Source organism: Collinsella sp. TF08-11AT (genome assembly GCF_003437035.1).
Taxonomy (GTDB): domain Bacteria; phylum Actinomycetota; class Coriobacteriia; order Coriobacteriales; family Coriobacteriaceae; genus Collinsella.
Map to the genome: position 1 here is coordinate 1 of NZ_QSRL01000015.1, position 42,346 is coordinate 42,346.

Annotated in this window: 32 protein-coding genes, 1 tRNA gene and 1 pseudogene; 15 read left to right on the top strand and 19 right to left on the bottom strand. The window is 58.6% G+C overall.

The genetic code is table 11. The annotated features are described in order from the left end of the window. Nucleotides 1-104: 104 nt before the first annotated feature. The 6 genes from DXC79_RS08675 to DXC79_RS08700 all read right to left on the bottom strand — a co-directional run bounded on the left by DXC79_RS08675 (nt 105) and on the right by DXC79_RS08700 (nt 8,044). Nucleotides 105-1,469 carry a PFL family protein gene (locus DXC79_RS08675; protein WP_035136908.1) on the bottom strand — a complete coding sequence of 455 codons (1,365 nt, stop codon included), beginning with the start codon at nt 1,467-1,469 and terminating at the stop codon, nt 105-107. 108 nt (nt 1,470-1,577) lie between these two features. Beyond that, nucleotides 1,578-4,145, bottom strand: coding sequence for a homocysteine S-methyltransferase family protein (locus DXC79_RS08680; protein WP_233503091.1), 2,568 nt, complete (start codon nt 4,143-4,145; stop codon nt 1,578-1,580). Then, the gene (locus DXC79_RS08685; RefSeq protein ID WP_117635904.1) at nt 4,135-5,148 is read right to left on the bottom strand and encodes a DUF4928 family protein; all 1,014 of its coding nucleotides are present in this window, start codon (nt 5,146-5,148) and stop codon (nt 4,135-4,137) included. The genes DXC79_RS08680 and DXC79_RS08685 overlap by 11 nt, the downstream gene beginning before the upstream one ends. Continuing rightward, complete coding sequence (locus DXC79_RS08690; protein ID WP_117635905.1) at nt 5,111-6,271, bottom strand: DNA cytosine methyltransferase; 1,161 nt, start codon at nt 6,269-6,271, stop codon at nt 5,111-5,113. The genes DXC79_RS08685 and DXC79_RS08690 overlap by 38 nt, the downstream gene beginning before the upstream one ends. A gap of 109 nt (nt 6,272-6,380) precedes the next feature. After that, on the bottom strand, nt 6,381-7,172 hold the full coding sequence (locus tag DXC79_RS08695) for a hypothetical protein (RefSeq protein ID WP_117635906.1): 792 nt from the start codon (nt 7,170-7,172) through the stop codon (nt 6,381-6,383). Beyond that, on the bottom strand, nt 7,172-8,044 hold the full coding sequence (locus DXC79_RS08700) for a methylenetetrahydrofolate reductase (RefSeq protein ID WP_117635907.1): 873 nt from the start codon (nt 8,042-8,044) through the stop codon (nt 7,172-7,174). Before DXC79_RS08700 ends, DXC79_RS08695 begins: the two co-directional genes overlap by 1 nt. A gap of 426 nt (nt 8,045-8,470) precedes the next feature. On the opposite strand from DXC79_RS08700, the gene DXC79_RS08705 reads away from it, so the two are divergent. Beyond that, a complete protein-coding gene (locus DXC79_RS08705) occupies nt 8,471-10,558 on the top strand; it encodes a glutamine synthetase III (protein WP_117628890.1) in 2,088 nt (695 codons plus the stop codon). 195 nt (nt 10,559-10,753) lie between these two features. On the opposite strand, the gene DXC79_RS08710 is transcribed toward DXC79_RS08705, so the two are convergent. The 4 genes from DXC79_RS08710 to DXC79_RS08730 form a co-directional block, all read right to left on the bottom strand. Further along, nucleotides 10,754-10,830 (bottom strand) — tRNA-Glu (locus tag DXC79_RS08710). A 100-nt stretch (nt 10,831-10,930) separates the two neighbouring features. Next, nucleotides 10,931-13,108: a MurT ligase domain-containing protein gene (locus DXC79_RS10235; RefSeq protein WP_233503092.1), complete on the bottom strand. Its 2,178-nt coding sequence runs from the start codon at nt 13,106-13,108 to the stop codon at nt 10,931-10,933. Nucleotides 13,109-13,153: 45 nt separating this feature from the next. Then, complete coding sequence (locus tag DXC79_RS08725) at nt 13,154-14,197, bottom strand: hypothetical protein (RefSeq protein WP_117635908.1); 1,044 nt, start codon at nt 14,195-14,197, stop codon at nt 13,154-13,156. Next, nucleotides 14,197-15,273, bottom strand: coding sequence for a hypothetical protein (locus DXC79_RS08730; RefSeq protein WP_089572774.1), 1,077 nt, complete (start codon nt 15,271-15,273; stop codon nt 14,197-14,199). Before DXC79_RS08730 ends, DXC79_RS08725 begins: the two co-directional genes overlap by 1 nt. 500 nt (nt 15,274-15,773) lie before the next feature. On the opposite strand from DXC79_RS08730, the gene DXC79_RS08735 reads away from it, so the two are divergent. The 6 genes from DXC79_RS08735 to DXC79_RS08760 all read left to right on the top strand — a co-directional run bounded on the left by DXC79_RS08735 (nt 15,774) and on the right by DXC79_RS08760 (nt 22,387). Further along, nucleotides 15,774-16,997 carry an iron-containing alcohol dehydrogenase gene (locus DXC79_RS08735; protein ID WP_089572776.1) on the top strand — a complete coding sequence of 408 codons (1,224 nt, stop codon included), beginning with the start codon at nt 15,774-15,776 and terminating at the stop codon, nt 16,995-16,997. Nucleotides 16,998-17,080: 83 nt separating this feature from the next. Beyond that, nucleotides 17,081-18,181 carry a glycerol dehydrogenase gene (locus DXC79_RS08740; RefSeq protein WP_117635909.1) on the top strand — a complete coding sequence of 367 codons (1,101 nt, stop codon included), beginning with the start codon at nt 17,081-17,083 and terminating at the stop codon, nt 18,179-18,181. Nucleotides 18,182-18,328: 147 nt separating this feature from the next. Further along, a complete protein-coding gene (locus tag DXC79_RS08745; protein WP_117635910.1) occupies nt 18,329-19,396 on the top strand; it encodes a glycerol dehydrogenase in 1,068 nt (355 codons plus the stop codon). Between the two features lie 151 nt (nt 19,397-19,547). Next, nucleotides 19,548-20,801: a 4Fe-4S binding protein gene (locus DXC79_RS08750; protein ID WP_117635911.1), complete on the top strand. Its 1,254-nt coding sequence runs from the start codon at nt 19,548-19,550 to the stop codon at nt 20,799-20,801. Between the two features lie 114 nt (nt 20,802-20,915). Beyond that, entirely contained in the window at nt 20,916-21,992 is a 1,077-nt protein-coding gene (gene ychF / locus DXC79_RS08755) for a redox-regulated ATPase YchF (protein ID WP_117635912.1), read from the top strand. An 11-nt stretch (nt 21,993-22,003) separates the two neighbouring features. Further along, nucleotides 22,004-22,387: a DUF1648 domain-containing protein gene (locus DXC79_RS08760; protein ID WP_117635913.1), complete on the top strand. Its 384-nt coding sequence runs from the start codon at nt 22,004-22,006 to the stop codon at nt 22,385-22,387. A gap of 9 nt (nt 22,388-22,396) precedes the next feature. Here DXC79_RS08760 and DXC79_RS08765 read toward each other — a convergent pair whose 3' ends face one another. After that, a complete protein-coding gene (locus DXC79_RS08765) occupies nt 22,397-22,786 on the bottom strand; it encodes a hypothetical protein (protein WP_117635914.1) in 390 nt (129 codons plus the stop codon). A 76-nt stretch (nt 22,787-22,862) separates the two neighbouring features. Between DXC79_RS08765 and DXC79_RS10270 the strand changes: the two genes are divergently transcribed. Next, nucleotides 22,863-23,081, top strand: coding sequence for a helix-turn-helix domain-containing protein (locus DXC79_RS10270; RefSeq protein WP_099432713.1), 219 nt, complete (start codon nt 22,863-22,865; stop codon nt 23,079-23,081). 321 nt (nt 23,082-23,402) lie between these two features. On the opposite strand, the gene DXC79_RS08775 is transcribed toward DXC79_RS10270, so the two are convergent. Then, nucleotides 23,403-24,416 carry an asparaginase gene (locus DXC79_RS08775; protein WP_089572789.1) on the bottom strand — a complete coding sequence of 338 codons (1,014 nt, stop codon included), beginning with the start codon at nt 24,414-24,416 and terminating at the stop codon, nt 23,403-23,405. A gap of 267 nt (nt 24,417-24,683) precedes the next feature. Here DXC79_RS08775 and guaA point away from each other — a divergent pair, with 267 nt between their 5' ends. Next, nucleotides 24,684-26,282 (top strand): glutamine-hydrolyzing GMP synthase, encoded by a 1,599-nt coding sequence (guaA, locus tag DXC79_RS08780; protein ID WP_117635915.1) that lies wholly within the window; start codon nt 24,684-24,686, stop codon nt 26,280-26,282. A 184-nt stretch (nt 26,283-26,466) separates the two neighbouring features. Here the strand turns inward: guaA and DXC79_RS08785 are convergent, their stop codons facing one another. The 3 genes from DXC79_RS08785 to DXC79_RS08795 all read right to left on the bottom strand — a co-directional run bounded on the left by DXC79_RS08785 (nt 26,467) and on the right by DXC79_RS08795 (nt 31,541). Beyond that, nucleotides 26,467-27,231, bottom strand: coding sequence for a hypothetical protein (locus DXC79_RS08785; protein WP_117635916.1), 765 nt, complete (start codon nt 27,229-27,231; stop codon nt 26,467-26,469). Then, the gene (locus tag DXC79_RS08790) at nt 27,222-28,172 is read right to left on the bottom strand and encodes a MarR family transcriptional regulator (RefSeq protein WP_158551006.1); all 951 of its coding nucleotides are present in this window, start codon (nt 28,170-28,172) and stop codon (nt 27,222-27,224) included. Before DXC79_RS08790 ends, DXC79_RS08785 begins: the two co-directional genes overlap by 10 nt. A 789-nt stretch (nt 28,173-28,961) precedes the next feature. Then, a complete protein-coding gene (locus tag DXC79_RS08795) occupies nt 28,962-31,541 on the bottom strand; it encodes a zinc-ribbon domain-containing protein (protein WP_117635918.1) in 2,580 nt (859 codons plus the stop codon). Between the two features lie 295 nt (nt 31,542-31,836). Here DXC79_RS08795 and DXC79_RS08800 point away from each other — a divergent pair, with 295 nt between their 5' ends. Then, complete coding sequence (locus DXC79_RS08800; RefSeq protein ID WP_117635919.1) at nt 31,837-32,331, top strand: nucleotidyltransferase domain-containing protein; 495 nt, start codon at nt 31,837-31,839, stop codon at nt 32,329-32,331. Between the two features lie 71 nt (nt 32,332-32,402). Here the strand turns inward: DXC79_RS08800 and DXC79_RS08805 are convergent, their stop codons facing one another. Continuing rightward, nucleotides 32,403-33,485: an IS1595 family transposase gene (locus tag DXC79_RS08805; RefSeq protein WP_158551007.1), complete on the bottom strand. Its 1,083-nt coding sequence runs from the start codon at nt 33,483-33,485 to the stop codon at nt 32,403-32,405. Nucleotides 33,486-33,780: 295 nt separating this feature from the next. On the opposite strand from DXC79_RS08805, the gene DXC79_RS08810 reads away from it, so the two are divergent. From DXC79_RS08810 to DXC79_RS08820, 3 genes are all read left to right on the top strand, one after another. Next, a complete protein-coding gene (locus DXC79_RS08810) occupies nt 33,781-34,950 on the top strand; it encodes a hypothetical protein (RefSeq protein ID WP_117635921.1) in 1,170 nt (389 codons plus the stop codon). Nucleotides 34,951-35,223: 273 nt separating this feature from the next. After that, the gene (locus DXC79_RS08815) at nt 35,224-37,152 is read left to right on the top strand and encodes a hypothetical protein (protein WP_117635922.1); all 1,929 of its coding nucleotides are present in this window, start codon (nt 35,224-35,226) and stop codon (nt 37,150-37,152) included. Then, entirely contained in the window at nt 37,136-37,429 is a 294-nt protein-coding gene (locus DXC79_RS08820; RefSeq protein WP_117635923.1) for a hypothetical protein, read from the top strand. The genes DXC79_RS08815 and DXC79_RS08820 overlap by 17 nt, the downstream gene beginning before the upstream one ends. Nucleotides 37,430-37,975: 546 nt before the next feature. Here the strand turns inward: DXC79_RS08820 and DXC79_RS08825 are convergent. The 3 genes from DXC79_RS08825 to DXC79_RS08835 all read right to left on the bottom strand — a co-directional run bounded on the left by DXC79_RS08825 (nt 37,976) and on the right by DXC79_RS08835 (nt 40,142). Beyond that, on the bottom strand, nt 37,976-38,806 hold the full coding sequence (locus DXC79_RS08825; RefSeq protein WP_117583316.1) for a class I SAM-dependent methyltransferase: 831 nt from the start codon (nt 38,804-38,806) through the stop codon (nt 37,976-37,978). A 114-nt stretch (nt 38,807-38,920) separates the two neighbouring features. Beyond that, nucleotides 38,921-39,526, bottom strand: a complete 606-nt coding sequence (locus DXC79_RS08830; protein WP_117635924.1) for a class I SAM-dependent methyltransferase — start codon at nt 39,524-39,526, stop codon at nt 38,921-38,923. Continuing rightward, complete coding sequence (locus tag DXC79_RS08835; RefSeq protein ID WP_117635928.1) at nt 39,513-40,142, bottom strand: class I SAM-dependent methyltransferase; 630 nt, start codon at nt 40,140-40,142, stop codon at nt 39,513-39,515. The genes DXC79_RS08830 and DXC79_RS08835 overlap by 14 nt, the downstream gene beginning before the upstream one ends. Before the next feature lie 623 nt (nt 40,143-40,765). Between DXC79_RS08835 and DXC79_RS08840 the strand changes: the two genes are divergently transcribed. Next, nucleotides 40,766-41,155: a hypothetical protein gene (locus DXC79_RS08840; RefSeq protein WP_147327497.1), complete on the top strand. Its 390-nt coding sequence runs from the start codon at nt 40,766-40,768 to the stop codon at nt 41,153-41,155. Nucleotides 41,156-41,294: 139 nt separating this feature from the next. Beyond that, nucleotides 41,295-41,912: pseudogene (locus tag DXC79_RS08845) on the top strand (GyrI-like domain-containing protein). The last annotated feature ends 434 nt before the right edge of the window (nt 41,913-42,346 follow it).

Here is a 42,346-nt window from a genome sequence, read left to right on the forward strand (position 1 = left end):
CGGAGAGCACTTAATGTGCTCTCCGTGCGAGTCAGGACTGTCCGAGCAGGCGACCTTATATGTCTGCCGCCCGGCGGCGGGGCTCCTCGCCTCGTATCCCTAGGCTAGTTCTTCAGCGAGTTCAGCGGCGCCGGGAAGCGTCCACCGCGATGGGCAAGCACGGTGCCGGCGTTGGGGTTCACCGGCATGATGGGTGCACGGCCGAACAGGCCGCCGTACTCGACGCAGTCACCCACGCCCTTGCCGATGGCGGGAATCACGCGGACGGCCGTGGTCTTGTTGTTGATGACGCCGATGGCCATCTCGTCGGCGATGATGCCGGCGATGGTCTCGACCGGGGTGTCGCCGGGGATGGCGATCATGTCCAGGCCGACGGAGCACACGCAGGTCATGGCCTCGAGCTTCTCGAGCGAAAGCGCACCGGCTTCGACGGCGGCGATCATGCCGGCGTCCTCGGACACGGGGATGAAAGCGCCGGAGAGACCGCCCACGCTGGAGCTGGCCATGACGCCGCCCTTCTTGACGGCATCGTTGAGCATGGCGAGCGCGCAGGTCGTGCCCGGGCCACCGCAGGTGCCCACGCCGATGATCTCGAGGATGCGCGCGACGGAGTCGCCGATGGCAGGCGTGGGAGCCAGCGACAGGTCGACGATGCCCTTCTCGACACCCAGGCGATGGGCGGCCTCGCGGCTCATGAGCTCGCCGGCACGGGTGATCTTAAAGGCGGTCTGCTTAATCTTTTCGGCGACTTCCATCATCGATGCGGAATCGGGCAGCGTCTCCAGGGCTGCGGCCATAACGCCGGGGCCCGAGACGCCTACGTTGATGACGGCGTCGGCCTCGCCACCGCCGTGGACGGCGCCCGCCATAAACGGGGAGTCCTCGACCATGTTGGCAAAGCAGACAAACTTGGAAGCGCCGACGGAATCCTGGTCGGCCGTGAGTTTAGCGGCATCGATGATGGTCTGGGCGGCCATAAGCACGGCGTCCATGTTGATGCCGGCGCGCAGGCTGGCGACGTTGACACTGGAGCAGACACGGCTCGTGGTGGCGAGCGCCTGGGGGATGGACTGGATGACGCGGCGGTCGGCGTCGCCGATGCCCTTCTGGACGAGTGCGGAGAAGCCGCCCAGGTAATCGATGCCGAGCGTCTCGGCCGCGCGGTCGAGGGCATGCGCGATGGGGGTGAGGTCCTCATCCTTGCAGCACGCGGCGATCTGCGCCACCGGGGTGACGGAAACGCGCTTGTTGACAATGGGGATACCGTACTCGCGCTCGAGGTTCTCGGCGGTCTCGACCAGATGCTCAGCCGTGTGCGTCACATGGTCGTAGATCTTCGTGCACATGCGGTCGAGGTTCTCGTCACCGCAACCCATGAGCGAAACACCCATGGTGATGGTCCTGATGTCGAGGTTCTGTTCCTCAACCATGCCGCGGGTTTCCGCGATTTCTGCGGGCGTGATCGCCATCCTTGCGCTCCTATCTGCCAAAACGAGCATAGTCTTATCTATTCTAACGTGCCGCACGTGCCAAGTGGCGCGTGCGGCACGTTTTGGTGCTCGGTTGTTTCCGTTGTGTTACTTCCCAAAGACCTCTTCGGCGATACGAGCGCTCTCGGCGGCGTCCTTGGCGTAGTAGTCCGCGCCGATTTGCTTGGCGTATTCGGGGGTGAGCACGGCGCCGCCCACGATGATCTTGACGCCCGGAACCTCGGCATGGAGCAACTTGATGGTCTCTTCCATGGCGACGACCGTGGTGGTCATAAGCGCCGAGAGGCCGACGAGCTTGATGTCACGCTCCTGCACGGTCTTGAGCACTTCTTGCGGGTCGACATCGCGGCCTAGGTCAAAGACGGTGTAGCCGTAGTTATCGAGCAGCATCTTGACGATGTTCTTGCCGATATCGTGGATGTCGCCCTTGACGGTGGCCACGCAGATCTTACCCTTGTCGGCAATCTCGCCGGCGGGCATCAGGCGCTTGATGGTGTCGAAGCCCACGCGTGCGGCTTCGGCCGAGGCCATGAGTTGCGGCAAGAAGAACTTGCCCTGGTCAAAGAGGACGCCCACCTCGTCGAGGGCGGGGATAAAGTGGTTGTTGATAAGGTCCATGGCGTCGTGGTCTGCCAGCAGACGCTCGGTCTCGGCAGCGATCTCGCCTTTGCGGCCCGAGACGACCATGCGACGAATCGGGTCGTCGTTGCCGTCGGTGCCGGCGGTGCCGGCAGCGGGCACGGTGTCGGTCGATGCGGCCTGAGCTGCTGCCGGGTTGGCGGCGATCTTATACGGATCGGTCCAGCCGGCATAGCGCTCGATGTATCCGGTCGAGCCCTCGTCCTCAACGCTCAGGACGCGATAGCTGTAGACGGTGTCCATAAAGCGCTTGGAGCCCGGGTTCATGATGGGGGCATCGAGGCCCGCGCCAAAGGCGGCGGCCAAAAAGACCGAGCCCAGCAGCGGGCGGGCAGGCAGACCAAAGCTGATGTTCGACACGCCGAGCGCGCATTTGACGCCCAGGCGCTCCTTGCACAGGGACATGGCGCGCAGGATCTGCTCGGCCTGGCGTTGATTGGTCGAGGCGGTCATGACCAGGCAGTCGATGAGGATACGGTCCGGGCCGATGCCGTAGCGGGCAGCCTCGGCCACGATGCGCTCGGCGATGGCAAAGCGGGCCTCGGCGGTATCGGGGATGCCGCCTTCGTCGAGCGTAAGGCCGACAACGTTGGTGCCGTAGTGGGCGACCAGCGGGAAGATCTCGTCCATGATCTGCTGCTTGCCGTTGACCGAGTTGATGATGGGCTTGCCGGCGTAGCGACGTACGGCGGCCTCGACGGCGGCGGGGTCGGTGGAGTCGATCTGCAGCGGCAGCAGCGTGGAGCCTTGGAGCTGCTCGGTGGCCTGTTGGATAATCTTGACCTCGTCGATCTCGGGCAGGCCCACGTTGACGTCCAGGATGTCGGCGCCCTGCTCCTGCTGGCTGATGCCCTGGCTCACCACGTAGTCCAGGTCACCGTCGCGCAGGGCCTGCTGCAGGCGCTTTTTGCCGGTGGGGTTGATGCGCTCGCCGATGACGGCGATCTTGTGGCCGTCGCAGGGGAGGTCCACCACGGTCTGGGCGCTTGTGACCGACATGCTGGGCTTGCGGTGGCGCGGACTGGGCGTGTGGTTATCGATAAGCGTGCGCAGCGCTGCCATGTGCGCCGGCGTGGTGCCGCAGCAGCCGCCCACGACGCTTACGCCGTCCTCAATCATACCGGCGACGGCCACGGCGTACTCGGGCGCCTGGATATCAAAGACGGTGTTGCCGTCGTCGTCCACGTGGGGCAGTCCTGCGTTGGCCTGCACCATAACGGGCTTGTCCGTAACGGTGAGCATGCGAGCGGCGAGTCCTCGGAGCTCGGCCGGTCCCTGGCTGCAGTTGATGCCCAAAACGTCGGCGCCGATGGCATCGAGCGTGATGGCGGCAACCTCGGGACTCGTGCCCAGGAAGGTGCGACCGTCTTCCTCAAAGGTCATGGTGGCAAAGACGGGCAGGTCGGAGTTCTCGCGGCAGGCGAGGACGGCCGCCTTGATCTCGGCCAGGTCGGTCATAGTCTCGATAATAAAGAGGTCCACGCCCGCGGCGACGCCGGCGCGCACTTCCTCGGCAAAGAGGTCGTAGGCCTCGTCGAAGCTGAGGGTACCCAAGGGGCGAAGCAGCGCGCCGATGGGGCCGATATCGCCGGCGACGTAGTGGGCGCCGGCCGCGCGGGCGCAGGCGACAGCGGCGGCAAAGACATCTGCCACGGTGGCGGTACCGTCGAGCTTGTGGGCGTTGGCGCCAAAGGTGTTGGCGGTGATCACGTCGCAGCCGGCTTCGACGTACTGACGCTGGATGTCGGTAATGACCTGAGGCTCCTCAAAGTTGAGCAGCTCGGGCAGGGCGCCGGCCTTCATGCCGGCCGCCTGCAGCATGGTACCCATGCCGCCGTCGAACAGCAGGTGTCCCGTGCCCTCGATGGCGGCGCGCAGACGATCGTCCTTAATGCGAAGGTCGTCGATCGTGCGCGTCTTGTATGCAGCTCCGTTGCGGCGCGCAGCATCAACAGGCGCCGCCAGCGCGGCACCGTCCAGATCATGAGTGATAAGTATGTTTGAGCTATTCGCCATGTGCGTCCATTTCGTCTAGAGCCCACTGAGGAATTTCTATTTGAAGGGATTTGTCGGGCTCGATATCTTCGATTCGCTTGTTGTAGTGGGCAAGAAGCCGTGCGACATTTAATCGAATTAGGCCTCGCTTGTAGAACGATAATTCTTCAATATTGATGCCGATAAACGATTCGAGCGCGATAACCTGTACGCGATTGCCGAGTCCCTCACTTTCGAACAGTCCGTAAGCGAAGGAAACTTTATCGTGGGGGACAACGACGATGGGCCGAATGCCATTTCGAATGTTATCTCGGCATCGATCGGTCAATTTGGCCATTGGCGATACAGTCACGTGAAATGCAGCATCATTGATTTGGAAATCGCCAGAACGGTCTGTTTGCTGGTCGGCAGCGTTTGAGTTGTCCTTTCCGATTTCTATGGTTGGAAATAACATCTCTAGTTTTGCGCCTACCAGGTGCTGTGCGACGGTACCCGTTGGCTTATCGGACCGTAGGCTTGCTTCGGCTAGGATATCATCGACAATGACAGAAATTGGTTTTTGAAGATCGATTTCGACTTTGATTCTCTGCCGGTTAAAGAAATCGACCTGGATTCGCTCGACGAAGAAATTGGCGATTGCATTCGCAGCTTCAAGACGAGCGTCTTCGCAAGTGTCACTGGGTAGGGCAGAGTTGATAATTGTGGCAAGCTCAAGCGCCATCGGGAGTGTGCCGCGTGAGGTTCTGCCGCCCTCTGATGCGAAGGCACGCGTTTCCCCATGTCTGGCTAAAACTGTTTTGATGCATGCTCCACTTAGGCCTCGTACTTGGCTCCCCTTGTCCGATTGCACATAATCGTCGGTGAGCGGAAAACGGTTTTGCAACAGCTCGCTTATGCCTATGCCAACCGCCATGACGTTACGGTTGACATTGCCTCGCTTGCTGCGTTTGGATTCGTACCAGAGTTCAATGGCATCCAAGATATCTTTATCGGGCTCGTTCAAGGAGCAATTGGTCATTTCCATTATTGTTCACTCCGTTCCTTGAAGACATAAGCGCTGGTTTGACTGCATTTTTTATAAGCCAAGTGACAACTGGCACGGCAACTGCATCGCCGAATGCGTAGCGAATCTGAGCATCCGAGAAGCCGCTAAACTGACATGAGTCAGCACCTTGGAGACGGGCATATTCGGTTCCAGTCATCCAGCGAACTTCTATCTTTCCGTTTTCGCATATAACGACTGCCTGTCTTGATGAGCCGCCGCGAGCCGTTCTTAGACATCCGGCAATTTCTTCTTCACGGATTTCCCAGCGCACAACGCCTGATCGCGTGCGACGGTAAGCAGTGCGAACAGTTTTTTCTTTGGCATTTAAGAAGCGCTGAAGGCGCTCTGCTTGATGCGGTGCAAGCGAGTCGATAAATGCTTGTACTTGGTTTTTGTTCCACCAACGCTTGTCGCCCTCGGGAATATCTTCAACAACCGTTGCAAGGCCCGTCATGCGAAGTGGGCTCGGCTCGTTTAGGTGAGAGACGTGCGTAATGAGTGAAGGGTCGGAGTGAATCCAGGAGACCTTTTCAGGTCGAAGCGAGGAATCGAGTCGGCTGTTGGGAAGAGGGTCTTTTAATCCGACGACAAACATGCGGGGGCGTGACTGGGGAAGCCAGTGCCGTGCATCGATAAAATAAGCGTCGCATGAATAGCCTAAACGATTAAATTCCTGGCAAACGAGTCTAAAGTCATCACTGTTATTAGACGTGGCAAGGCCGATGACGTTTTCGAGAACAAGTGCCCGCGGGGCACGATCGCTCATTCCTTCGATGGCCTTAATAAAGCCAAAGAACGCACTGGACTCTTTGCCAGAGATAAGTCCCTCCCTGTTTCCCGCGAGAGATAAGTTTGTGCAAGGGCTTGACGCCCATGCGATGTCGGCTTGGGGTATTAGGTCGGGGTCGAGTGTGTGGACATCCTGCTCGACTAGATGCTCATCGCCCCAGCACTGGCTGTACATGGCGCATTTAGTACGGTCTATGTCATTTGCCCAGATTGTTTTGATTCCGGCTTTTGCCATGCCGGCACGAGCCAAGCCAATGCCTGAAAAAAACTCAAGCGCGGTTAGTTGTGGCGAGAACTGCAGAATGTTGTGCATGTACTGGCTTTCAGATAGTTGTTATTTGGCATCTTATGGTACTTGTTTGTGAGGACATCCGCTTACTTACGGATGAGATTCCCTCGATACCGTGCCATCAATTGACATTTTATTCAGAATGCGAATAGCAGGTGGTGTGGGCGGCGCGGAAGCGGCAGTGCTCGCGCATGCGGCAGATAGTGCAGGTGGGGCGGCTCTGGGCGTCGTGGACCTCGCCGTCGAACAGACCGATCACCGCGGTCACGCTCTTGGTGGGCATGAGCAGGTTGGTGGGTGTGACGGTAAGCCCGATGAGCCGCGTGGCGTTGAGCGCAGCCACGATTGAGCGCTGGGCCGTAAGCGGGCAGTCGCCATAGCCGGGGCTGAAGCGCCAGTTGCCGGTGAGCCCGTGTACAGCGGCCGCGGCCTTGACTTGCTGGTCCATCTGCTCGACGGCGGCCTCCACATAGGCGGAGCACGCGGCATCGAGCACGGCTCCCTCTAGGGGCTGCTGGGCTCCCGTGGTGCGCAGGCGACGCTCGGCGTCCATGCCGAGGGTGCATGCCATGAGTGCGGCAAAGCGGGCGTCTTTGAGATGGCGATAGATATCGCGACCTTGCAACTCAACGTTGGTGCCAACCAGACGGATGCAAGGCTCTCCCTGCTCGTCCACGCCCGTGGCATCGATGGCAAATACGCGGCGCACGCCACGGGGCTCAATGTCCAGCTCAAGGTGCTCGACCACAAGCTCAATACGCTGCGACAGCTCGGGCTCAATCTGCTGGCCGCCGTAACCCAGATACCGCAGCATCTCGGCACGGTCGACACGGGGATGGTGCGCAGCATCGACACGGTAAAGCGCCGGCGACGCAAGGTCGGCCGGCACTTCGACAGTGGTTGTATCGATGTGCGGTTTTTCCATTACCCCAGGCGCTCCATAATGGTCGCGGCGATCGCAGGACGATTCATAGTGTACAGGTGCAGGCCGGCGGCGCCGTGCTCCTTGAGGTCGCAAAGCTGACGGGCGGCATAATCTACACCGGCTGCCTGCAGGCTCTCGGGGTCGTTCTCGTACTTGGCGAGAATCTTGATGACGGGGGAGGGCAGCGACGCACCGCACATAAAGACCATGCGGCTGATTTGCGACTTGCCCATAAACGGCATGATGCCCGCGGTAATCGGCACGGTGATGCCCGCCTTGTCCGCAAGCTCGCGAAAACGGTAGAAGCACTCGTTATCAAAAAAGAGCTGCGTCACGAAGAAGCTCGCACCGGCATCCTGTTTTTGCTTGAGGTATTCGACCGAAGCGTTGAGGTCCTCGCAGGCAATGTGGCCCTCGGGGTAGGCTGCGGCACCCACACAAAAGCCGGCGTCGACGAGCTCGGGGATGAGGTCGCGGGCGTAGGCGTAGTCGGAGGCGGGCTTGTCGTCCTCGGTCGCGCCAGCGGGCAGATCACCGCGCAGGGCCAGGATGTTTTCTACGCCGGCGGAGCGGTATTCGTCGATCTTGGCGGCGATATCGGCGTGCGAGCGGCCCACGCAGGTGAGGTGCGCCACCGAGGGCGTATTGAATTCGCTCGTAATCATATGCGCGATGGGGGCGGTGGTGGCGCCATTGCCCGAGCCGCCGGCAGAGCAGGTGACCGAGACAAAGCTCGGCGAAAGCTTGCACAGATTGCCTGCCACCTCGCGAGCCGTGTTGAGGGTAAGCTCGCCCTTGGGCGGGAACATCTCAAACGAAACGGGTGCGGTGCCCTGGGATGCTGCCTGCTTAAAAACCTCGTCGACGCGCATATCGTGCTCCTTTAGATACGTAATAGTGTGATGTGTTGTAAGGATTCTACAGCACCACTGTGTCACGGTGGAGTTTCACTCGCTATTCGGGGATACCAATCAAAGATGCCTTGCTATCGACATTCCCTATAGCAGAGCGGTCAATCTAGGATGGGGCTATAAAGACTGGTATCTGATGCGAAATACCAGTTAATAGAGCCCCATCCCAAATTGACTACCCTTAAACCATGGGGAGAGGTCTGCAATTTATACAGTTGATTGGCTGTTGAGGGCGGCAACGCCGCCGCGATGCGGTAACCTCATTGATTGGTTTCGTGACAGCAACATAACGGTAATGTTGCGGAAACACGACGAGCCTAATCTATGACTCGTTCGTTAGTAATCAACACCGCTTCTCACGCGGTGCCGATACGAAGGGAGTTCCGTATGGCCGAACTTACTGACCGCTTCGGGACCATGGTGTTCTCTGAGGAAGTCATGAAGGACTACCTCCCCAAGGACATTTGGAAGCGCCTTGCTGCAACCCTCGAGGACGGTGAGCCGCTCGACCTGGATGTGGCCAACGCTGTTGCCCATGCCATGAAGGTCTGGGCCATCTCCAAGGGCGCGACACACTACGCGCACTGGTTCCAGCCGCTTTCGGGCATTACTTCCGAGAAGCACGACAGCTTCCTCGAGCCCAACCACGACGGCACCGCCATTACCAAGTTTACGGGCAAGAACCTCATCCAGGGCGAGCCCGATGCTTCCAGCTTCCCCAACGGCGGCCTGCGCGCCACTTTCGAGGCCCGTGGCTACACCGCTTGGGATCCCACCAGCCCCGCATTCATTAAGGACGATGTCCTGTGCATCCCCACGGCTTTTTGCTCCTACACGGGCGAGGCCCTGGACAAGAAGACCCCGCTGCTGCGCTCCATGACCGCACTCTCGCGTGAGTCCAAGCGCGTTTTGGCGCTGTTTGGTAAGACCCCCAAGAAGGTCGTTCCTTCCGTGGGCGATGAGCAGGAGTACTTCCTGATCAAGAAGGACGCTTACCGCAAGCGCAGGGACCTGGTCATCACCGGGCGCACCCTCTTTGGTGCTGCCCCCTGCAAGGGCCAGGAGCTCGAGGAGCACTACTTTGGCGCTATCCGCCCCACCGTCTCGTCCTATATGAAGGACCTGGACGATGAACTGTGGGCGCTTGGCATTCCTGCCAAGACCAAGCACAACGAGGTCGCTCCCTGCCAGCATGAGCTCGCCCCTGTCTACGGCGAGGTCAACGAGGCCATCGACCAGAATCTGGTCATGATGGAGAAGATGAAGCTCATTGCCTCCCGCCACGACTTGGTCTGCCTGCTGCACGAGAAGCCCTTCGAGGGCATCAACGGTTCGGGCAAGCACAATAACTGGTCGCTTGGCACCGAGTCCGAGAACCTGCTTGACCCGGGCGACACTCCGCTCGATAACCTGCAGTTCATCGTCTTCCTCACCGCGGTGATCGAGGCCGTCGATAACTATCAGGAGCTCTTGCGCGCCTCCGTTGCTTCGGCCGGCAACGATCATCGTCTGGGCGCCAACGAGGCTCCTCCGGCGATTATGTCCATCTTCCTGGGCGACCAGCTTACCGAGGTCGTCGAGAAGATCATCGATGGCAAGGCTTCCGTCCATGCCACGCGCGGCGTGCTCGACCTGGGCGCCGATACCCTGCCCAAGCTGATGCAGGACAACACCGACCGCAACCGCACCTCCCCGTTCGCCTTCACCGGCAACAAGTTCGAGTTCCGTGCCTGCGGCTCCGAGCAGAACGTCTCCGACTCCAACCTGGTGCTCGATGCCGCCGTGGCCAAGTCGCTCAAGTCCTTCGCCGACGCACTCGAGGGTACGCCCGAGGATAAGTTCCAGGACGCCGCGCTCGAGTACTGCAAGAAGGTGCTGACCGATCACCAGCGCATCCTGTTCTCCGGCGACGGTTACTCCGACGAGTGGCCCATCGAGGCCGAGAAGCGCGGCCTTGCCAACAACAAGACCACGGCCGACGCTCTTCCCGCCTTTGTTTCCGATAAGGCTATCGCGCTCTTTGAGGAGACGGGCGTCCTGACCAAGGCCGAGGCTCAGTGCCGCTATGACTGCAAGCTCGAGAAGTACAACAAGCTCATGAACATCGAGGCCACCACGATGGTTCGCGAGGCGCGTCGTACCTATCGTCCGGTCATTACCGCCTATGCCACCAAGGTCGCTAAGGGCCTTGAGACTATTCGTGCCGCCGGTGCTGAGGCCGCCATGCAGTGCGAGCAGAACACGCTCAACAAGCTCTGCAACGGCATCACCGCCATCAACGACTCCATCAAGGCGCTCGACGCCGTACATCAGAAGGCCGAGGCTCTCGATGGCCAGGAGCAGGCCAACGTGTACGCGCACGAGGTCGTTCCTGCTATGGATACGCTGCGCGCCGCCGTGGATGCCATGGAGGAGATCGTGGCAGCCGACTACTGGCCGGTTCCGACCTACGACGACATCCTGTTCTACGTGTAGGGCGTAACTGACATATCGTCACGGTATTGAGCCGGGGTCCGCATCGCGCGGGCCCCGGCTATTTGTTTGCGAAGGACGCTTTGGAGTCCGTTTTGCCGCCGATTTGCCGGGATCCGCACCCTGTCGGGTTCGAATCCCGGCATATCGGTAGCAAAAAGCCCGCTACCGAATTGGTAACGGGCTTCTCAGATTTTGTGGTGCCCCCAGCGGGATTCGAACCCGCGATATCCACCTTGAAAGGGTGGCGTCCTTGGCCGCTAGACGATGGGGACAGCGGGAAAGAGTATAGCAGACTTTTTTGCCGGCGCGTATATCGTTGGCAAACTGGAAAACCACCACAAAGGTACCTGTCCCCTTTGTGGTGGTGGGGTGCTAGGGGAGGAGCTTCATGGCGGCGTCGTGGGCGGCGCGCTCGTAGGTGTCGTCGAGGGGCTTGAGCGGCAGCAGGGCTGTGGCCTGCGCATCGCCGCGGCGCTCGAGGGCGTGCGCGATCAGCCAGTCGGCGAGTTCGGGGTTTTTGGGCAGCGCCGGCCCGTGCAGGTACGTGCCGATCACGCCCTTGTAGATCAGACCCTCAAAGCCGTCGTCGCCGTTGTTGCCGGTGCCAGTGACGACGGACGTTCCGAGCGGCGTGGCATCGGCGTCCAAAAGCGTGCGGCCGCCGTGGTTCTCGAATCCCACAAAGGGCTCGGGTGACAGGTCGGTCTTGACGGCGACGTTGCCGATCAGGCGGTCGGAGCCGCGTACGGTTTCGGCGGCAATGACGCCCAGGCCCTCGATGCGATCTTCGCCCATATAGTACGAACGGCCGAGCAGCTGATAGCCGCCACAGATAGCAAGCAGTGTGCCGCCGTCCTCAACATAGGCCGCGACCTTGTCTTTTTGAGCGAGCAGTTCGTGTGCCACGGCCAGCTGGTCGCGATCGGAGCCGCCGCCCATCATAACGATGTCGGCGTCGGTCAGGTCGAGCGTCTCGCCCATGTGGACTTCGTCCACACGCACGGGAATGCCGCGCCAGGCGCAGCGGCGTTCGAGCGCGATAACGTTGCCGCCGTCGGCGTAGAGGTTGAGCGCATCGGGATACAGGTAGACGATGCGCAGGGGGCGCGAAAGCTCGACCGGCGCAATATCGGTGGGGACAGCGCTACCATCGGCGCGCGTTACGGCGTGGGAGACAATCGAGCTTGCATCGTCGTCTATAAGCCCGTCGAGCTCCTTGACTAACGGCGGGAAGGCCGTGTAGTTGGCGACGGCGTAGAAGGTGTCATCGGCGGCCTCGTCTGCCACGGCGCCGATCGCCTGCGCGACGTCCGAGATAATCGCGGCATCGATGCCGGCGTACTTGAGGCGTACCTGCATGTCGTGCGCACGCGTGCCTCCGGCAAAGGCGACAAGACCCGGCGTGTCGGCGATGCGCTCGAAGTCGACATCGTAGATCCACGAGACATCGTGGCCGTCGGCATCGTTATCGTTTAGGAAGAAGGCGCAGAGCCTGCCACCTGCCGTTTTAATGGACTGGATCTGGCGATCGAAGCCCACGGGATTCTTGGCCAGGTTGGCCTCGACGGTGCGGCCGGCAATATCCCAGCGGCCCATGCGTCCGCCGGCGGGCACGTAGGCATTAAGCGTGGGCTGCAGGTGCGCCGCGTCCACGCCCAGCTCGTGCGCCGCAAAGAAGGCGGCGGCGACGTTATAGACCATGTACAGGCCGTTGTAGCGCGTGGCGATGTGCACGGCGGGCGCGTTGGCCTCGGGTCCAAAGGTCAGGTCAAAGCCGTAGCCGTCGCAGCCGAGTTCCACGCCCGTCACGCGACGGAGCAGCGCGGGGCGACCCCAGCCGCACGAAGGGCAATGATAGGCGCCCAGCTGTCCGTACTGCACATAGTCGTATTCCAGCGGGGCGTTGCACTGCGAGCAAAAGCGCGAGTCGCTAATGCGGTCGGACTCGGTGCCCGTGGCGCCGTCGATGCCAAAGGCAATACTCGCGTTGGGAACGCGCGCGGCAATCGAGGCGCACAGCGGGTCGTCGGCGTTGTAGATGAGCGTCGTTGCCGGCGAAAGCTCCAACGCGTGGGCGATGACCTCCTGGGTGTGATCGATCTCGCCATAGCGATCTAGCTGGTCACGGAACAGGTTGAGCAGCACGAAGTACGTCGGCTTGAGCTTGGGCAGGACGCGCACAGTGTAGAGCTCATCGCATTCAAAAACGCCTACGCGCTTGCCACTGCTGGTGTGCTTAAGGCCGCCGCGGGCCTCGAGCAGAGCACCCACCACACCAGGCTCCATATTGTTGCCGGCACGGTTGCACACCACGGTAGCACCGCTGGCAGCAACGGCGTCGGCGATGAGGTTGGAGGTGGTGGTCTTGCCATTAGTACCGGTGATCACCACGCTGCGGTCGACAAGGCCGGCGAGGTCGTTCAGCAACTCGGGGTCGATCTTCATGGCGATGCGGCCGGGGAGTACGCCGCCCTGGCGCTTAAGGACGGAGCGCAGCCCCCAGCGGGCGATATCGCTCGAGGTGCAGGCAAGAGATGAGCGGAGGTTCATGAAACCGTTCCTAACGTAAACGACATGGTCGGGTCGAGTGCGTCACTAAAAACCGTAGCGGCGCGCAAATTCCTGGGCAAGCTGCGACACGTCTTCGCAGGCATTGGCCCAGGGGGCAAAGTCGGGAGTGTCCGAGATAATGCCGTCCGCCTCCCAAACGGCCTGGTGCGAAAGATCCCAGGGATCGCGTGGCTCGGGCCGGCAGGGAAGGTACGGTGTCTGGTACATGGGATTCAGCAAGAAGAACGCGCCGCCCTCGCAGCGGTTGGCGAACTCACGTAATGCACGCACCGCTGGACGCATCTTGTTCGTTTTGAACAAGAGGATTGTGCGGGCGAGCAGGTACCAGGGGGAGTTCTCGAGTGCATCGGCTCCCACCTGTTCCTCGAGCTGGTGGGCTAGGGCAAAAAAGCCGTCCTGATCTTCCAAGCGAGCGAGGGCAAGCAATACGGTGCCGGCGGCCCGGGTGGGATAGCCCTCCGTCTTAAGGACACGGCGAGAATAGTTGGCGGCGGCGCGGTAACGAGCGCTCGCCATGCACAGCTGCGAGATGGCCTCGAGTGTGTGAAGCCACCCGATAAGGGCCGGCTCGCTCACGGTAAGGTCCGCTGCGGTGACACCGTCGGCCAAAACATTATTGGCCCAGTAGTGCGGGGCCTCCATATCAAACCCGGGCACGCTTTGCTGCAGGTAATCGGCCGTGGTCACCTCGAGCTTCATCAGGTCGCCCAGGCAGGCGTCAACGGGCGTGTCGGCCAGGATGATGGCGAGCAGCTGCGCGTCGACGGCCAGTGCATCGACGCGGACAATCTTGAGCAGCTCGTCGCGCATGTCGTCGAACAGGCGATTGCGCGTCTGCTCGAACTCCTCGTCGCTGCCCATGTCCTCGATGCGACGGAGCTCGTCGAGCAGGTGGCGATGAACACCGGCATAGGACAGCAGCGCCTGGGCATGCTCGGACTGCGCATACTTTTGGGGATTCGCGCTAATGTCGTTATGGACAAGCTCGCGTGCTGCATCGGTGAGCTCGGGGTGCGATGCCAGATAGGCGCGCTCCAGGTAGGCGGGGATGTAGACGCTCGGATCCATTAGAGGTCTCCTCCCTTAAACGGCAGGCCCTGCTCGGCCGCCCGCAGGATGCGCTCGTCGATCTGGGAACGCACGATATCGTTGGTGGCGACCCAGGCGGCGAAGCTGGCGTTGTCGGGGGCGCCCAAGCCCTCCTGCAGTACCGGCGTCGCCTCGGACAGCGCAAGGACAAGCTCGTCGGTAGAGCCCACACCCACGTTGACGCGGGCATAGACGCCATCGGGAAACTCGGTTTGGAAGTAGAGTGCCTCGGCCGCGTGCGGGCACGAGCGTGCAAGGATGCGCAAGTAGTGCTCGGCACCCTCGTAGTCCAGCTCGCGCCAGGCTGCGCTCATCAGTGCGATGAGCGTCCACGGGTCCAAGTCGCGCTCCGCGTCCTTGGGACGACGACGCAGCGGCGTGTTGGCGAGATAGGGGACGGAGTGGGCGGAGCGAAATCTTTTGAGCTCCTCGGCGGGGTATTCGAGCTTTGCCATGGCGAGCATCGCGGTGTGGCGGACGCCGGCCGGATCGTTGGGGGCAAAGTCGAGGCTGCGGTTTGCAGCTTCGAGCGACATGCGATAGCGTCCGCTAATGAGGGCGCGCGATGCAAGGGCGGCAAGCCAGCGCAGGTAGGGGCGGCGCATAAGGTCGCCCGCGGCCTCGCGCTCATAGGGGTCCTGCGCCGAGGCGATCTTGAACGCCAGGTCATGCTCGACTTCATCGCGCTTGGATACCAGGTACTGTACGTATTCCTCGTTGGAGTCGGCGGTGAGGGCCGTCAGCATGCGCTGGGCATCCCAGTTGGTCGGATCGAGCGCGGCGGCCTCGCGAAGCATGTTCTCGGCAGCGGCCTCTTCCTGCTCGGCTTGGGCATCGTCGGGGATAAAGGGAATGCGGTAGTCGACAGCCTCGACCACCTTGGCAATCAGATGTCCGGCGCGGTCGCGATCATGCACGATGAGCGGCGCGGGGTTGCGGGTGAATTGTTCCATCAGACGCTCTACGGCGGTGCCGTCGGTGAGCGGGATATTGTCGCGGCGCAAGGCCTCAAGAACGAGGCGATGGCAATCCTCTTGAATGGGATCGAATGCCATGGGGCCTCCTTTGCTGCGGTTAGGGTTCAAATGTCTCTATATAAGGTTCTAGTTTACCCGCATGTGGCACACCGGGGGTGTCGCACTTGGACTTGCACCTTTGCACCACGAAGACGGATGTCGTACAAATGTCGGCACCTTGGACGACCGAGTGGTATCACGGTGCCGCAAACGGTCGATTTTTGGCGGCGAACGGTGCATATTTTGGAGGGGCACCGTCCTGCCCAGGATATGTAGTCAACCTTGATAAAACGTTTGCCCAGCTTGGGAGTATGAATGCCGCACAAGGGTCTTCAGGGATAGAAAAAACGTTTCATCATTGGCGGCTTTAGGTGAATAACTGACCAACCAGAACGGTAAAATAGTGTTTGTCTGAGCGTTGAGACGTTTAGACATCGCGCATTGTCATCGCCGGCAACGCGCAAACCGGTCCTAACGGAGCCAATTGGGTGCTCCGTTATATACGCAAGTCTAAGAGGGGCTTGTTTAGGAGGCACAGTATGGGACGTTTTACCAATCCTCGCGATCTGTACTTTGGTGAGGGCGCTCGCCACGAGGTGAAGAACCTCAAGGGCAAGAAGGCCATCATCGTTTCTGGCGGCAGCTCTATGCGCCGCGGCGGGTTCCTGCAGGACGTCGAGAACGACCTTAAGGAAGGCGGTTTCGAGGTCAAGCTGTTCGAGGGCGTCGAGTCCGACCCGTCCATCGAGACGGTCATGAAGGGCGCCGAGGCCATGCGCGAGTTCGAGCCCGACTGGATTATCGCCATCGGTGGCGGCTCGCCCATCGATGCCGCTAAGGCCATGTGGGTCTTCTACGAGTATCCCGAGGAGTCCTTCGATAACATCATCCAGCCGTTCAGCTTCCCGGAGCTGCGTCAGAAGGCTCATTTCTGCGCCATCTCCTCTACCTCCGGCACCGCTACCGAGGTCACCGCGTTCTCCGTCATTACCGACTACGCCAAGGGCATCAAGTACCCGCTGGCCGACTTCAACATCACCCCTGATGTCGCCATCGTCGACCCCGAGCTCACCTACACCATGCCCGCCAAGCTGTGCGCTCACACCGGCATGGATGCTCTGACCCACTGCATGGAGGCCTACGTTTCCACCTGCGCCTCTATGTTCACCGACGCCAACGCCCTGCACGGCATCCGCGAGATCGTCGAGTGGCTGCCCAAGTCCTATGCTGGCGACCATGAGGCCCGTCAGCACATGCACGAGGCTCAGTGCATCGCCGGTATCGCCTTCTCCTCGGGCCTGCTCGGCATCGTTCACTCCATGGCTCACAAGACCGGTGCTGCCTTCGAGAACGGCCACATCATCCACGGTGCCGCTAACGCCATGTACCTGGGCAAGGTTATCCAGTGGAACTCCAAGGACCCGCGTGCTGCTGAGCGTTACGCTTACGTGGCCAAGGAGATCCTGCACCTTCCCGGCGAGACCAACGAGGAGCTCATCGCTGCGCTCGTCCAGAAGATTCGCGACCTCAATGACCAGCTCAACATTCCGCAGTCCATCAAGGATTACGCGAATGGTGGCGTGAAGGTCGACGCCGAGAACCCGCAGATGGTTTCCGAGGAGGAGTTCCTCGCCAAGCTGCCCGAGATCGCTGCGAACGCCGAGACCGACGCCTGCACGCCCGAGAACCCGCGTGAGACCAAGGCTGCCGACTTCGAGAAGATCCTCAAGGCCTGCTACTACGACACCGACATCGATTTCTAATCGACTCTTGTTATCGTAACGAGGGGCTCCGCACGTATCCGTACGGAGCCCCTTTCTTTTTTCTTTTAGAGAATGGGATAGTTATGGCTGCAATTTTCAATAGCCCCAGCAAGTACATCCAGGGTCCGGACGAGCTCGCCAAGCTCGGCTCCTATGTCGAGCCGCTCGGCGCTAAGGCCCTCGTCATCGTGACGCCTTCGGGCAAGAAGCGCGTCGGTGCCAAGATCGAGGGTGGTTTTGCCGAGGCTAAGGCCGAGCTGCTGTTTGAGGACTTTAACGGCGAGTGCTCCAAGAGCGAGGTCGATCGCCTGGTTGCGCTCGCGCGCGACAACGGCTGCGACATCATCGTCGGCGTCGGTGGCGGCAAGATCCTCGACACCGCCAAGGCCGTCGCCTACTACCTGGAGTCCCCGGTCATCATTTGCCCCACCATCGCTTCGACCGATGCCCCGTGCTCGGCGCTCTCCGTGCTCTATACCGATGACGGCCAGTTCGATAAGTACCTGTTCCTTAAGGCGAACCCCAATATCGTTCTTATGGATACGACGGTTATCGCGGCGAGCCCGGTACGCCTGACGGTGGCAGGTATGGGCGATGCGCTCGCAACCTACTTTGAGGCCCAGGCGACTCACGATGCCGACGGTGGCACCTGCGCTGGTGGCAAAGGCGGCATGGCCGGTCTGGCGCTTGCCAAGCTCTGCTACGAGACGCTTATGGCCGATGGCGTCAAGGCCAAGGTCGCGCTGGAGAAGGGTGCGCTCACGCCTGCCGTCGAGCATATCATCGAGGCCAATACGCTGCTTTCGGGCATTGGCTTTGAGAGCTCGGGCCTTGCTGCTGCTCATGCCATCCACAATGGCCTGACGATGCTGCCCGAGTGCCACGGCATGTATCACGGCGAGAAGGTCGCCTTTGGCACCATCGTTCAGCTGGTACTCGAGGATGCTCCGACTGAGAAACTCGAGGAAGTCTTGGGCTTCTGCATTGAGCTGGGCCTGCCGGTCACGATGAAGGAACTTGGCGTTGCCGAGCTTACGCGCGAGCAGGCCATGATTGTTGCCGAGGCCGCCTGCGCGCCCGATGACACCATGTGCAACATGCCGTTTGAGGTGACGCCCGAGATGGTCGCAAACGCCATCCTGGGTGCCGACGCGCTGGGTCACTACTACCTTATGGATGAGTAAATCAAGCTAAGGAAGGGGCAAAGCCAGCAGACGGCTTTGCCCCTTTTTGCTATGGTGCAAACCAACCTGACCCCATCGCACCAAGTTGATGCAAAGGGGTCAGGTTACTTTGCACCAATCGTTGTTTGATGAAGGGCGGATTCTCGTATGGCGCTTCCTATGGTTTATGGCGGTCCCGGCCGGTATGTTCAGGGGCCGGGCGAACTTTCGCGTCAGGGCAGGTATTTGTCATGGTTGGGCTGTGCTGCCTATGTTCTGTTTGACCAGGGCACCGAGGATTGGCTGTGCAGGCAGATCGTCGATGGATTTCTGGACGAAGATCTAAGTGAGCCGTTCTTTAAGATTTACAACGGTCCGTGTACGGAAGATGCCGTTGTAAAAATGGCTAAGGAAGCCCGGGCCGAGTATTGCGACATGGTGGTGGGTATTGGCGGTGGCAAGATGCTCGATATCGCCAAGGCCGTAGCGTTTTATGCCGAGTTGCCGTTGTGCATATGCCCCACGGCGGCCTCGATGGACGGTCCGTGCAGTGCGATTTCGGTGCTGTATCACGAGGATGGGTCGTTCGATCGCTATCTGATGCTCGAGAAGAATCCGGACCTGGTCGTGGTCGATACCAACGTGGTCGCGGCGGCCCCACTGCGTATGACGGTCGCCGGTATGGGCGACGCACTGGCAACGTACTTTGAGGCGCGTTCGTGCGCCGCGGCGCACGGCGCCAACGAGCATGGTGGAACGCCGGGGCACTTGGCCCTGGTCGCGGCACGTGCCTGCTACGACACACTTATGGAGTGTGGTGTCGCTGCTAAGCGCGACCTCAAGAAGGGTCGCATGTCACCAGCGGTTGAGCGCCTGATCGAGTGCAATATTCTGCTTTCGGGCGTTGGCTTTGAGAGCGGTGGCTTGGCGTTGGCGCATGCCATCTCCAATGGCCTGACGATTCTGCCCGAGTGCAAGGCCATGCACGGCGAGGCCGTAGCGTTTGGTCTGGTGGTCCAGCTTCGTCTGGAGCGTGCGCCCGAGCTTGAACAGGTGCTCGAGTTTTGTCAGCGTGTTGGTCTGCCGACGACGCTCGAGGATCTGGGCCTTGGCGAGATTTCCGATGCCGACCTGCAGAGTGTTGCAAATGCGGCCTTTAGAAACGAGCGTAATATGGCCAACGAGCAGGCCAAGGTGACCAAACAAAAGCTCGTGCAGCTCATGTGCGAGGCATAGTTTGGCGCTTGATTGACCTTGTGCAATCGAGGCGGCGATAGGCCATAGGCTATTTGTCCCAAAGGTGCTCCGCGTGTAATTTGCTCGAGGCACGGGCCGATGGCGTATCATTATTTCTTGCTTGTTTGCACTGCTCAGGGAGGGGCCGCGCATGGCGCAGGAACACGATCTGTTTGATGACATTATCGAAATCAGCAAGGGTTTCGACTTTCTTAAAAACCCGCTTGGCGGTGTGACCGACGCACTCGATCCGTCGGCGCCGCAGTGGAATCCTGCCGACTACAAGGAGCGTCCGCGCGGCAACACCATTCCGTGCTTGACCTGCAAAAACGAAAAGAGTGGCTGCACCGCGTGCATGGACGTGTGCCCGGTCAACGCCATCGAGGTCGAGGAAGATGCCATCGAGATCCTCGATTCCTGTCGCAAGTGCGGCCTGTGCGCCGCTGCCTGTCCGACCGAGGCGATTATTTCGCCGCGCCTGGCGCCCAAAAACCTTTACGACGACATTGTCTCGGCAGCTACGAGCCACGAGACCGCCTACGTCACCTGCACGCGCGCCCTCAAGCGCATGCCGCGCGAAAACGAGGTCGTCGTTGCCTGCGTGGGCGATATTACGGCCGAGACCTGGTTCTCGGTGCTGGCCGACTATCCCAACGTGAGCGTGTACCTGCCGTTGGGCGTGTGCGATAAGTGCCGCAACACCGGTGGCGAGGATATTCTGGGCGAGGCCATCGCCACTGCCGAGGAGTGGGCCGGTACGGGCATGGGTCTGGAGGTCGATCCCAAAAGCCTCAAGTGCCATAAGCGCCGCGAGTACGAGCGCAAGGAGTACATGGAAAAGATCGCCCGCACCACGGGCCTTACCGTGACCAAGCTCAATCCGGCAACGGCGGCACTGGCCTCGGTGACGCAGAAGCTCAAAGCCCATCGCCATCAGATTACTCAGTTGGAGCGTACGCTCAACACCATGTGCGGCACCACGACGGCCAAACGTCGCCGCACGCTTACGCACGGGCGCCAGCTGGTGCTCTCGACGCTGCAAAACCACCCCGAGCTTGCCCAGAACATGCAGGTGAGCACGCCGGAATGCGATTTTGACAAGTGCACGTCGTGCGGCGAGTGCGTCAACGTGTGCCCCACGTTTGCCTGCGATCTGGTGGGAAGCGGCCGCTTTGCACTGGAGTCCACGTATTGCCTGGGTTGCGGAGCCTGCGTCAAGGTGTGCCCCGAGCATGCGCTTAAGCTGGTTGAACATGATGCATCCAACCTAGTCGTCGTCGATCCCGAGGCCGAGGAAAAGGCCGCCCAGAAGGCTAGGGCCCACGAAGAAGCCCAGAAGGTCAAGGCTGAGGCGAAGGCCAAGCTCGACAAGATGCTCGATCAGGTGGAGAAGCTCGCGGACTAGTCAGCGACCCCTATCTCTGCTTCATTCGTGCCGCCGTGGCGTCCGGGTTAGCCCAGATGCTGCGGCGGCGCTATACTTATGCAGTTTGAAATGCTTGTACCAAAAGGAGCTGTCGTGTCCCTTTCCATCGGTATCGTGGGCCTGCCCAACGTGGGCAAGTCGACGCTGTTCACCGCGCTTACCAAAAAGACCGGCCTTGCCGCCAACTACCCGTTTGCCACGATCGACCCCAACGTGGGTATCGTCGACGTGCCCGATAGCCGCCTGCAAAAGCTCGCCGACATCGTTAACCCGGGTCGCATTGTGCCGGCGACGGTCGAGTTCGTCGACATCGCAGGTCTGGTGAAGGGCGCCAACGAGGGCGAGGGCCTGGGCAACCAGTTCCTGGCCAACATTCGCGAGACCGACGCCATCTGCGAGGTCGTGCGCTACTTTAAGGACCCCAACGTTATGCGCGAGGTAGGTCGTACGGGCGAGTTCGTCGATCCCGCCGGCGATGCCGACACCATCATGACCGAGCTCATCCTGGCCGACATTGGCACGCTCGAGAAGCAGCTGCCCAAGCTCGAGAAGGAGGCCAAGCGCGACAAGGAGCTCATGCCCAAGTTCGAGGTCGCCAAGCGCCTGCTTGCCTGGCTCAACGAGGGCAAGCGCGCCGCGTCCATGGAGATGACCGATGAGGAGCGCGCCGCTGCCAAGGGCCTGTTCCTGCTCACTATGAAGCCCATCCTGTATGTGGCCAACGTGGACGAGGATATGCTCAACGACGATCTGGCGCCCATCGATGGTGTTAAGCCGCTGCCCATCTGCGCCAAGATCGAGGCCGAGCTTTCCGAGCTCGATCCCGAGGACGCCGCCGACTACCTGGAGAGCCTGGGCCTGGAGCAGCCCGGCCTGGACGTGCTCGCGCAGGCGGCCTATAAGCTGCTCGGCCTGCAGTCGTTCTTTACGGCCGGCGAGATGGAGGTCAAGGCCTGGACGGTTCGTCAGGGCGCGACCGCCCCGCAGGCCGCCGGCGTCATCCACACCGACTTTGAGCGCGGCTTTATTAAGGCCGAGGTCATTGGCTATGACGACTACATCGAGCTCGGCGGTGAGCAGGGCGCCAAGGCCGCCGGCAAGCTGCGTATTGAGGGCAAGGACTATGTCATGGCCGATGGTGACGTCGTGCACTTCCGCTTTAACGTGTAAGGACGACGCATATGTTTAAATATGGCAAAAAAGCCGGCTACATGGGTATTGCGCTGCTCGTACTTGCGGTGATTCCGCTGGCGGTCGCAGCGTGTGTTATCCCCAACATTGGTCCCGAGGTGGCAACAAAGTTTAATGCCGCCGGCGAGGTGACGCGCTGGGGCAAGAGCTACGAGCTGCTGGCACTGCCGGTGCTCAACCTGCTGCTGAGCGTGGCGACGTACTTTACGGCAGGACGCCAGGCTAAAAACAATGATGACTCTGCCGCCATGGCGCGCATCGTGTGCGAGCGCTATCTGCGCAACGGCTGCATTACGGGCGTGTTCCTCAACGTGATCAACGTCTACTTTATGTATTCGGCGATTACCGGAACGGGCTTTGGCTTTGGTTTCTAGCTTGCCCTTTTAGGCAACGAGCCTGCAAGCATATTCGATGGCTGCTGCGAGGCCGCCGCTCGATCGTGGTTTAAAGACCATATCGGCGGCGGCCTCGTTTTCGTATCCGGCGCCGCGAAGGGTGAGCGCAATGCCGGCTTCTAAAAGAAGGGGTAGGCCGCGTTGGCTGGTTGCGATTACGGCAGCCTGATTGAGCGAGCAGCTATGCGTTTGGCATTGGATGGCAAGTTCACCTTGCGCCGGGCAAGGGACCAGAACGGCGGCGACGCGACTTGATAGCAATGCAAATGCTGTGCGCTCATCGGGTGAAAGGCATTCGGCTTCAACGACGAAGAGCTTGGGCGGTGCGCTGTTTGTGCGAAGCGTGGCTCGGTACATGCGGACCGAAGAACCCGACATAGAAAACTCCTGTGTATTCGGCAAAACGTAAACTATAGTTTACGTTTTTGTTCAGCTCCATTTCAAACTCGTCTGCATGGACGAACGTGCGAAACAGATTCTTGGCAGGCGGGTCGAAGAGACGCGCAGGGACCTTGGTATCTCCAAGGTCGATTTTTGTGTGGCAGCAGGAATCAGTCGCCCCTATCTCGACAGAATCGAAGATGGAACGGCAAATTTCACGCTCAAGGTTCTATTTAAGATCGCGCCCGCACTCGGCATGACGGTGTCAGAGCTTCTCGAGGGGATCGAATAGGGCGTTCCCCCGCTGTATTTGACGCTCTTTGGGCGGGTCCCCCTGGTTGCGATGTGCAAAATCGCGAGTATTCAGCACCAGTTCGGCCGTAGATGGTAGCTCGAGCGGCTGGCTTTGCCTTTTTGACAGTAGATAATCCACACTCTAAATAAAAATGAGGAATAAATATTTACTAGACGGCCCCTTCGTCCTAAAAGTTCGTCTAATAATCGGCCGATTCTATGCCTCCGGAGGAGGAATTGCAGAATACTCCGATTTTTGCACGGCCCGAGGGGGACCACCTGTCGTTTAAGGCTGCGATAAGTGGAGCTGCCTTAGGGATTACGCCATCGGGATGCGGTCGTGGTTGACTTGGCTGTAGAACAGGCGCTGAATCTCGGCCGCATCACGTGACTGGCCGAGTGCCCACATGGTTTTGGCCACGAGCGTCTCGGTGGTCATGTCGTCGCCGCGCAAAATGCCCGGATGATCGGCGTAGGCACGGCCGACCTCATAAACACCCAGGTCAAGGCCCTCTTCGGGGACCTGCGTGGTCATAACGACAGTGCGACCCGAATCGACCCAGCGGAAAATTGCCTCTTGGAACGACTCGCCCGACTCACCAAACTCGGGGATACCGCCAATGCCAAAGGTCTCCAGAATCACAGCGTCGTAGCTATCGGCAAGAGCGTCCAGGATACCCGGGTTCACGCCGGGTGTCAGCTTAAGGACAAATACGCGCGGGTCGATGCTGTCGTAGAAACGAACCGGGTTCTCGTCCTGGTGAGTGCCGTGGAGTCCGTTGCGAACGATGCGGTCGTTGCGGATATAGGCAATGGGCGGATAGTTGACGCTAATGAACGCGTTAAAGCTCATGGTGCGCTGCTTGCGGGCGCGCGTGCCGGCAATGGCTACGCCGCCAAAGACAATCGAGACGTCGTGCGAATGCTCGTCGAGCGCATAGAGCAGGCTCTGGTACAGGTTGAGCTTGGCGTCGGTAAAGGGATTGCCCATGGGCTTTTGCGAGCCGGTGAGTACGATGGGCTTGGGGCTGTCCTGAATCAGATAGGAAAGCGCCGCCGCGGTGTAGCTCATGGTGTCGGTGCCGTGCAGAATCACGAAGCCGTCGTGGTCGGCATAACCCTCGACGATGACGTCGCGGATACGCATCCAGTCGCTCGGACGCATATTGGTGCTGTCGATGTTCATGGGCTGCACGACGTCGAGCTCGCAGAGGCCCGAGATCTCGGGGACGCTCTGGGCGAGCTCCTCACCGGTCAGGGCGGGGGAGAGGCCGTTGCCGTCCTCGGTCGATGCGATGGTGCCGCCCGTGGCGATGAGAAGGATGCGCTTCATGCTGGTATTCCTATCGTATTTGCCGCCGCAGAGGCGGAGTCGTTCGGCAGTATTGTGGCACAGGGCGTCCAATGTTCAAACGTATTACATCATCCGTAACGTTTGGTAACACTTCAATTGTCGTCAAACAGGGGCCCAGGTCGTGCGTTTGCCGTGCGCTGATGGCTGCGAGGGACGAGAAATCCCATATAACGTGTACACTATGGAAGTTAATTTCGTTCATTCGCGCGGGTGGGCACCGGCTCCCCGCCAACAAGAGGGGGAACCATGGATCAAAAGGCTTCCGCAAAGGTCCTCGTACTCGACTTTGGTGCGCAGTACGGTCAGCTCATTGCCCGTCGCGTCCGCGACCTCAACGTGTATTCCGAGATTGTCCCCTGCGACATCTCGGCCGACGAGATTCGCGAGATGAACGCCTCTGCGCTCATCCTTTCCGGCGGCCCGGCCTCCGTGTACGCCGAGGACGCTCCGTCCATCGACCCCGCCATCTTTGACCTGGGCCTTCCCGTCCTGGGCTTTTGCTACGGTCATCAGATCACGGCCGTGACGCTCGGTGGCAAGGTCGGCCACTCCGAGGTGGGCGAGTATGGCCGCGCCACCATCACGCGCACGGCAGGCGCCAAGCTCTTTAACTCCACGCCCATGGAGCAGACCGTGTGGATGAGCCACCGCGATGCCGTCTCCGAGGTGCCCGAGGGCTTTACCGTTACCGCCAGCACCGACGTGTGCCCGGTTGCCGCCATGGAGTGCGTCGAGCGCAAGATCTTCACCACGCAGTTCCACCCCGAGGTCAAGCATTCCGAGTACGGTCAGCAGCTGCTGAGCAACTTCCTGTTTGAGATCTGCGGCCTGGAGCCCAACTGGAGCATGGACAACCTGGTCGAGACCATGACGGCCGAGTTCCGCGAGAAGGTCGGCAACGACCGCGTGATTCTGGCCCTGTCCGGCGGCGTCGACTCCTCCGTCGTGGCAGCTCTTGGCGCCCGCGCCGTAGGCAAGCAGATGACCTGCGTGTTCATCAACCACGGTCTGCTGCGCAAGGGCGAGCCCGAGCAGGTGGAGGAGGTCTTCACCAAGCAGTTTGACGTCGACTTTATCCACGTCCACGCCGAGGACCGTTATGCCGAGCTTCTGGCCGGCGTGACCGAGCCCGAGGAGAAGCGCCGCATCATCGGTACGCAGTTCTGGAAAGAGTTCTTCGCGGTTGCTCAGCAGCTTGAGACCGATGGTAAACCCGTGAAGTACCTGGCTCAGGGCACCATCTACCCCGACATCATCGAGTCCGGCGCTCGCAAGACGGGCGGCAAGACGGCCACCATCAAGAGCCATCACAACCTGATCCCGTTCCCCGAGGGCGTGCACTTCGACCTCATTGAGCCGCTCGACCACTTCTTTAAGGACGAGGTCCGCGCGCTTGGTCTGGCGCTGGGTCTGCCGGGTCACATCGTGTTCCGTCAGCCTTTCCCGGGCCCGGGTCTTGCCATCCGCATCATCGGTGCGGTCGACAAAGAGAAGCTCGAGATCCTCAAGAATGCCGACGCTATCGTGCGCGAGGAGCTCGACGCCTACAACCAGCGTCTGTTTGAGCAGACCGGCGAGCGCAACTCCGAGCACAGCTGCTGGCAGTATTTCGCGGTCCTGCCCGACATCAAGTCCGTTGGCGTCATGGGTGACGAGCGCACCTATCAGCGCCCGATCATCCTGCGTGCCGTCGAGTCCAGCGATGCCATGACCGCCGATTGGGCCAAGCTGCCCTACGACGTCCTGGCCCGCATCTCCGGCCGCATCGTTGCCGAGGTCCCTGGCGCCAACCGCGTATGCTACGACATTACGTCCAAGCCGCCCGCGACCATCGAGTGGGAATAACCGAACAAATGTTCTATTTTCCCATATCATAGCATGAATTTAGAGCCGTAGCAATGCTGCGGCTCTTTGCTTTTCGGAACAATCTCAGTTTCGTCATTCGGGCATCGTCCCCAATACGACCGAAGCCGAAAAAACTAACCCATCACCTACTTCGTCGCATGCTTGAAAGATTCCGAAACCGCCCCTACAGGTCGTATACACGCTTGATCAGCTCAATTCCCTCCTCGAGCGTCATTGGAACCCCCATCTGCTTCAGAGGAACGCCCTCGGCACGGACCTTCTCGCAAAACTCAGTCATATCGTTGCGAATCGAATCGGGCAGTGCCGACGACGTTCTCGGGGAGAAGAGCTGAGCCAACCTGAAAACATCCTTTTTGTGCTTCTTGATGTCGCTCGAATCGACCCTCTCGCCAGCGGCCTTACGCTTCGATAGATCGAGATAGGCCTTGGCCTTGAAAGGGACAAGGTGCACCTCGTCCAGAACCATGATCCCGTCGACCTCCTTGCAACCGGACTTCATGTAGGCGTAGTAGTCGTCATCGAGAAGGATAGCCGAAAGGCTCGACGCCTCTTCGCCCGCTGGCAGCGGGACGATTGTCAGCCCTTCTGGTTCCTTGATGAACGAGGGGGCTTTGCTAAACAGCTCCACCATGCTCGGGAAGCCAGCAACGCTCGGCTTGGTGAATCGATAGAAATGAACTCCCCCGGAGCCCCTCCATCCGCAATCGTAGCCGCCGTCCTTCACCAGCTTCCATATTGCCGCCGCAACCTCGGAAAAGCGGTTCTCGGCAATCAGGATGACGTCGATGTCCTTGGTGACCCTGAAGTCGAGATCCGCGTTGCTCAGGATGATGTCGCACGCCGTGCCGCCAATGATCGCATAGCAGTCCTCGAGGCCCTCCATGTATTCCGAGAACCGGCGTAGCCCGTAAACTTCGCTCACTGCCATAATTCCTCCCCAAAAATCGCGTTCAACTGGCCGATGACGCGCTCGTCGCCCTCGCCGACGAGCGTCAACGCAAGCGACACGTCGTCAACCGCATCTCCTCCTGCCACGAGCGGGTCGTACGCCCATACCTGGACCTGAACCGTCTCCTCATCGTGAAGCTCGCCAAGTTGGACCTCCTCGAACTCAAGTTCTTTGAAGGCCCTCCTCGATACCGCGCGCTGCTCGATTCGGGGGGCTGCCAGCATACTGCGCTGCGAAAGCTCGCTCACCCCCGCAAGCGGAAGCTGCGCCGTTTGCTCGTCTCTTTTCGCATACACGGCCCGCGCGACAGGATTCCGCAGGCATCCGATTGCACTTTTGACGAGATCGTTCCTGCTCGTGCTGCGTTCGATGACCACTGCGCGGCCGTTTTTGGACTTGCTTACGAGCCCCCTGCGAGACAGATCGTCGAGGGCCCTCGAGATGCTCGACGACGGCATGCCCGTCGCCCTCATCAGCTCTTCGGACGTTCGCACCTCTGGGTTGGCCAGCAGCGTAACCAGCACAGCCTGAGTACCTGGCGCCAGCACCTCCGGAAGAGAACGCGGCTCCCGTTTCGCGCTCGCAACGAAACCCAGCATCGGAAGGAAAGCCTGCCTGCCGGGAACGACGAACGGGATGCCCTGTGAAACGAGGGCCTTTCGCTGGCGCGCGTCGATCTGGGCGACGAGCGCAACCTGCAGGCCCGCCCTCGCCGACACTTGAGAGACGATCCTCTTGAGGTTGGGAAGCGAGACCTCCCCCTCGACCTCTGCCATAATGAAATCGACCCCGTTGCAGGAACACAGCCGATAGGATGCCGCCTTAGCAAGATAAAGCGGGAGGTCAGACGCTCCAGACCATTCGAACTCGGTCACGAAGAGGCCCATCTCATCTTTCAGGTATTTTATGGTATCGTTCATTACCAGTCCCTTTTGCATATTCCCATTTGCCTTGGGATTATACAATTTTGATTGGGATATTGCGAGGTTTGCATTTCTTGCCTGTCGATTCCGTATCGTTCCGCAGTTTTCAGCGGCGTGCGCCGTGTACGCTTTCCTGCTTTCTACACGAAGGTCAGGAGGAGGGTTTCGCAGAGAGGGCGCTCTAGGTTCTGCAGGGTTCTGTTAGTCCCGTATTCAGAAAAGGGACATATTGAGGGCGCGGCGCCCGCGGGGACAAATTGTCCCAGCGGCATGGGCGCTTCCCCTGGACGATGATTGTCTGACGCGCCAGCATCGATGCTGAATGCGAGTCCGCGTCTGCCCCTAGGTCTTCCAGACGTGCATCGCATCACCACCTGTGCCGTGTTTCTGCTGCGTTTGTGAAGGCAGGCTTGGCCGATAGGCTCGCACGGTTTCGGCGAGCTTGGAAAATCGTATTACCAGCGAACGCTTCACAGTGTCCGTACTAACGGACACTGTGCTTGCATAAACCCAGTTAATATATGGAATGCGGTATTGGATCCATTTTCCGGAAAGCGCTCATGGACCCATATGATCGGAAAGAACGCGCTCGGCAGCGCAGAGAAGGGATCGATCGCTGGGACATTTTGTCCCAATTCCGAATAGCGAACCGCCTTGGGATCACAAGACAACCTCATCCATTACTTGAGTGGTATAGACGGCAAACGAGGCACGAGATGGGGGTACAAAAGGAATCGGAGGGTTGCTACAGATTTTTCGACACAAAACCCGGTCCATTGAGATTCGTCACCGACTGTCTGATTTCCTATGTTCATGTCGACAAATAGGACAACCTCTCCCTTCGGCTCTTCTATAAATCGGTGCTTGCCAAGAATGGCCTTCGGAGCACTTCCACCACGCTTTCTTGCCCGAACCGCAGACGATCTCATCTGGCTTGAGGTCTACGTTCTTTTCCCAATCCCACTCCGCCAACAGGTCGGGATATCGAGAAGCGAGATCGTTATACCCCTTCAAGCAACGTTTGTTTGAGCAGTACGGACATCCAACGCCTTGCTTAACTCGGCTTTTTATTTGCGCTTCCCACTCGTGTCCCTTTTCGCAGAGCCACCAGGCCTTTGCATGACTGCCAGCGACCACTTCATTGGGTTTCTTATGCCCATTTTTGGTCGGATGCCATTGGGATGCAATTTCAGGTGCAGCACTCGCCAAATCGTTGAACCCCTCAAGAACCTTTTTTCCTGCACAATAAGAGCAGCCTTTACCATAAACACGATTGGCTACAGTCGCCTGATAGTGATGCCCTCGATCGCAGATCCACCACACCTTAGTGTCGGCTCCATTCGTAACATCCGAAGGCAAAATAATTCCATTCCTCTCGAAATCCCACTCTTTGCAAAGTTCTGGATGAGTAACGTCGAGACTGTCATGGGTCAGCAGATGCGTAACGTGTTTTGCTTTCCCTCTCTTCACTTTTGAACAGATTGGACAACCTTTGCCAAGCGTGCGGTTGGATACTGTGGCTCGGTATTCATGACCATTAGGGCAGACCCACCAAGGCTTGCGTTTCGTGCTTCCTCTGGTTACATCCCTGGGTGTCAAAGGCGCATTTTTTGTGGGATGCCATTCAGCAGCAATTTCAGGATTCGTGGTGGCAAGGTCACTGAAACCGACGAGCAGCTTCACGCCCGCGCAATAGGGACAACCATTACCACGACTTCGATTGTCTACCGAACTCTGCCACTCGTGCCCCTTCTCGCAAAGCCACCAGACCTTCTTGCCGCTAGATCGGCTGATCATTTCAGGCGTAAGGATGCCGTTCTTCGTCGGATGCCATTCCCTAGCAAGATCAGGATTGGTTGCTGACAAGCTGTTGGCCTTTTGCCCAGAAACATATTGGCTGTATATGGCGATCCTGTCACGTTCTATGTCCACATCAGGAACTTCGGCTAAACCAAGAAGCCGGCTGATTCGAGCAATAACATTAGGAATTTGAGAACCATTGATCGAGCTTTGGCAATATAAGGTTGTTTCGAAATCCTCTAGCACATCCTCGGCTCTCTTCACTTCTTTAATGCGTATGAGCTTAATGTCACGCTCGATAAAAAATTGGTCTTTTTTCTTCTCGCGCTCCTTTACCGCAAGCGAAGCATGCCAAAAGGCTCCGTCGTATTCGATGCCCGCATTCAACTCCGGAAGCCAAACATCAACCTCATACTTTCCGTCATATTGATATCTGTTGAAAGCAGGAGTGATTTTAGAGAAGTAGAAATACAATGCCTGCTCCGGAAAGCTCGTCTTGCCTTCCTTGGCGCAAACAGGACACCCCGTCCCAATGCTGCGATTTGCCGGCGTAGCCTGATACTCATGCCCAAAAGGACAAAGCCACCAAACCTTCTTCCTCGAACTTCCAGCAGCAATATCGGTAGGCTTCAAATTTCCATTTTTTGCAGGATGCCACTCAGACGCAATAACAGGATTGGTTGTCGCCAAGTCGTTATAGCCAGGCCAAACCATTTGATTGGAGCAATAAGGGCATCCCGCACCAGAGGTTCTCTGGCTTACCTCAGCTAACCATGTATGACCCTTATCGCATTGCCACCAGACCTTCTTATTGCTCCCCACCGTTACATCGGAAGGCTTTAAGTTTCCGTTAAGACTAGAAGCCCATTCGAGTGCTATATCCGGCCGATTGAATTGAAGGTCGTTGAATCCAGGCTTGACGACTTTTCGTGCGCAAACTGGACACGTATGGTTTTCGGCAGTCCGTTTATATACAGAGGCAGTCCAGCGATGACCACAAACATGGCAAACCCAACGAGATCGCAGATTCGAGAGGCAGGATATTTCAGAAGGCTGAGCTTCGTTCAGCTCATAATCCCAATCCTGCAGAAGTTCAGGAAACTTCTCCGCAAGGGAGCCGTTCTTTCTAAGAGCTGCTTCGCTGCGACGTTTCCCTTTATTCAGAGAGGCGCAAGCGGGGCAACCGCGGCCCTTCGTGCGGTTAAATACCGAGGCTTCCCATTCATGTCCACGCTCGCAGATCCACCAAACCTTCTTATGGGAGCCCCGAGTAACCTGATCTGGAGTGAGATCGCCATTTTTCGCAGGATGCCAGGTAGCAGCAATATCAGGTTCAACAGTTGCAAGATCATTGAAGCCGACGAGCGCTCGTCTACCAGAGCAATAGGGGCAACCTTGCCCTTTGCTCCTGTTGTTGGGACTTGCCTCCCACTCATGACCACGAGCGCAACGCCACCAGACCTTCTTCACGCTGCCGAAGGAAATCGAACCCGGCGTAAGCTCGCCGTTCTTAGTAGGATGCCATTCATCAACCAATTCAGGTCGCTCTGTCGCAATACTTCTCACGAGAAACCTCCATCGTCAATGGTAAAGGGAAGGTTTAACACGACAAAGAAAATCCCTAAAAGGCGCGATATCGCAATCAAGCTGTATAACTACCACCTATTACCGTGTTTCTACTGCGTTTGTGAAGGCGAGCTTGACCAATAGGCTCGCACGATTTCGGCGAACTTGGAAAATCGTATCACCGGGAAAGAGCCCGCAGTGTCCGTGTTGACCGTTGTGTTAGACCGCTTTGGATACTGGGACTTTTCCTATAATCTTTCTTGCTTAGATAGCAGGCGAAAGCGAAGGAGCTCCTATGGTCACCAAGGATGATGCGTGTTGGATAATCGGCCTTTCCGCAGGTGCGGGCATTGGCGTATACCTTGATGGCGGCTGGGGCGTCGATGCGCTTGTCGGGCGTGAGACCAGGGCTCATAACGACATCGACCTGTTCGTTCAGCGCGGGGATTACCAAAGGTTCGTGGATCTAATTGCTGATGAGGGGTTTTCCGAGGTGGCTGCATCTTTCACCACCGAAGATCACACGGTGTGGCAAGACGAGGCGGGGCGCATCGTCGACCTGCATTGCTTCGATTTCGCCGAGAATGGCGATATTCTGTATCAGGGAGATCGTTTTCCCGGGGAGGTCTTTTCGGGGAGGGGGCGCATCGGCGAGGTGGAGGTGTCGTGCATCGACCCCGAAAGCCAGCTGTTGTTTCACTTGGGCTATCAGCATGACGAGCACGACGCCCACGATGTCATGCTCCTATGCCGTGAGTACGGTTTCGACGTTCCCGAAGAATATCGCTAGCTGTTGCTATTTGCATCGGGGCACGACTTCAGCGCTTGCCGCAGATGCGCTGCGCCAGACCGCCCTGGACATCACGCCACGCCGTATATGGCCCTCCGCGCACGCGAGTCCCATTTCGCCTGCTTGATCCAGTACTCGTAGAACGGATAGGGGGTCACCTTGTACTGGCGCCAGGTCTTCTCGTACGTGCCGCGGGCTGCCTGCCTCACTATGAGCTCGGCGAGCTCGTCCGCGCTCCTGCGGACCTTGAAGCACCATGTCCACTTGAACCAGGCGAGGTAGTTCTCGAGGCGTCTCGTGGAGACACCCCGGAACCTGCCGATGAAGTGCCTCATCTGGGAGTGGAGGCTGTTCACCCTGTTGATGGCGTGCTCCTCCCTCTTGCTGGCGATGTGCGCGCCGACGCCGAGGGCGGGCAGGACGCGGCGGTACACGTGCGCACGGTCCGTCGAGATTATCGCGCCGGCCGCGAGCTTGTCGGCGAGCAGCTCCCTGGCTGCCGCCTCGTCGAGGCCGCCCCTCCCCGCGATCTCGTAGAAGATGTCGCCGGCGTCGTTGATGCCGGTGAGCACGCATATCTTCTCGTGCCCGTCGGTTCCCTGCGACCTTGTGCGGGGCTTCCTGGGCATGCCGGACTCCGACCTGGAGCGGTTTCCCTTGAAGCTCTCCCTGAAGAAGCACTCGTCGAGCTCGGCCCCGCCGCCGGCCTCCACGCGGAAGGCGGGCATGCGCTTGGCCATGGCCTCGAGCAGCCTGTGGCGCATGAAGAACGCCGTCTTGAGGCACACGCCGCACTTTTCCGCCGACTCGCGCAGCGGGAGCATGTCCACGTGGCACTCCGCGAACCTCATCCAGGCCGACCTGTCGAGCTTGGTGGTGGAGAAGATGCGCATGGTGGCGTCGGTGAAGGTCCTGGCGCACCCTCGGCAGAGGAACCGCTGACGGCCGCGCCCGTCTCGCCCCCTCTTCACGTAATGCGGGGAGCCGCACCAGGGGCAGGCTCTGTCGGGATCGTCTTCCGCCCCCTCGCTTGCCGCGAGTTCGAAAAGCTCCGCGTCTATCAGCGCCTTGAGCGATCTCAGGACCCTGCTCTTCTCGGCAGCCGTCATCTGCGGGAGGAACTGCCTCGTCAGCTGGGTGAGCACGTCTTCCATTGCAACCTCCATCTCTCCTGATGATGGAATTGTCGCAACCGGGGCCCCGTCGCGTGTACTGCGTGCAGGACACTTATCCAAAGTGGTCTAACACAACGGTGTTGACGGACACTGCGTTTGCATTAACCCAGTTAATATATGTAATGAAAGATTAGGCTCGCTTTTCAAGACAACGCAAAACGGCCGCTTTGGCGGAAAGGATGCCCATAAAAGCCTCGAATCAGGGTTCGTCCGCTGGGACAAATTGTCCCAGTTCCGAGCGACGAGACGCCCGCGTAACGCGGAAGGGGGACCCATGGGAATGCGACAGGGAAAGCAGGTTTACACCGTCGGAGAGGACCGTATGTCAAGACAGGAACGCCACATCAAACTTCCAAAGGAGCCCCAAGAGGCGATTGACACCCTCGAGCGATTCGTGGTCAGGGCACGTCGAATCGAGGCACACTCATTGGTCAAGAGCAAGAAGGTAAAAGAGCTTGCCCAACCAAGCTATACCCTCCGCTTCAACGACTCGACGGTTTCGATGAGACTGAACAGCAGACCGGAAGACGAGGAGATCTTCGAATCGCTAGCGGCAAGGATACGGCCATGCATCGTCGACAGCGAGCCCATTCAGCTCGAAAAGGTCGTCGCGGCAATCCGCGTTCTCACCTCAACCGTCGAGCTGGATGAGAGGCAGAGCAAGCTGCTTGAGCTCGTCAACTCATGGTGCAAGGAGCACATTGCGCCTCATTCCTACAACGCCATCTCATCTCACGAGGAGATAGGGGAGCTCAATTCGGACAAAGTGACGTCTGCATCCGACACCCTGCTGGGCCTCGGCTGGTACTACGCCGACCTCGTCCACGCCGACCCCAGGCAGGAGAAGGAAGCGGCACTCGAGTTCCCTTATGACTTCAGATACAACCAGGGCGTGGTGCTCGTATCGCACCTGGCGCTCATCATAAGCTCTCTGCTCAAGCTGATCCGGGAGATCAGCGACGTCAGTGAGCTCGGTCTATCGCCTGAAGTCTGGACCTCTCAGGTAACCGCAGGGGGCGGCCCCTTCGAGTTCGGAGTGGGCAAAGTCTATGTCGGACCCGCTGGCTTCGTGCCGCCGACGGGCGCCGCGATGGATGAGATCCCGGGATTCAAAGAACTAGACTTAGTGACCGCAAGGCGCATGCAGGACCCCGGCTGCGCCGTAGACGCCCGATTCGTCAATGATTCTGGCGAGGTAATCGAGACCCATGATGGCTTCTATATCATCGATACGGAACACAACTGCGTTGTGATCAGCATCGAGGACAAAATCCTCCTATCAGGGAGCCCGGAAGAGGGATCGAGCCCTGTCGGGGAGCTCCCGTTTGAGCAAGCGTTCTTCTCGAAAGCCGCTGGTCCCGTTGACGGGAAGACGGAGCAGTTCTTGGAATTCCTGGCGAAGGCAAAGGCCGCAGGCAAGATTGAGATTTCGATGTCGTGGTGAGGGACTCCCATACAGGGCACCGTCACATTCCCGAAAGCCCCGTCCAATGGCAAAGAGAGACCAACTGACGAGAGCGCATAGAACGCCTTCCGCCGCCTTTTCTGCGCATGATTGATAGAGCCACTTTGGTGGAGGTTCCTGTTCTTATCGAATGCCTCGAAGGCAAGAAGGACTTCCCAGTAGCCATTTCTACCACCAATGAAGGGCGTAAAATTTTTTACTCAATCTGAATGTGGGATAATTCGACGAAAGAAAAGGGGTTACGGAGCCGCCATGGATCAGAAATTACAAGCGATGATCGAAGAGCTGCAAAGCAAAAGCGGCAAACCCACCCATGAAGAGGCTCAGAGGATCCAAAGGAGCCTACCCGTCCCCAACGACCACGTCATTCTCTGGGCGGACATGATCTCGTATGGAGGATACCCTGCCGGAATCGCCCTCACCGATCGCGCATTCATATCCAAAGCGCCCAAGAAAGACGTGAAGGCTGCCAACAAAGAAGCCAAAGCAAAAGCGAAGGAAACCGGCGAGAAGGCCCAGAAACTGAATGCAATCTACCGCATCATCCCATGGGATTTCTTCGATCCCGAAGACTACGACATCCTGGAGCGCTGGGATAAAGGAAATCGCAGATATGCGATCAAATACAAAGACGAGACCCTCGCGGTATTCGAGAACAAGGCTATGTACGAAGCGTTCAGGGAATACCGTTCCGATGTGATAAGGCAAAAGAGAGAAGCGGAGGAGTTGGCCGAGAGATCGACGATCAGCGCCCTGAACTCCTTCACCGTGGAGGGCGTGATGTTCAATGCAGCCTATGGCGCAGGACAGACGAAGACGGGCCATGGAATCTACGCGGAGGAAGCTGGCGCGAAGCTTGATTGGATTCACGGCGAGAAGTCAACGGTAGTCGGAAGAGACAACGCCAAGAACGGCCCCGACAAGATAGTCGGGGCATCCCCGGTGCAGTGCAAGTTCTGCAAAACGGCATACCAAACCGTAGAGGCCTGCTTCAAGAAAACGCCGGCTGGCACCAAGGAATTCAGGTACTACGACCTCAACGACAACCCGATGAAGATAGAGGTTCCGAAGGACCAGTACGCGGACGCCGTCGCCTATATGAAAACGCGCATCGAGCAAGGAGCCGTTAAAGGAGTCAACGATCCAGAAGCGGCGCTTGATATCATCCGCAAGAGCAACCTCTCATACCAGCAGGTTCGCAACCTTGCCAAGCCGGGAACAGTGGAATCGCTCGTCTACGACTTCGCCGAGTGCTCTATAACATGCACTTCCGCACTGGGCATTTCCGCCGTCTGCGCATTTGCCCAAGCGCTATGGAGCACCAGAAGTCCAAAGGAGGCGGCGAAGTGCGCAATCGTTACGGGCGTCCGGGTCTACGGGCTCAGCTTCGCCGGAAGCGTCATCGCCTCCCAGCTGTCCAGGACCAGCTTCTTGAACGCAATAAACCCGTTGGCTGCGGGCATTACCAAGAGGATAGGGCCCAAAGCGGCACAGGAAATAGTAAACGCATTTCGGGCGATGGCCGGGAAGAAGGCCGTATACGGCGCTGCAGCACAGAAGAGCTTCGCGAAGTTTCTTGGATCGAACCTCATTACCCAGGGGGTCATGTTCGTAGTCTTCGCCGCACCGGACACATACAGACTGATTGAAGGAAGGCTGTCCGGGGCGCAATATACGAAGAACATGGCGTCTCTACTCGTGTCGTTCGGAAGCACGATTGCCGGGACGGCGGCGACAGGGGCTATCGCAGGGAAAAAGCTCACCGACAAAGTCGACAAAAAAGCAGTGAAGATCATCGGGATGGGCGGAGGCCTGCTGATAGGGGGCGTCGCGGGAGCAGCGACGAAGGCCGTCGGAGACATAATCCGAGAAGACGACGCGCTATGGACGACTCGAATGTTCAACGCCGTCTTCGTCAATATGGAAATAGAGCATCTCCTAACTGCAGAAGAGCAGGATGCTGCCATATCCCAACTTGACTCCGATAAAAAGAGCCTGAGAAAGCTCCAGGAAAAACTAGTGAGCTCGAAAGAGCAGGAGAAGGAGATTAGAGAGTATCTGCAGCCTCTATTTGAGAGGGTCCTGAAACCTCGCAAGAGGGTCACGGAGCGCGACATGGAAACGCTGGCCGAAGACCTGGCCGAAGCGCTAAAAGAGGAGGATCGTGAAATTGAAGTGTGATTGCTGCGGCAGAAAGAAGAAACTACTAGAGGCATTCGCTTCAGTAGACAACGGAGACAAGAAGCTAACTCTTTGCGCCGATTGCAACGATCTGCTCTACAAACTGCGCGATGCCGCAAATGAAGGTACTGCAAACGAGTTTCAGGGCATTCAGCAGTCGCTGACCTCTCGAATGGAGGGCAAGGCGTCGGAGGATTTCCAAGCGTGGTCAGAGAAATTCATAACTAAGCAGCATGCAAAAATTGCTCAAAGCAGAACCGACGCTCAAGCCGAATAGCACACGCCGAATCAAGCGACTGCTCCCTAAAAACAAGCTATAACCACCTGCAACCATACTCTCCTGCGGCGCATGAGGGACGAAGTCCTAACCAGCGTTTTCTTCCCGCACCTCAAAACCACTTGCCAGTATTCCCGGGGGATAATCGCAAGTGGCTTGCAGGTTAGCTATGCTAGGGGAGGGTTTCGGATCACTCCGCCCCACCCCGTTTCCCGCTGGGACAAAAATCGAAACTCAACCCGGCCGAGTTTCGTTTGAGTTTCGGTATTTGTCACAGTACTGTCCCAGTGCCGTGCCGCAGTATACCGCAGCAGGTCGCTGTGTTCGGATGGTTGTAAATCAGATAAAATAGATGAACTAGGTAGAGAACGTTGTGTATTGAGTGGGAATAGAACAGACGTTCGATAAAATAATATAGTATTAGATAGCGGGCACGGTTTCAATCGAATTCGTGTCCGCTGCTGTATGTGTGTCCTTGCACGCCCAATATGTGCCGTAAAAGCCGTTTTCTTCAACGTCAAAGTGAATGGGCTTCATTTTTGCCTTTTAAAATCTAATTTTCACGATTTGCATTTTCATCCCGTTGTCACCGACCCTTGCGAGAAACCGGAAAAAGCCGCTGACAGAAGGGTCTCTCAAATCGTTGTAACCCAGCATATAGCCGCGACTTGTGACCTGCAGACGGCTGTTCCACGTGCCGATTTCCTTGGCGGCATCCGAAACCGCAAAATATGCCCCCACATCCTTGATTTTTGCAGTCTTAAGCCATGTTTTTGCGATCATCTTTACTGCCGTCCGATTGGCAGCATCAAAGACCAGCACACCGCCGGGGAAAGCGTCCGCCATCCCCCGCACCAGTTCCCGGACCTGCTGGGTCAGAAAGTAATAGAACACTCCGGAGGCAAAGAACACCGCCCCGCCGGAGGCATCGATTTTGCCAAACCATGCGGTGTCTTTCAGGTCGCAGGGGATATTTTGTTCTCGATCCCCGGCGGGCAGCAGCTGCTGCCGCAAGGCAATCACATCCGGGAAGTCCAGATTGTAGATCTTGCATCTACCGTTGTCGCAGGTTCTGCCGGTGTTGTCCAGCCCGCAGCCCAGATTGACCACCGCCGCATTGGGGTGGTCTTTCAGGTAATCCCGCACCTCGAAAGCAAGATCACCCTGCCGCATGGCCACCTCCAGCGCACCAAAGCGCTGCATCAGGCTGCGGGAGTTTTTCTCTGCCTCTGAAAAGTCGTAGTCGATCTGGCCGAGCAGACGAACCGCTGTTTCATCCTTGTAAAGGTTCGGGTACAACTCCGTACACAGCTTCCGGGAATACAGCGGGAGGATCAGCGTCTCCTGCACGGTGTTTTTCTCAATTTTACATTTCATAGGTTTCTTCCTCAGTGAATAAAAACTGTCATAATTGCCGCCAGCACAGCCGCTATGACCGGCATGCCTAACTCATGTGCAGGATGGATGCAAAAATGCCCGTGCTTGATGCCCTTACTTCCGCGCCGTGATGCAGAGCCACTTTTTCTTTTTGCGTATCTGCACCTCGTGAAAACCCGCCTGCTCCAGATACGCCTTTAATTCAATGTCCTTGTAGATGGTCATGCCGCCGATGATCTGCGTCCACCTCTCGTCCTTGTCCGTATCGCCATTGCTCTCGTTGCAGATGAGAATTGTCCCGCCTGGCTTCAGCGTCCGCCAGACCTCACGGAGGCATCGGGGCAAATCAGGCCAAAAATAGACGGTCTCAAAGGCCGTGGCGGCATCGAAGTAGCTATCCTCAAACACCATATCCGCCACACTGCCTTGCAGAACGGCGCAACGCCCCTCCTGAATTGCAATTCGGTTGAGCTTTCTAGTCTTCTCCACGCTGACGGGCGAATAGTCGACGCCCTTGACGACGCCATGCGGGCATTTTTTCAGCAGCCGTTTTATATTCGCCCCGCCGCCGCAGCCGCAATCCAGCACCTTGGCATTTGGCGCAAGTCGTAGAAATCGAAGTCCCCACCGCGCCACAGGGCTGTGGCCCAGGTTCATCATGGCAACCATAAGTTTTCCGCCGAGGCCCACGGGCTTGCGGGTGTTTTCAAAGAACGACATCTGGCCCCTCCGATTTCGTGCATTCCGCATAGGTCAACGGGAACGAGGCCTTCAGCACCGCGCTTTTCCGCACCGCCCAGCCGTTTTGACGCAGGAAACGCAGGTATTCCTCGCTTGTCCACCCGCTGTGGAGGGGGAATCCCGCCATACTCATGAAAAAGGCTTTTGCCTTGCCGGAAACCGAGTTCCCCGCGTGGGTGAAGGTTGGCGCGATGAGCACGCCGTCGTCCTTCAGCACCCGCCTGATTTCTTGCAGGGCCTTTTCCGGATGCGGCACTATGTGAAGTGCGTTGGACACGATCACCACTTCGAAGGACTTCTGTGCATAGGGCAGGCGGAACATATCTTGTACGGAAAAGTGCAGCTTTGCGGATTGATTGTCCCGCTTTGCTTCAAGGATCATCTTTGCAGAGGCGTCCGTAGCCTCGATGCGCGCCGCCGCATCCACGACGCTCTTTGCGATGAGCCCCGTGCCGGTGGCAACCTCCAGCACGGTCTTTGCTTTCACCACCGGCCGGATCAGCCCATACATCTTCTCATACGCCGCCCGGTCGTTTCGCATGAAACGGTCGTACCGACCAGCATTCCTGTCCCAGAAGTCCTTGCGTTCGTGCATGGCCATCGCCCCCAAACAGTTAGAGCCATCTAACTATAACACACGAATCATGCAGTAAGATGAGGCTAACCTTCTTTTCTTGGCTAAGACGCATCTCTTCGGTTTTCGCTTATAACGGCGCGAGTCAGATACTAGGCTGAAGCTGAAGAAGGAGCTTGGCGGACAGGTAGGTCGATACCGGTTCCCGGAACGGTGATCCAGCCAATTACACCAGGGCTCTAGTCATTGAGTGGGAATAGAAAATTCCTTAGTTATGGGGGTATTAATTTGATTCCCTTTAGGATAAACCCCCATGACTATATGAATTGGCCTGCTGACTTCAATGAAGATTGGAGGGTAACGGCCAGGGGTGACGGCCCAGCGAGTGCTATTTTGCGAGCTATGCGCATTGAAAGCGACCTCTCGTGGTATAAACTACTTGCCGGAAGCCGCGGCTTTCAGAGTACGGCTTACGTGTACGTTTAATCTCCGTGGGCGACGGGGTGCCGCAAGGCGTAGAATATCGCCCACCTGTAGGGGCCCGCAGCGATGCGGGCCCCGCTTCGTATGAAGGGGGCGTAACCGATGAAGATTGTATCCATCCCCAGGACTTCTTCGGCCACGCCGAGGGCGACCGCGAGCTCATGCTTAAGCACAATCGTCCCTGCATCGTAGTGGTGAGGCTGCGTTTCCGCGGGAAGCGCAGGGACTTCGCCGTGCCGCTGCGTTCCAACATCGCCCCCAACGTGCCCAAAGACCAGTACTTTGCGTTGCCACCCCGCCCCACGACGCGCCCCGGCTGTCGCCACGGCATCCACTACATCAAGATGTTCCCCATAACCAAGTCCTACCAGCGCCGCTTCAGGACCGAGGGCTCGGCCTACTACGAGACGCTCCAGCGCATCATCGACGGCAACACCAAGCGCATTGTCTCCGAGTGCCAGGCGTACCTCGACCGCTACGAGCGCGAGGGAAGGCCCCGCTTCGCCGTCGACATCGACCGTATCGTGGGGCTGCTGGAGGGCGAGAAGTAGGGCACCTCGGCTCAGTCTCGAGCCATGTGGAGTCGCTCCGCATTTTTGAACGCCGCGCGCCCCAAATACCCGAGAAATAGGCCATGAGGTGCGGCGGCGCACTCGTGCCTGCGCGCAGCCATCTCCATCAGCGTCTACGGTGCGCTACAACATCGCGGGCAAACCGCCTGACAAGCCGAGCATTCTGATCGTTCCGTCTATGAGCTACGTTGCCGTGCGGGGCAAGGGCGATCCCAATGCCGAAGGCGGCGCGTAGCAGAACGCGCTGCCGATGCCCTACGGCGTTGCCTATACCATCAAGATGTCGAAGAAGGGCCCGCGTGAAATCGAAGGCTATTTCGACTTCGTCGTGCCGCCACTCGAGGGCTTCTGGTGGCAAGACCGCGCCGATGGCGAGATCGATTACACGAGGAAGGACGACTTCAACTTTATCTCGTGCATCCGCCTGCCCGATTTCGTCACTCGCGAGGACTTCGACTGGGCCGTTTCGGAAGCTGCCACCAAGAAGAAGCTGGACTTCTCGGCGGTCGAGCTGCTGAGGGTCGACGAGGGCCTTTGCGTTCAGTGCATGCACACTGGGCCTTACGACGACGAGCCGACGACCATAGACGCCATGCGCACATTTGCAGCGGAACGGGGCTACGCCCCCGACTTCTCCGAATTCCGCCTGCATCACGAAATCTACCTTTCCGATCCGCGCAAGTGTGTGCCGGAGAAGCTCAAGACCGTGATCCGCCATTCCATCAAGCCGACTTAGCGAAACGAGCGCCGCCGTGCGGTCCGGCTTTTGGGGTTTATCAATTGGCAGTCCGCGATGATCGAGCAGGCTGCCTGCCTCCCGGCAGGTGCGTAATTCCTTTAGTCGATTCATCTCGAGGTGCGTTTTTTGCTCATCTTGTGGCGCAGAGTTATGAAACTCCCAAAAGTGTAATCAGATTCGAGTTTTAGGAGCAGCTCTTGAAATGCAGCAGACTCAGGAATCGTGACAGGTACCTCGAGGAAGCGATGCTCTTTCGTGATGCCGACCTTATCAAGGTAAGCACGGGCGCGCGAAGGACAAAGCGCAGGGGACGACCTCTCTAGGCCACACGTTACGCCCTGCGCGTCAAGGCGCTCCTCAAGACGAATTCAAATGAATGATCGCGTCGAAAATGTTGGTGTAAGGGTGGCACCCTAGCGCTCGTTTAACGA

Excerpts from the sequence above, each read along its gene's own strand:
- DXC79_RS08675 (WP_035136908.1), bottom strand. The coding sequence starts at position 1,469 with ATGGCGATCACGCCCGCAGAAATCGCGGAAACCCGCGGCATGGTTGAG.
- DXC79_RS08680 (WP_233503091.1), bottom strand. The coding sequence starts at position 4,145 with ATGGCGAATAGCTCAAACATACTTATCACTCATGATCTGGACGGTGCC.
- DXC79_RS08685 (WP_117635904.1), bottom strand. The coding sequence starts at position 5,148 with ATGGAAATGACCAATTGCTCCTTGAACGAGCCCGATAAAGATATCTTG.
- DXC79_RS08690 (WP_117635905.1), bottom strand. The coding sequence starts at position 6,271 with ATGCACAACATTCTGCAGTTCTCGCCACAACTAACCGCGCTTGAGTTT.
- DXC79_RS08695 (WP_117635906.1), bottom strand. The coding sequence starts at position 7,172 with ATGGAAAAACCGCACATCGATACAACCACTGTCGAAGTGCCGGCCGAC.
- DXC79_RS08700 (WP_117635907.1), bottom strand. The coding sequence starts at position 8,044 with ATGCGCGTCGACGAGGTTTTTAAGCAGGCAGCATCCCAGGGCACCGCA.
- DXC79_RS08705 (WP_117628890.1), top strand. The coding sequence starts at position 8,471 with ATGGCCGAACTTACTGACCGCTTCGGGACCATGGTGTTCTCTGAGGAA.
- DXC79_RS10235 (WP_233503092.1), bottom strand. The coding sequence starts at position 13,108 with ATGAACCTCCGCTCATCTCTTGCCTGCACCTCGAGCGATATCGCCCGC.
- DXC79_RS08725 (WP_117635908.1), bottom strand. The coding sequence starts at position 14,197 with ATGGATCCGAGCGTCTACATCCCCGCCTACCTGGAGCGCGCCTATCTG.
- DXC79_RS08730 (WP_089572774.1), bottom strand. The coding sequence starts at position 15,273 with ATGGCATTCGATCCCATTCAAGAGGATTGCCATCGCCTCGTTCTTGAG.
- DXC79_RS08735 (WP_089572776.1), top strand. The coding sequence starts at position 15,774 with ATGGGACGTTTTACCAATCCTCGCGATCTGTACTTTGGTGAGGGCGCT.
- DXC79_RS08740 (WP_117635909.1), top strand. The coding sequence starts at position 17,081 with ATGGCTGCAATTTTCAATAGCCCCAGCAAGTACATCCAGGGTCCGGAC.
- DXC79_RS08745 (WP_117635910.1), top strand. The coding sequence starts at position 18,329 with ATGGCGCTTCCTATGGTTTATGGCGGTCCCGGCCGGTATGTTCAGGGG.
- DXC79_RS08750 (WP_117635911.1), top strand. The coding sequence starts at position 19,548 with ATGGCGCAGGAACACGATCTGTTTGATGACATTATCGAAATCAGCAAG.
- DXC79_RS08760 (WP_117635913.1), top strand. The coding sequence starts at position 22,004 with ATGTTTAAATATGGCAAAAAAGCCGGCTACATGGGTATTGCGCTGCTC.
- DXC79_RS08765 (WP_117635914.1), bottom strand. The coding sequence starts at position 22,786 with ATGTCGGGTTCTTCGGTCCGCATGTACCGAGCCACGCTTCGCACAAAC.
- DXC79_RS10270 (WP_099432713.1), top strand. The coding sequence starts at position 22,863 with ATGGACGAACGTGCGAAACAGATTCTTGGCAGGCGGGTCGAAGAGACG.
- DXC79_RS08775 (WP_089572789.1), bottom strand. The coding sequence starts at position 24,416 with ATGAAGCGCATCCTTCTCATCGCCACGGGCGGCACCATCGCATCGACC.
- guaA (WP_117635915.1), top strand. The coding sequence starts at position 24,684 with ATGGATCAAAAGGCTTCCGCAAAGGTCCTCGTACTCGACTTTGGTGCG.
- DXC79_RS08785 (WP_117635916.1), bottom strand. The coding sequence starts at position 27,231 with ATGGCAGTGAGCGAAGTTTACGGGCTACGCCGGTTCTCGGAATACATG.
- DXC79_RS08790 (WP_158551006.1), bottom strand. The coding sequence starts at position 28,172 with ATGAACGATACCATAAAATACCTGAAAGATGAGATGGGCCTCTTCGTG.
- DXC79_RS08800 (WP_117635919.1), top strand. The coding sequence starts at position 31,837 with ATGGTCACCAAGGATGATGCGTGTTGGATAATCGGCCTTTCCGCAGGT.
- DXC79_RS08805 (WP_158551007.1), bottom strand. The coding sequence starts at position 33,485 with ATGGAAGACGTGCTCACCCAGCTGACGAGGCAGTTCCTCCCGCAGATG.
- DXC79_RS08810 (WP_117635921.1), top strand. The coding sequence starts at position 33,781 with ATGGGAATGCGACAGGGAAAGCAGGTTTACACCGTCGGAGAGGACCGT.
- DXC79_RS08815 (WP_117635922.1), top strand. The coding sequence starts at position 35,224 with ATGGATCAGAAATTACAAGCGATGATCGAAGAGCTGCAAAGCAAAAGC.
- DXC79_RS08825 (WP_117583316.1), bottom strand. The coding sequence starts at position 38,806 with ATGAAATGTAAAATTGAGAAAAACACCGTGCAGGAGACGCTGATCCTC.
- DXC79_RS08830 (WP_117635924.1), bottom strand. The coding sequence starts at position 39,526 with ATGTCGTTCTTTGAAAACACCCGCAAGCCCGTGGGCCTCGGCGGAAAA.
- DXC79_RS08835 (WP_117635928.1), bottom strand. The coding sequence starts at position 40,142 with ATGCACGAACGCAAGGACTTCTGGGACAGGAATGCTGGTCGGTACGAC.
- DXC79_RS08840 (WP_147327497.1), top strand. The coding sequence starts at position 40,766 with ATGCTTAAGCACAATCGTCCCTGCATCGTAGTGGTGAGGCTGCGTTTC.